Raw genomic sequence first — 56988 nt, 5'->3', positions numbered from 1 at the left:
ATCACCACGCCACCGCCGAAGCAGTAGCCGATCGCCGCCATGCGGTCCTCCCGCACCGCCGGGTGCTGGCGCAGCGCCGCCATCGCCGCCTCCAGCCGCGCTCGGGCGGAGGGCCAGTCCTGCATCACCTGACTGGAGAACGCCTTGGCGTCCTTGGGGTGCTGGGCGACCTTGCCGTTTCCATACATGTCGACTGCCAGGGCGACGAACCCGAGCGCTGCCAGCTGGTCGGCCTTGTGCTTGATGTAGTCGTTCAATCCCCACCATTCATGCACCAGCAGGACGCCGGGACGGGGTTCATCGTCGCTGGCATTGTAGGCAAGATAGCCTTGGTAAGTCTGTCCGCCGGTGGTGTACTCGAAGGTCTCTCCCTGGACATGAGGGCCTTCGACCTCATCGGCCCAGGCCGACACGCAGATCAGGCTGAGCAGCGAGGCCAGCAGTAGTCGTCCCATCGTCTTTCTCCTTCTATGACTGGCTTGGCACCTGGCGCGGCCGGCTCTTCTCATGGCGCCTGCTGGACGCGATCCCGACCGCGCTGCTTGGCATCGCGCATGCCCGCTTCGGCGCGCGCCAACATGGCTTCCGCGGACTCGCCATCGCGTCGCTCGGCGACACCAAGACTAACCGAGAACGACAGCCAATGGCCATGGAACTCCACCCGGGTCGAGGCGAAACGGCCACGCAACCTCTCCGCAATGGCGGCCGTCTCCTGCAAGGACTTGCCACTCAACAGCAACGCAAAGGCACCCTCCCCGAGCCGGCCAAAACTGAACCGCTCTCTCAGCATCGCCCGGCACATCTCACCGATACAACTAAGGACGAGGTCGCCCCCATCTCGCCCCCATTCCCGGTTGATATCGCCGAAGCGATCGACATCGAACACGATCAGCGTGAACCGGGCCCCGGCCTCTCCATTGGAGAGCGCGTGTCGCAACAACCCCATGAACGGCTCCCGATTGAGCGCAGAGGTGAGTTCGTCGGTCGCGGTGTAGGCATCCCACTGCAGGGACTGCCGCCGCCGCTGGGTGACATCCCTGGCAACGGCAACCCAACCCGGCATGGCCGAGGGCTCCGATGCCGGCGTCAATGCCATTGGATAGGGCGAAAAGTGAATCTCGAACCAGCGATAGGCGCCATCTCTATGCCTCAGACGCAACTCCACGAGGGACGAACTCGCGTTAGCGGCTCCCTCGACCAGCAATCGTCGTATCCGAGAACCATCCTCGGGTGCCATCAGGGCAAACAATGATGATGAGAGTAGCGACTCGCTGCCAACGCCGAGCGCCCCTTGCGTGTCACCGGCGGCGTAGTGGCAGTCGAGATCCTCGTCGAGCGCCAGGAATACGTCGCCGCAGTGATCGAGAAGAGGCTGAAGAGGCGGGCCGTCGCGTTCCCTGACGGCCTCGACGCGTGGCAGCAACAGACCAACGAGGGCAGCGACCGCACCACTCGCGTCACGTTGAATGTTGACGCTGTCATCGATCGTGCACCGAGAACCATCCGGCCTCTCGATGACGTATGACAGCCGTATCGCAAGATTCCCCTGCGTCAGGGCCTGCTGAAGCTGCTCCAGCACCGACAACCGCTCGGATTCGGGGATCTGCGCCAGCCACAGTTCAGGCCGGGAACGATGATCATTCACCGGCCGGTGGCTCAATGTACAGATGGAATCGCCGACGAAGCGTAGCTCTCCCAACCACCAGGCCGAGTCGGTGACATAAGCCGTGCCTGGCAGCGCCTGTAGCCAATCTTGCGCTTCCGCGCCCAAGCTTCCATCGTCATGCACGAAGGCATCCAGTGGATCCATGCACTCCGGCCTCATGTAGCCGCAGAGATGTTTCCAGGCGGCTGGGTGGTATAAGGGATAGCGCTAGCGGGAGCCAACGCGACGTCGGGCGGAAACGTGAGAAGCAGACCTGCTCTCGTCGGATGACGCCTCCCCTTCATCCCGAACATCGTCCTCACGCTCGCTCGCCTGTCCCGACTGACGATGAAGACAGGCGCTCGCGAGTTGACTCAGCTCATCGCGGGTCAATTCGACACGTTGTATTCCTGCCTGCTCCTGCCAGATCACGAAAATTACCGGCACCGCGCGTGACTGGTCGACGCCAACGATTCGTCCGCGACGCGGTTCCCCGGGCTCTTGTATCGTTTCGCCAATCAGGCGATGTGCATTGATGATGGTGTCCTGCATGACGCCGCCAACCTCGGTGCGTGGTGAAAAAATGAACATCTTCAGACTTACACTAGAAGCGACGGGCGAGTATGTCCAAGACCATCGACATGAAGGGCAGCATAAAGCCTTCTATCGACGCTGGATCGAACGACTTGAGTGCAAAATTGGGGGTACTTCCATTCCTAGGCTGCCGGTCGAGTGCGCCTCGAGCCAGACAAGGCCGGGATCGGCCGGGATCGGCCGGTACTCTGAAAGAAGTGGGTACGAAAAGATGAGGGGCGGCAGAGTCTCTGCCCCCCCTCGTCATTGTCATGCGGCAAGCCGGGCCGCTGCGGCGCCGAAATTACAGGAGCTCGATCATCCAGTAGCCCGACATCCGCAGTTACCGCATCTTGGCCTCAGCTCACGGCCTGCATGGCCAGCGCCGTGTCCAGCATGCGATTGGAGAAGCCCCACTCGTTGTCGTACCACGCCATGACCTTGACCAGACGACCGTTCACACGGGTGTGGTTGGCATCGAAGGTGGACGAGTTGGGATCGTGATTGAAGTCGATCGAGACCAGCGGCTGCGAGTTCACCGCCAGCACCGGTGAGTTGGCCGCCGCCTTAGTGACGATCTCGTTGATCTCTTCCTTGGTCGTATCCCGTCCCGCGGTGAAGGTCAGGTCGACCAGCGACACATTGATCACCGGCACGCGAACCGCGAGACCATCGAGCTTGCCGTTCAGTTCCGGCAGAACCAGCCCGACGGCCGCCGCCGCCCCGGTCTTGGTCGGAATCATCGACTGCGTGGCGCTACGAGCGCGGTACGGATCCTTGTGATAGACATCGGACAGATTCTGATCGTTGGTATAGGCATGGACCGTAGTCATCAGACCATTCTCGATACCCACGGTGTCCTGCAGCGCCTTGGCGACCGGCGCCAGGCAGTTGGTGGTACACGAGGCGTTGGATACCACCCGGTGCTCCACCTTCAGCGTACCTTCGTTGACGCCGAACACGATGGTCGCGTCGGCATCACCGCTCGGCGCGGAGATCAGTACGCGCTCGGCACCAGCCTCAATGTGCTTGGCAGCGGCATCCCGCTTTGTGAATAGGCCAGTGCACTCCATCACCAGGTCGACGTTCAGCGATTTCCATGGCAACTGGGCCGGATCGCGTTCGGAAAGAATGCGGATGCTATCTCCGTCTACGCTCAGAGTATCGCTATCGTGAGTGACATCGAATCCGAAATGCCCATGCACGCTGTCATGGCGAAGCAGGTGGGCGTTGAGCGACGGGTCGCCGAGATCGTTGATGGCGACGACTTCGATCCGATCCCGGTAGCCGTTCTCGTACATGGCACGAAGTACGTTCCGGCCAATGCGACCGAATCCGTTGATGGCGACACGCAATGTCATGGTGCTCTCCTTTTGATGGCGTGACTGAGACGCTGAAGTTGGCGTAATCGAGACGTTGAGTCGGCCGGGTAACGAGCCTGCGCTGCATCCCGGCGCTGCATCGGATCGAACGAAAAGATTAGATCGCCGCAGAACTGGTGAATAGCCTAGTACGTAGTCTAGAACATCGTCGCATGAAAAAATATTACCCCAAAAGCCTAATACCAAAGGCTCATTCGCGAACATGCGAGATATTTTTTGGTAAGTTTACCAAATAAACCTGACAGCTCGATGAGGCACTCCATGACACTCGACCCCACTCTGGACCGTGTAACGAGGCGCATCGAAGAGCGCTCCGCCGACCGACGCCACCTCTACGAAGAGCGGATGCAACAACAGCATCGCCGCGGCGTCCACCGCGCGGAACTCTCCTGCGGCAACCTGGCCCACGGCTTCGCCGCATGCAACGCTGGCGACAAGAACAGCCTGAAGCTGATGAACAGCGCCAATATCGGCATCGTCTCTTCCTATAACGACATGCTGTCGGCCCATCAGCCGCTCGAACACTTCCCCGAACTGATCAAGGAAGCCGCCCGCGGCATGGGAGGCACGGCGCAGTTCGCTGGCGGCGTGCCGGCCATGTGCGACGGCGTCACTCAGGGTCAGCCCGGCATGGAGCTATCGCTGTTTTCCCGCGATGTCATCGCCATGTCGACGGCGGTGGCGATGTCGCACAACATGTTCGATGGCGCACTCTATCTCGGAGTGTGTGACAAGATCGTGCCGGGCCTGTTCATCGGCGCCGCGCGTTTTGGTCATTTGCCCGCGATATTCGTGCCGGCCGGCCCGATGCCAAGCGGGCTGCCCAATGCCGAGAAGTCGCGGATCCGCCAGCTCTACGCCGAGGGCAAGGTTGGCCGTGATGCACTGCTGGAAGCGGAGTCCGATTCCTACCATAGCGCAGGCACCTGCACCTTCTATGGCACCGCCAATTCCAACCAGCTGATGCTCGAGATGATGGGCCTGCACATGCCGGGCACCTCGTTCGTCAATCCTGGCACCCCGCTGCGCGACGCCATCACTCGCTTCAGCACCGAGCAGGTGATCCGCTTGAGCGACCAAGGCGGCGACTATCATCCGTTCTACCAGCAGATCGATGCTCACGCCATCGTCAACGCCATGGTCGGACTGCTCACCTCGGGCGGGTCGACCAACCATACCCTGCACCTGGTGGCGATGGCCGCGTCCGTGGGTCTGACCATCACCTGGGACGACTTTGCCGAGCTGTCGACGGTCGTACCCGGGCTGACCCGGATTTACCCCAACGGCCAGGCCGACGTGAACCACTTCCACGCCGCCGGCGGCGTCAGCTTCCTGGTGCGGCAGCTGCTCTCGGCGGGCCTGATGCATGCCGACGTGCGCACGGCCTTCGGCACCGACATGACCGCTTATACCCAGGAGCCGTTCCTGGAGGGGGACCGGTTGGTCTGGCGCGAGGGCACGCAGCAGAGTCTCGACGAAGAGGTGCTGCGGCCGATCAGCCGGCCGTTCTCCGCCACCGGGGGGCTGGCGGTGCTAGACGGCAACCTGGGGCGCGGCGTGATCAAGGTCTCCGCGGTCAAGCCCGAGTTTCGCCGGGTCGAGGCACCGGTGCGCATCTTCGACGACCAGAGTCAGGTCAAGGCGGCGTTCGAAAGCGGCGAGCTGGATCGCGACGTCATCGTCGTGGTGCGCTTCCAGGGCCCCCGCGCCAACGGCATGCCGGAGCTGCACCAATTGACCCCTTTCCTGGGCGTGCTGCAGGATCGCGGGCACAAGGTCGCACTGGTCACCGATGGGCGAATGTCAGGTGCCTCTGGTAAGGTACCGGCGGCCATCCACATCACCCCGGAGGCGGTCGACTCGGGCCCCATCGCCTATCTGCGCGACGGCGACCGGGTGCTACTCGACCCCGACAATGGCGTGCTGGAGGCGCTGGTCGATGCCAAAACCTGGGCGCAACGCGAACCGGCGTCCTGCGACCTGGATCACTATCATCAGGGAATGGGCCGCGAACTGTTCGCCGGTTTCCGCCACCTGGTCGGCGGTGCCGAGGAAGGCGCGGCAACCTTTGGCGGCTTCGACGCCGCCGACTTGCCCGGAGGGCACACATGACGACTCCCGCCCTGATCGGCGACATTGGCGGAACCAACGCACGCTTTGCACTGGTCATGCCCGGCAGCGTCGAGCTTCAATCGATCGAGACGCTGCCTTGCGCGCGCTACGCCGGTCTGGTCGAAGCCATTCAAGCCTATCTCAAACAGGTCGGTGCCGAAGCGCCCCGCGAGGCTTGCCTGGCCTTCGCCTGCCCGGTTCACGAAGACTGGGTCAAAATGACCAACAACGACTGGGCCTTCTCCAAGAAGGCAGTCGCCCACGAACTGGGGTTGTCGAACTTCAAGGTCATCAACGATTTCACCGCCCAGGCGCTGGGTATTCCCCATATCGAAGAGAAGGATCTGGTCAAGGTCGGTGAAGGCGAGGCCGAGGCCCGCCGTCCCCGCCTGATCATCGGCCCTGGGACCGGGCTTGGCGTGGCCGGGCTGATCCCCAGCCAACGCCACTGGATCCCGCTAACCACGGAAGGTGGCCATGCTACTTTCGCCCCGACCGACCAGCGGGAGCGACAGTTGCTCGATTATTTTAGTGCCCGTTATGGACGCGTCTCGGTCGAGCGCCTGCTGTGTGGCCAGGGCCTGCTCGACCTCTATCTCGGCCACGCCGCCCTGCTCAACGTCACTGCCCACTACAACACCCCGGCGGAAGTGACCGGCGCGGCGCGGGCCGGCGATCGCGTCGCCCGCGAGACGCTGCTGCGCTTCATCAAGATTCTCGGCGCCTGTGCCGGCGATGCCGCACTCACCCTCGGCGCCCTGGGCGGTGTCTATCTCTGTGGCGGCATCACGCCGCGCCTGATCGAATGGCTCCCGCGCAGCGACTTCCGGCGCGCCTTTGCCGACAAGGGCCGCCTGAGCGCCTACAATGCCGGCATTCCCACCTGGGTAGTGACGGCGCCCTGGACCGGACTGCTGGGGGCGGCGGAAGCCCTGCACAACGAGGAGGTGACATGATTCCCGATACGCTGCGGCAGTTGGTCGACGCGACCGACGGTCAGCGGGAAGCCGACTGGCAAGGCCGGCGCCTACTGCTGATCAATGCCGACTGGGGCGAACTGGCGATCTCGCTGCAAGGCGCCCAGGTTCTCCACTTTTTACCTTTCGCCCCCGAAGCCGGGCGAGCCGCAGGCGCCCGACCGGCGACCGGCACGGAGGATGGCTGGCTGTGGGTCACGCCGACGCCGCAGCCGATGCCGGGCGCCATTCGCGGCGGGATTCCGTTGTGCTGGCCGTGGTTCGCCGATGAATCGCCCGATGGCAAGGGTCCTATGCATGGCCCTGCCCGCACGGCGGCGTGGCGCGTCGAGGCCGTCGACGACAGCGTCTCCGGTAGCGGCGTCGAGATCCACCTCTCCCCGGAACAGCGGCTGCACGACCAACTCGTTCCCAATGCTGTGGTTCATGCCAACGGCCAGCGCCTGAGCGTCGAACTGATGACGCGCCATACCGGCACTACCCCGGTCAAGCTGACGGGTGCGTTGCATACGTACTTCGCCGTCGCCGATACCCACCAGTGTCGTGTCGAGGGGTTGGCCGGCGCACGCTATCTGGACAAGCTCGAGCACTTCGCCGAGCACCATCAGCAGGGCGAGCTCGGTATTCGCGGTTCGCTCGACCGCATCTACCAGTCGAATCGCCCGGTGATCCTCGATGATGGGCAGCGCCGGCTCGCGATCTCCAAACAGGGCAGCGATTCCACCGTGGTCTGGCATCCCGGCGACGATCTACCCAGCGATACCCCAGCCACTGCGGGGATGCGCTTTCTGTGCGTCGAGACCGCCTGTACGCGGGTCGACCCGGTCTGGCTGGTACCGGACGGTCAACACCTGCTCTCCACCACGATCGGGCGGGAGGCGACATCGGCGTGAGCGACGATCTGGTTTTCGACTCGCCCTTCATTCTGGGCATGATGCGTCTCCAAGAACGGCCCGAATTCGACGACGTCGAAAAATTCGCCGACTGGCTGGAAGCCCGGGTGGACCAGGGTCTGCACTGGTTCGATCATGCCGACAGCTACGGCAATCACTTGGGCGAGCAGCGCTTCGGCGAGGCGCTCGCCCGCCGACCGTCGCTCAAGTCCAGGGTGAGGGTGGTGACCAAGGGCAATATCATCCTGCCGCATCGCGACACCTCGCCCTTCGGGGTCAAGCATTACGATACCTCCGAACGCCATCTCACCCAGGTCATCGACGACTCACTCTCGCGCCTCGGCGTCGACCGGCTCGACCATTTCCTGCTCCACCGCCCGGATCCATTGATGGATACCGAGGCGACGGCCCGAGCCCTGGACGATGCCATCGCGGCCGGCAAGGTCGGCGCGGTGGGTGTTTCCAACTTCCTGCCGGAACAGTGGCGTCGACTGCAGGCTGCCATGGGCAACCGGCTCGGCGTCCACCAGCTCGAGCTCTCGCTGGCGCATCCGGACGCCCTGTTCGACGGCTTCTACGACGCCATCCTGGCCGACGGTCTGGCGCCGATGGCCTGGTCGCCGTTAGGTGGCGGCTCGGTATTCGAGGATGTTCTCGGCACCGCGCTCTCGCGCCTCGCGGAACAGCTCAATTCGACCACGGCGGGATTGGCGTTGGCCTGGCTGCGGCGGCTACCCGGCAAACCGGTACCGGTGACCGGAACGTTGAATGAAAGGCGTATCGACAATTTGCTGCTGAGCAGTAATCTCGAACTCGATCGCCCGACGTGGTTCGCGCTGCTCGAGGAAGCACGCAGTCACCGAGTGCCGTGATGACGTTCGATGTGGCGCGACAGCACCGCATCCTCGATTCCTGTTCGACAAGAGAGTCGGTAACCCATGACCCCCATCATCGCCTTCGGCGAAGCCCTCGTCGACATGCTGTCCAGCCGCCTGGGCGACGACAGCGGCCCCGAGACCTTCACACCCTATGCCGGCGGCGCGCCGGCCAACGCCGTCGTGGCCTGTGCTCGCCAGGGTATCCCCAGTTTTTTCCTCGGCATGATCGGTGACGATCGCTTCGGCGACTTCCTGGTCGACGAACTGAACCGCTACGGTGTCGACACCCAACACGTGGTTCGGACCCGCGAAGCCCGCACTGCCCTGGCATTCGTCTCCCGTGACCGACTGGGAGAGCGCAAGTTCGACTTCTATCGCCCACCCGCCGCGGACCTGCTCTATCGCCGAGAGCACCTCCCGCCCGGCATCTTCACCGAGCCGGCCCTGGTCCACCTGTGCAGCAACAGCTTGACCGACGCGGCCATCGCCCGCACCACCCTCGACCTTGCCAGTATCGCCCGCCGCGGCGGCTGCCTGATCAGCGTCGATGTCAATCTTCGCGCGATGCTGTGGCCCCAGGGCAACATCGATATCGCCTTGGTCGAGCAGTTGCTCGAACGGGCCCATCTCATCAAGCTCTCCACCGAAGAGCTGGATACGCTTCGCGGCGATCGCAGTGCCGAGGAGTGGATCAGTGCCCGACTGGCCAAGGGCGCCCGATTGATCGTGATCACCGACGGCCCGGGGCCGGTGACCGCACATCTGGCGGACCGTCAGCTTCAGGCGGTACCTCCGAGCGTCCAGGCGGTAGATACCACCGCCGCTGGCGACGCCTTCATCGGCGGCCTGCTGGCGTCCCTGTCCCGAGCCGACGTGGCCTGCGAGGCGCTGGGCGAGTGGCTGGCCGACGATGCCAAGCTGAGTGAGGCGCTGACCTTCGCCTGTCGCTGCGGTGCCTTCGCGGCGACGCGACCCGGCGCATTCGTCTCGCTGCCGGGCACCTCAGACCTCGACGATCTCCCGACCTGACCCCTCCACCAGGGCGTGAAAGGCGCTCGCGGTGGAGGAAAGCTGCTGGTCGGCGCGGGTCACGACGCCGACTGGCCGCTCGATCACCGGGTCGGATAGCGCCAGACAGCGGACTCCCAGCGCCTCCATCTGGACGCGACACAGCGCCGGCACCGCGCTCACGCCCAATCCCTTGCCGACCAGTTGGCCCACCGTGGCCAACTGATGGCTCTCCAACTCCACCGGCAGCGTCATGCCGTGTCGCGACAGTTGCCGCTCCAGCATCACCCGCACCTGCGATGGCCGCTGCAGGGTAATGAAAGGATATGCCAGCAGCGCCGACCAGGTCGTCGACGCCTGCGCGGCGAGCGCCGACATCGGCGGCACCGCCGCCACGAAGCGATCACGGTGGATCGGGGTGAATGTCAGCGCCGGCTGCCGCGGCGGCTCGAAGGCGATTCCGAACTCCACGCGCTGGGCCAGCACCATCTCCACCACCTGTTCGTTGATCACGTCATGGATGGTGACGCTGATGCGCGGATAGCGCCGACGAAAGGCCGCGATCAGTGGCGGCAGGCAATTGGAGGCAAACGATGGCATGGCGGCGATCGCCAGATGCCCCTGCTGCAGATGGAAACGCCGCCTCATGGCGTCCTCGGCGTCGTCCCACTCGGCCAGCAACCGCCGCGCCAACGGCAGCAGCGCCTCGCCTTCGGGAGTGAGTCGCACCTGGCGCGTGGTGCGCGAGAACAACGCGCCACCGAGCTGCGACTCCAACGATTTCACCGCCAGACTCAGCGCCGACTGGGTCACGTGCAACCGCTCGCAGGCCTGGACGAAACTCAGTGTCTGCGCCACGGCAAGAAAGGCACGGAGCTGCTTGATGGTCATCAAAACGCCTCATTGATGAGAAAAACTCGACAATTATCGGCGAAAATAAATTTAATAACAGCGCGACGAGCGGTCATAGTCTATCCAGGACACAACAACAGAGGCTCGCCATGACCCAGCACGCCAGTACTGAGAAGACCCCCGCCGGGATGCGCGGCGGCAAATGCTTCGAGAGCGCGCAGACCGCGCTCGACGGCCTGATCGAGGATGGCATGACGATAGCCGTCGGCGGTTTCGGCCTGTGCGGCATCCCCGAATCGCTGATCGTTGCCCTGCGCGACACCGGCAAGAAAGACCTGACGGTGGCCAGCAACAACGCTGGCGTGGACGGTTTCGGCCTTGGCTTGCTGCTGGAGTCGCGCCAGATCCGCAAGATGCTCTCCTCCTACGTGGGCGAGAACAAGGAGTTCGAGCGCCAGTATCTCTCCGGCGAGCTCGAGCTGGAGTTCTGCCCCCAGGGTACCCTGGCCGAGCGCCTGCGCGCGGGCGGCGCCGGCATCGCTGCCTTCTTCACCAAGACCGGCTACGGCACCAAGATCGCCGAAGGCAAGGAAGTTCGCGAATTCGACGGCGAGCATTACGTCATGGAGCGCGGCCTGCCGGTCGATGTGGCGCTGGTCAAGGCTCAGGTTGCCGACAAGGCGGGCAATCTGCGCTTCAACAAGACAGCGCGCAACTTCAATCCGCTGGCCGCCATGGCCGGCAGGATCTGTGTCGCCGAGGTCGAGGAGATCGTCGAGACCGGCGCCATCGACCCTGACGACGTCCACCTGCCGGGCATTTTCGTGCACCGCATCGTGCATCACCCGACACCGGAAAAACGCATCGAGAAACGCACGCTCAGGGAGGGAAACTGAGATGCCCTGGAACAAGGAACAGATGGCGCAACGCGCCGCCGGCGAGCTGCGGGACGGCTTCTACGTCAACCTGGGAATTGGCCAGCCCACGCTGGTAGCGAACTACATTCCCAACGGCATGGAAGTGTGGCTGCAGTCGGAGAACGGGCTGCTCGGCATCGGCCCCTTCCCCACCGAGGAAACCGTCGACCCCGACCTGATCAACGCCGGCAAGCAGACCGTCACCGCCCTGCCCGGCTCGAGCTACTTCGACAACGCGGAGTCGTTCGCGATGATCCGTGGCGGCAAGATCAACCTGGCTATTCTGGGCGCCATGCAGGTCTCCGAACAGGGAGACCTCGCCAACTGGATGATCCCCGGCAAGATGGTCAAGGGCATGGGTGGCGCCATGGACCTGGTCGCCGGCGTGCAGCGCGTGGTGGTACTGATGAGCCACACCGCCAAGGGCGAGCACAAGATCCTGAAAGCGTGCAACCTGCCATTGACCGGTGTCAGGGTGGTCGATCGCATCATCACCGATCTCGGCGTGATGGACGTCACCGACGTGGGGCTGGCGCTGGTCGAACTGGCGCCCGATGTCACGATCGAGGAGATTCGCGAAGCCACCGGGTGCGAACTGATCGACCAGCGGGAGACGGCTCATGTCTGACCAAACGACAGCAGCGATGCGCGATGTGGTCATCATCGCGGCCACGCGCACACCAATCGGCACGTTCCAGGGGGGGCTTGCCAGTGTCCCCGCGGTGACCCTGGGAGCGACCGTCATTCGTCGCGTCCTCGAGGGCATCGACCCCGCTGGCGTCGACGAGGTGATCATGGGCAACGTACTGCGTGCCGGACTGGGCCAGAATACCGCGCGCCAGGCTTCCATCGAAGCCGGTCTGCCGGACAACGTGCCGGCGATGACGGTCGACAAGGTCTGCGGCTCCGGCCTCAAGGCCGTGCACCTGGCCGTCCAGGCGATCCGCTGCGGCGATGCCGAGACCATCGTGGCCGGCGGCATGGAGAGCATGAGCCTGGCGCCCTACGTGCTGCCCAAGGCCCGTACCGGACTGCGCATGGGCCACGCCGAGCTGCTCGACAGCATGATTCATGACGGCCTATGGGACGCCTTCAACGACTACCACATGGGTATTACCGCGGAGAACGTGGCCGAGCGGTGGAACATCTCCCGCCAGGATCAGGACGCCTACGCCGCGGAGTCCCAGCGGCGTGCCTCGGCAGCGCGGGAAGCCGGCCGTTTCGATGCCGAGATCACCCCAGTGAGCGTGCCTCAGAGACGCGGCGATTCCATCGTCATCGAACGTGACGAACAGCCGCGCGCTGGCGTCACCGCCGAGTCGCTGGGCAAGCTCAAGCCGGCCTTCTCCAAGACCGGCAGCGTCACCGCCGGCAACGCATCGTCGCTCAACGATGGCGCCGCCGCCCTGCTAGTCATGAGCGCCGAACGGGCCGCGAAACTCGGGCTTCCGGTCCTCGCCATCATTCGCGCCTACGCCAACGCCGCCGTCGACCCGGCGACCATGGGTATCGGCCCGGTGCCCGCCACCCGGCGCTGCCTGCGTCGAGCCGGCTGGACGATCGACGATCTGGATCTGATCGAGGCCAACGAGGCCTTCGCCGCCCAGACGCTGGCCGTGGCCAGGGATCTGGGGTGGAGCAATGACAAGGTCAACGTCAATGGCGGCGCCATCGCGCTGGGCCATCCCATCGGCGCTTCCGGTGCCCGAATTCTGGTGACGCTACTGCACGAGATGCAACGCCGCGATGCCCGGCGCGGCCTGGCGACGCTCTGCATCGGCGGCGGACAGGGGGTAGCCACGGCCATCGAACGAGACTGAATGCCCTCTCAGCAAGCGACAAGGTGCTTGTCAGGCGTCTTGCCGCTCGCGAGCCCCCCGTCTTAGCGCGCCGTCCACCCCAGGTCGATGGCCCAGTCCGCACCGGTGACGGCGGAAGCCTGATCGGAGGCGAGGTAGGCCACGACGCTGGCGACTTCCCCGGGCTCGATGAGGCGCTTGATGGCGGCCCCACTCAGCATGATCTTCTCGATGACGTCCGACTCATCCATCCGGTTGAGCGTCGCCTGATCGGCGATCTGGCGCTCCACCAGCGGCGTGCGCACGTAGGCCGGGCAGATCGCATTGGCGGTTATGCCATGCTCGCCGCCTTCCAGCGCGGCAGTTCGTGTCAGACCGATGAGCCCATGCTTGGCGCTGACGTAGGCCGATTTTCCCGGAGACGCCACATTGGCATGAATGGAGGCGATATTGATGATCCGCCCCCACCCCTTCTCGCGCATATGCGGCCAGCAGGCCTGGGTCAGCAGGAACGGCGCGGTCAACATCAGGTCGATGATCTTGCGCCACTTGTCCGGCGGGAACTGCTCGATATCGGCGACATGCTGAATCCCGGCGTTGTTGACCAGAATATCGACGCTGCCGAGGCGTTCCACCGCCGCCCCGATCACCCGGGCGCACTGCTCACCATCGGTGAGATCCGCCTCGAGGAAGGTGGCACCCACGGCCTCCGCCACGGCCTCGCCTGCCGGGTTGGCGTCGACTGCCATCACACGGATGCCCTGACCCGCGAGATTTTCCACTACCGCACGGCCGATACCGCTGGTCGTGCCGGTGACTACCGCCACTCGAGGACGTTCACTCATGCCATCGCTCCTGTCTTGGACGAGGGATTCCCTGATGCCACAGTGTGGAGCAGCCTGGGGACAAGGGGTATCCCTCGAAAGCAGTGAGCCATTCGAGCGAGTGGGGTCGCCTGGCTGTCGAGGCGCTCCCGGACCGACGACAGTCGCCCCAGGTGCTGGCCATCAGCGCCGACCCGCCCCGTGCCTCAGCGCGGATAGCGCTGCGTCGCCTCCTGGGTCAGGCGGGTGATGCCGGCCCAGTCCTCCTGGTCGATGAGCGATTTCGGCGCCATCCAGGAGCCGCCGATGCACATCACGTTGGGCAGCGCGAGGTAGTCGGCGGCATTGTCCACCGTCACCCCGCCGGTGGGACAGAACAGCGCCTCGGGCAACGGACCGCCAAAGGATTTGAGCGCCTTGGCACCACCGTTGGCTTCCGCCGGGAAGAACTTGAAGCGGCGATAGCCGTACTCCCAGCCGGTGACGACCTCGGAAACCGTGGCCACACCGGGCAACAGCGGCACGCTGCTGGCAGTGCCGTGCTCGAACAGCGCTGGCGTCGTGCCAGGCGTGACGACGAAATCGACACCGAGCTCCTCGCAGATTCGATATTGATCGACGCTCAGCACCGTGCCGGCACCCACCGTCACGTCGGGAAGCTGCTCCCGAATGCGCTTGATGGCATCGACCGCGCAGTCGGTGCGCAAGGTGATCTCGAGCACGTCGAGCCCACCGTCGACCAGCGCCTTGGCCAGCGGCACGGCATGCTCGAGACGTTCGATGACCAGCACCGGAATGATCGCCGTGGAGCGGCAGATTGCGTCGAGTCGGTCGGTCTGGGAAATCGGCAGTCGTGATTCGGATGGCATATCGGAATGGCTCCTTTGATGGGTACCCGGCCGTCGGGGCAGGCGGGGATGGCGCGTCAGGGCGCCCAGTAGAGGGTAAGCGGACAGGTCAGGAAGGCACGGATCGGCAGTTCGCGGACGTCATCCCCGCTGAGCGCCTGGGCCAGCACCGCTTTCTTGGCGTCGCCGACCAGATGCAGCGCGTGACGGCGGGCATCGTGAAGCCGGGCCGCGCTCAGGGTGATGCGAGGCTGGGGGACGCTGGGCGCCCGCACGGCCACGACGCTGTCGTCCGTGCTCAACGCCAGCGAGAGCTCGCCGCTGTCCGGAAACAGCGATGCGGTGTGACCGTCGTTGCCCATGCCGAGCACGACCAGACTGGCCGGCCAAGGCAGCGTCGCCAGACGGGCGGCGACCGTGGCCGCGCCCTGCTCCGGCGTGGGGTCGGAGGTGGTCAGCGAGTGAAAGGTCGCCGCGGCGGCCGGCCCTGTCAGCAGCGTTTCCCGGACCAGGCGCGCATTGCTGTCGGCGTGCTCCTCGGGCACCCAGCGCTCGTCGGCGAGGGTGACATCGACCCGCGACCACGCCACCGGCTGCTCGGCCAGCCGCCGGAAGAACGGCAGCGGGGTCGAACCGCCGGAGACGACCAGCAGCGCACGTGGCTGGCTGGCCAGGTCCTCGTTCAAGGCATGGGCGGCGGCGACGGCCAACTGCGCGCCGATCTGCTCGCGGGCGTTCTCAGTAGTCTTCATACCAGGAGCGACCATCCTGCGTGATCATCGCGATGGAGGCCACGGGCCCCCAGGAGCCGGCCGGATAGCGACGCGGCGGAATGTCCCGTTTCTCCCAGCCGGCGATCAGCTGATCGACCCACTTCCAGGCGTATTCCACCTCGTCGCGACGGACGAACAGGTACTGCTGACCCTTCATCACCTCGAGCAGCAGACGCTCGTAGGCATCCGGAATCCGCTCCTTGGGAAAGGCGTGGTTGAAGTCCAGGTGCAGCGGACCGGGACGCAGCCGCATGCCCTTGTCGAGACCGCCGTCCTTGGTCAACACCTGCAGCGCGATGCCCTCCTCCGGCTGGAGACGGATCACCAGCTTGTTGGCGGCGAGGTTGCGCTGGTCCGGATCGAAGATGTAGTGCGGCTGCTGACGGAAATGGATCACGATCTGCGACAGTTTCTCCGGCATGCGCTTGCCGGTACGCAGGTAGAACGGCACGCCGGCCCAGCGCCAGTTGGCGACTTCGAGCCGCATGGCGACGAAGGTTTCGGTGGTGCTGGAGGTATTGGCGTCCTCCTCCTCGAGATACCCCGGGACGCTCTCGCCTTCCATGGTGCCGGCGACATACTGCCCGCGGACCACGTGCCGGTTGAGATCCTCGCCCTCCAGCGGCTTGAGCGCCTTGAGCACCTTGACCTTCTCGTCGCGAATGGCATCCGCATCGAGATTGGCCGGCGGATCCATGGCCAGCATGGTCAATAGTTGCAGGAGATGGTTCTGAACCATGTCGCGCAGCTGGCCGGCCTTGTCGAAATAGCCCCAGCGCCCCTCGATCCCCACCTGCTCGGCCACGGTGATCTCGACGTGGGAGATCTGGCTCTGGTTCCACTGGTTGCCGAACATCGGGTTGGCGAAACGCAGCGCGATCAGGTTCTGGACCGTCTCCTTGCCCAGGTAGTGGTCCATGCGGTAGATCCGCGATTCAGGGAAGACCGCACCGATGGCGTCGTTGATCTCGTGGGAGGAGTCGAGGTCGTAGCCGATCGGCTTTTCGACCACGACCCGGGAGTCGCCGTCCAGGCTGCCGCTCTCCTGGAGATTGGCGCAGATCGCCCCGTAGATGCTGGCGGGCACCGCCAGATAGATGGTCAGCGGGCACTGGGAGTCCAGGCTCTCGGCGTGCCAGTCCCTGATCTTCTCGTAACCGTCGACGGTGTCGAAATCGAGCTGGGTGTAATCGAGCCGCGCCAGGAACCGGTCCAGGCAGGTCTGCTCAAGCTCCTTGGCCTTGACCCGCTTCTTGAGCATCCCCAGCACCGTGCTGCGGAAACTGTCGGCGTCGTGCTCTCGTCGTGCCAGCCCCAGAATCCGGGTGTCGGCCCCCAGAAGACCATCGCGATCCAGGTGATAGAGCGCCGGATAAAGCTTGCGCAGTGCCAGGTCGCCGAGCGCACCGAACAGAGCCAAATCCACGTTGGGCGTTGCCTCTCGAGTCATTGCCTCCCTCCACCAGAGTCGTTAATTTACGAACAAAATACGCCATGCGAATGGCTTTTGACATGCAACTTCGTAACTAAATTACCTCTACCGAAACCATTATATCGTGCCTCGCCGCCAGCGGGCGCATGCGGCCTCGACTCTCGCAGCTTGGCGCTGGTGTCGCCAGAGGCTAGGATGCAGGGCCTGTGTGACGAATCAATCATCATTCCGCCGCTAGGAGATGCCCCGCAATCATGGCAATGCACGATCTCATCGCCCGCATTCGTTCGCGGGTCGACGACCTGAATCGCTCGGAACGCAAGGTCGCCGACGTCATCCTCCAGGACCCCAATGCGGCGATTGGCATGAGCATAGCCACTCTGGCACAGGCTGCCACGGTGAGCGAACCCACGGTCAACCGCTTCTGTCGCAATTTCGAGACCAAGGGCTACCCGGACTTCAAGATCCAGTTGGCCCAGAGCCTGGCGGGCGGAACCCCTTACGTCAGCCGCAGCGTCGAGAGTGACGACGACGCCGCCGCCTATACCGACAAGATCATCGGCGCGACCATCGCTGCGCTGGACGAGATCCGTCGCGGCATCGACCCCAGGCGCATCGAACGCGTCGTCGACCATCTTTCCCAGGCGCGGCAGATCCACTTCTTCGCGCTGGGCGCATCGGCACCGGCGGCATTCGACGCCCAGAACAAGTTCTTTCGCTTCAACCTGCCGGTCGGCGCCTACAACGACGTACTGATGCAGCGGATGATCGCCGCGGCGTCCCATACCGGGGACGTCATCGTCGTCATCTCCTACACGGGCCGGACCCGCGACCTGGTCGAAGTGGCTCAGGTGGCTCGAGACGCCGGCGCGCTGGTCATCGGCATCACGCGCGATGGATCGCCGCTGGCCAACGTCTGCACCGACATCCTCCCGGTCGATCTACCGGAGGACACCGAAGTCTACATGCCGATGAGCTCGCGCATGATCCACATGGCGCTGATCGACGTCCTGGCGACGGGCGTGACGCTGCGCCGGGGCGAGTCCTTCCTGCCGCACCTAAGGACCATCAAGGAGAGCCTGCGACCGACCAAGTTCCCGCCGAAGGAGGCATGAGGCCGGCCGCTGTTCCGACCTCGACGTATCGGTCATTTCCTACGACCACGCCAGTTTAATCCCGGTGCCGCAATGCGGTTATCATGAGCGTCTTTTCTCTCACCCGAGGTCGCCGCTCATGCGCTTGATGTTCGCCCTGATCCTGACAATGGTCTGCTCGGCCGCCAATGCCGCCGATACCTTCCGCTTCACCGCGATTCCGGACGAGGACCAGTCACGCCTGGTCGAGCGCTTCTCCAAGGTCGCCGACTACCTGTCGGACAAGCTCGGGGTCGATGTCGAGTACGTTCCCGTCACCTCCTACGGCGCCGCGGTCACCGCCTTCCGCAACGACCAGGTGCAACTGGCGTGGTTCGGTGGATTGTCGGGCGTACAGGCCCGCCAGCTGGTACCGGGCTCGAAAGCCATCGCCCAGGGCGCGGAAGACGCCGAGTTCCGCAGCTATTTCATCGCCAACACCGCGACGGGTATCGAGCCGAACCAGGACGAGCTTCCCGAGTCGGTCGCCGGACACTCGTTCACCTTCGGCGCCAAGACGTCGACCTCGGGCCGGTTGATGCCGGAGCACTTCATCCGCCAGCGCTTCGACGAAGCCCCCGACGAGCTTTTCTCCCGCGTCGGTTTCTCCGGCGACCACACCCGCACCATTGCGCTGGTCGAATCCGGCACCTACGACATCGGTGCCGTGAACTTCACCGTGTGGGAGGCCGCCGTCGAGGATGGCCGCGTCGATACCGACAAGGTCGAAGTCATCTGGGAATCGCCGACCTACCCGGACTACCAGTGGACCCTGCGCGGCGATGCCGACGAGCGTTACGGCGAGGGATTCACCCACAAGGTGCAGCAGGCGCTGCTCGACATGACCGACCCTGCCTTGCTGGAAAGCTTTCCGCGCTCGGGCTTCATCCCGGCCAGCAACGACGACTATGGCCCGATCGAAGCGGTAGGCAAATCCATCGGTCTGCTGCGCTGACACCGATGCCGCTACTGGAGCTGGACAGGGTCGATCTGGGTCACGGGACGCAAGTCGTGCTGCCCGGCCTTTCGTTGACCTTCGAAGCTGGCGAGCGCGTGGCCCTGCTGGGCCAGAGCGGTGCCGGCAAGTCCACGCTGCTCGCCGAGATTCGGCGCCGGCTGGACAGCGAGGCCGCCTGGTGTCCGCAGGGGCACGGCCTGGTGCCGCTACTCTCGGTCTATCACAACGTCTATATGGGACGACTGGATCGGCACGGGGCGCTGGCCAACCTGATCAATCTCCTGAAGCCCCGGCAAGAAGCCTGGCAGGAGATCGGCCTCCTGGTCCGTGAACTGGGCCTGGAAGGCCTGCTCCGCCGCCCGGTGGAGCAGCTCTCCGGGGGCCAGCGCCAGCGCGTGGCGATCGCCAGAGCCCTGTACCAGCAGCGCAGCGTCTTCCTCGGCGACGAACCGCTGGCCAGCGTCGACCCCCATCAGGCGCTGCGGCTGCTGGCGCGCATCCAGGCGCGCCACACCTCCAGCATCATTGCGCTGCATCAGCACCGGCTGGCGCTGGACCACTTCGATCGGGTCATTGGTCTGCGTGGCGGTCAGGTGGTGCTGGACGCGCCCGCCCGCGAGCTGACACTGGCGAGCCTCGACGCCCTCTATCCGGATGCCGGCCCATCGAACCACGAGGCCGGAGTCGCCGCATCGACATGAGTGCCGCCCCTGGTTTGCTGCGGGGACGCAGCCCTGGCCTGACGCTGGCGCGCCGTTCGCTGGCGCTGATACTGCTCTGCCTGCTGCTGCTTCCCTTCGCCGATTTGCGCATCATCACGGTCGATCCGTGGGGCGAGCTGTGGCGGATGGCCCTGGGTTTCGCCTGGCCCGATTTCATGGCGCTGGAGAGCCCGTTGCGCGCCATCGTCCTCACCGTCAGTGTCGCGCTGTGGGGCACGTTCATCGGCGCGATACTCGGCTTTCCGCTGGCGCTGCTGTTTCATCACTCGAGACTGGTGCGCGGTTTCTGTGCATTCGTCCGCGCCATTCACGAGCTGTTCTGGGCACTGCTGTTTCTCCAGGTTTTCGGCCTGTCCGCGGTCACCGCCCTTGCCGCGCTGGCCATTCCTTATGCCGGCATCTTCGCCAAGGTCTACGCGGAGATTCTGGAGCTCACGCCTAGGGCGCCGAACGACGCGCTGCCCAGCGGGGTCGATCGGCTGTCACGCTTCCTCTATGCCGAACTGCCGCTGGTCTGGGAGCGCCTCGCCAGCTACACCCGCTATCGATTCGAGTGCGCCATGCGCGCCAGCGTGCTGCTCGGGTTCGTGGGCCTGCCGACACTCGGGTTCTATCTGGAGAGCGCCTTTCGCGAGGGACGCTTCGGCGAAGCCGGTGCGCTGCTCTGGATCTTCTACGCGCTGGTCGCCACCTTGCAGTGGTGGGGACATCGTCGCCTGCTGTTACCGCTGCTGGTGGGCGCCTTGTTCTTCCTCGGCCCGTGGCCGGATGTCGATGGCGAGCTGCTGTGGCGCTTCGTCAGCCACGACCTGTGGCCGGCCCCGCTGCTGGAGGGAAACCTCCCCGGCCTGGGCGCCTGGCTGGCCGGGCTGCCGGATCTGCTGCCGGCGATCGGCAACACGCTACTGCTGGCGCTCATGGGCACTGTCGGCAGCCTGCTACTGGCGCTACTGCTATGGCCGCTGGCCAGCCGTCACTTCGGCCGCCCCTGGCTGGGTTTCGGCGGACGGATGCTGCTGGTCGTCGTGCGTTCGACGCCGGAACTGATGCTCGCCTTCATCTTCCTGCTGATGCTCGGGCCGTCGATGTTGCCGGCGTGGCTGGCACTCGCCCTGCACAACGGTGCCCTGATCGCGTTCCTGGTCGCGCGTCACGCCGACGGTCTGACGCTGGGCATGCCCAATCTCCCGGCGTCCGGGCGCTACGCCTACGAACTGCTGCCCCGCCTCTATCCCAATTTGCTGGCCCTGATCTGCTACCGCGCGGAGGTCATCATGCGAGAGACCGCGCTGCTCGGCATGCTGGGTGTCGCTACCCTGGGGTTCTACATCGACTCCAGCTTTCAGTACCTGATGTTCGATCAGGCCTTTTTCCTGCTGCTGGTCACCGCCGCGCTGAACATCGCCATTGACGCCATCTCCCGCCGCTTCCGGCCTCGCGAGGTGCCGCTCGACGATCCGTGTAGCCGGTAGTCGATGCGGGACCAGGACGAGATGAATTTGAGCGGCTTTTGAGAATCCGGGCGATAAAAAGCCAGCCATACGGGCTCGCTCTCCCGTCAACCATCTATTCGAACAGCACTTTTGAAAGGTGGCCGGTTCGGCATGAAAATCCCGGCCATTGGGAGTGGCCGGGGCTCGTGTCATGTCGGGAGCTGGCAGCGGCTATCCATTGCTGTCAAATGCCACTCTCATTCCAAACCTGCTTGGCCAAATCGTCGATTTGCTCGTTGCCACCATGGCGTTTCAGATAGCCGTTGAAAACATCGGCCTCATCATCGAAGTTGCCGATGCGGTCCTTGAGCTGCTTTTTAGTGAATTCACTCAGATCCTCGTAGCTATCGTAATCCCCATTGACGAGGTTGTATTCAAGCAAGCCCTTATAGCGGTCAGCAAGATCACCCTCCATATAAAGGGTCTTCCGGTCATCCACATCGACACCATCAACGATAGTCTTGACGATCCCATTGAGATTATGATCGAAATCCTCTTCACCCTGAATAAAGTCATCTCTGGGCACCAAGTGATTATCTGACCGCCACGCATCGTAAGACAGCTCCTTCAGTTGCTCTCCACCATCGTGTCGCTTGAGATAACCCGCAAATACGTCTGCCTCATCACCAAAATTACCAAGGCGGTCCATAAGTTGCTCTTTGGTATCATTGTGCAGCTCTTGCCAATTGTCATAGTCACCATTGGTGAGATTATAATCCAGCAGCTGCTTGTACCGTTCTGCAAGGTCACCTTCCATGTAAAGTGTGGTTCGATCTTCAACATCGACCCCCTCGCGAATCGTCTCGACCAAGCTATTCAATTTGTCATCGAACTCATCATCATCCTTGATCAATGCGAGACCAACACTGACACCATCAACTTCATCCAGTAGCTCATCCATTGAAAGATCGTCAAGGCCACCCCCTCTGACTTCATCGATATAACTCTTGGCATCAAACCCCTCGTGGATATCAATGGGCGCCCCCTTGTGTTCCTCGTCATAGGTGACTCGACCGCCGCCTGGCTTGGTTTGAAGTTCCTGCTGGACCACGGCGCCGCCAATGCCGATGGTGGGCTTGTCGCCGATCCCGAGAAAGGAGTGCATTATCTCGTGCGCCATTAAGGAGACGTTGCCGAGATTATCTTTGGATTCATAATCCTCCGTTCTAACGCCTTCGTAGGCATCATGGGCGTTCAGTGTCGTGGAATAGTCGTCGAATGGAGAGCTAACGGTACCGCCACCCTGGCCAATGGTGGAGAAGTTGAATTTCTTTTCTCCATTGGTGTCTTCCAGCGTAGAACGCATGGTTTCTTTCATGAAACCGCTATTATCGTACATGTAGATTACGTCTTTACGAATCTTATCGCCATGCTCTCCTGAAAAAGAGAAAATTCCAAGGCGCTCCATATCATCGACGAACTCTTCCCCTGACATATCGTCATCCGCCATGACTTCATCAAAACCGGGGCCCTCACCGGGGGGTTGCACATCCCAGTTCGAATCCTCGTTGAACACCTCTTTCAACGAAGATTTGACGTCTGCATCACTGGGGATGTCGATTTGAAGCACATCGCCGTTGACAATCGAGGCGCGACTGTCGTCGCCATTGAGACGAAAGTTGACGCGAACGCCATTCTCTATGGCTTCGTCAAAGGCTTCTGCAAATTCAGGGTCAGATTCCAGCAACTCTTCCAGCGCGTTCCGAACGACATTTTGGTCTTCGGCCTTGTCAGACTCTTCGTCATCAGCGTTGCGCCGCGTGTCGCGCTCCAATGAGACCTTGTCATCAAAGATCAAGCCATCCACGACGGGGGTATCGGAACCCATTCCTCCTCCACCCAGGATATCCCCGATCTCATCAATGGGTATTTTTTGCTCGTCTTTATCATCCCCACGATTGGTCGGACTGGAAGTTTTTTCATCGCCACGACTCTGGCCCGTCTTTCCCAGAGCGTCCTCTAAAGCGCGACCAAACTCCTCAACTCTATCGACACCTAGAAAAACGTTTCTTGATGCCAAACTACTCTCTATACCAGTGGGCTGAGTCATTTTGTTTTCCTTAAGTTTTTTTCAACCTCGACTTAAAATAAAATACCACGCTCATCCAAGATGATCTGTAAAAACCAAGATCCCGACACTTGCATTGAACGCAATTAGCCTGAAAGATTACCTAGCCAAATATCATGGCACGATGCCGCTTATGGCATTTTTTGTTATTTTTGAAAACGGCATGGTAAGGAAACGCACGCTTGCGCAACAAACGTCAACAGGTGACAGCCCCTCCTGTCGACGGGAGGTCAAGCGATGTGCCAAGAAGGCCGTCTGCTGGAACGTCGACTCGGTCGTCTCGGCGCCGAATCGGCGCCCCGCCCCGCGGCTGCCGCCATGTCGCGCCTCGGAACGGGTGACAGGAGAGGGAGTGGCATTCCCGATAGCGGCCAGGTTACCGGTGCGCGTTTTTTACCTCCCTCACACATCACGATTTAACCTGCATCAAGTCTTTCATCGGGGAGCGACGGTAGTCTTGTCGAGCCCGAAGGATCGTCCTCCCTAGGGTGCGCCGGACTCCGGTTCGGCGCTTTGACGCCCCCGGACGGTGGACATCGTCGATGCCCCTCCAGAATCCATAAAGCTTGCACCGCGTGAGCGCCGTTTTCCGTTATGATGCGTAAAATTACTGCAATACGGATCGTTGAAGCGACGCCATGACGGATCTTTACCTACAGGATTGGCGAGCCTGGACACCTCACCGCGAGGCTGCCGGGGAATCTCGACTCGATACGCAAGACAAGCCTGCCGGCAAGGCCGTTCCCGCGATGCTGCGACGCCGCCTCAACCTGCTCGGGCGCGCCATCTGCGACATGCTGGCGACGCTCGATCCCGAAGCCGACCGTATCGTATTGCACGCCTCGCGCCACGGCGATGGTGAACGCACGCTGGAAATGCTCTACGGCCTCAATGAGGGCGAACCGCTCTCCCCGGCCCGGTTCGGCCTGTCGGTTCACAACGCCACGGCCGGCGTCTACTCCATCGCCAGTGGCAATCGGCGCAGCCAGCAGGCGATTGCCGCCAGCGGTGGCGAATGGGCCGCACTGATCGCGGAAGCCAGCGGCTATCTCGCCGATGGGCAGCCGAGTCTCCTGCTGGTCTTCAGCGATCAGCCCGTTCCCCAGCGATTCGCCGCGTACGCGCCCGCGTCGCTATCCGCCGCCGTCGCCCTTCGGGTCGGCAGCCAGCCGACCGAAGGTGCCCGGCGCCTGGTCGAGGCGGCGACCCCGGCAGGCGGCACGACCTTGCAACCCCTGGATGTCATCGACTGGCTGATGGGCAGTCATCAGCGGATCGCGTGTCCCATCAGCCGACGCGGTTGGCAACTCGAGTCTCTTCGGTCATGATCCGCCCCCCGCAACGACCAGTTTCGGCGACGGGACGACCGCCGCACCCGGCCGGTAAGCTACCGGCAGCGCGCCCGACATCACGATCGAGCGCCAGTAAACGATAACGAACGAGTCACAAGGACGATCAAGACCGATGACCACGACAGCGCTGGAACACGAACTCAAGCAGATGATCATCGAGACCCTGGAACTCGAGGATGTGACGCCGGACGACATCGATCCCGAAGAGCCGCTGTTCGTCGAAGGACTGGGGCTGGACTCCATCGACGCGCTGGAACTGGGCCTCGCGCTACAGAAGCGCTACGGCATCACGCTGGAGTCCGAGGCGGAATCCTCCCGTCAGCATTTCGCCAACCTGAAGAGTCTGGCGGCCCTGGTCGAATCGCGTCGCCAGAAATGACAGCGGCGGTGCCCTCGTGATTTCGTCGATTCCCCCCCACGGTCGTAACCGGCTTCTCTGGCTGGCAGTGGCCATCATCGGCCTGGTCTGGCCTCTGGTGGTTCACTTCCTGTTGCCGCACTACGGTGCCTGGCCGCTGCTGATGGTGCTGGCCGCCGCTGCCTGGTGGCGACTGCCCTCGGCGCAACGGCGCTGGGGATGGAGTCTGGTGCCGCTGGTCCTCCTGCTGACGGCGACCGGCAGTGCGGAGCTCGGCCTGCGGCTATGGCCGGTCGTGGTCAACGTCGCTCTGCTGCTGCTCTTTTCCCATGGCCTGCGTCATCCGCCGACGCTGATCGAACGGTTCGCTCGTCGGCAGGAACCCGACCTGCCGCCTCACGCCGTGCGCTACACCCGGCGGGTGACCCAGGCCTGGTGCATCTTCTTCGCCCTCAACGGTGCCATTGCCCTGTTCACTGCGATTTTCGCCGACCTCGATGTCTGGGCCTGGTACAACGGCGGCATCGTCTACGGCCTGATGCTGGCCATGTTTGCGGGAGAGTGGTGCTTGCGCCAGCGGATCAGACGGCGCGCGGAAGCGGCCATGAGACAGCAAGGCGAGGCGCGCCATGACGTTTCGTAGACTCGGCGATCGGCCGTGGCGTGACCGCCCCCAGGCGGATGCCATCGCCTGGGTCCCCCCAAGGGGGGATACGCCGTCTCGCTGGCTGACCGTGGGCGAGTGGCATGGGCGTATCGGCGCCTGGCAGCAATGGCTGCTCGAGACGCCCAACGAGAGTGACGGCTGGCGGCTGTTCGAGCCGGACCCAGTAGAGTTCAGCGCGGCGCTGGTCGCGATCTGGGAGCGCGGCGATCGCGTCGTGCTACCGGCGGACAATCAGCCGAAGACGCTGTCGGCCCTGCACGGCACCGGCGTGGCGCTCGGGCCGGCCGAGCCGATGCTCGGGAGCTACGGGTCCCAAAGCCCCCCAGACCGCGCCCCCCAATGGGACTCGCGGCCACTACCCACCGTGGCCGTCTCGCTTTACACCTCAGGCTCCAGCGGCGAGCCGCAGCGACTGGACAAACGTTTCGATCAGTTGGATGCCGAGCTCGCCACCCAGGCCTCGCTCTGGCCTTTGGCGGGCCGACTGGTCGTCAGCCAGGTCAGTCACCAGCATATCTACGGCCTGCTGTTCTCGATCCTGCGCCCGCTGTGCGAGAACAGCCCCTTCGCGACCCAGCCCTGTCGCTACCCGGAAACCCTCCACACCTGGTTGCAGCACTGCCGGACGAACGGGCACCGGATGATCCTCGTCAGCGCGTCACCAGCGCTGTCCCGCCTGCCGGAAGCGCTCGACTGGAAGCCGGCGAGCGCGGCGCTCGAGACGATCTACAGCTCGGGAGCGCCGCTCTCCAGGAGCGCCAGCGACCTGGTCCACGAGCGGCTCGGCACGCCCGTCCACGAGGTGTACGGCAGTTCCGAGACCGGCGGCATCGCCTGGCGCGTCCAGCAGCGTGAATCCGCCTGGACCGCCCTGCCCGGCGTCGAGGTCAGCCACGGCGACGACAATCGCCTGTGGCTGCGCTCGCGCCACCTGGAAATCCCGGATCAGTGGCAACGCCAGGCCGACCTGATCGCGCTGACGGACCGGGGCTTCGAACTGCTGGGCCGTGCCGACCGAATCGTCAAGATCGGCGGCAAACGGATCTCGCTGACGGCGATGGACCGCGCACTGAGCAGGCTCCCCGGCGTCGAACGGGCGCAGACCCTGACGCTGCAACGCCGTGACCTGCGCCTCGCCGCCATCGTCCAGCTGTCGCCGAGCGAAGTGCCCCACGATCACCGCCAGCATCGCGACACGGTAAAGCGGCTGCGCCGGGCACTCGCCGCCCATTTCGAGACGCCGGTGCTACCCCGCTACTGGCGCTTCGTCGCCCCCTGGCCGACCAATGCCCAGGGCAAGTTGGGCGCGGAGATCCGACAGCGCCTGTTCCTCGACCTGGAGGATCGACGCGCGCCACGCTGGCTGGGCGAACGCGTCCACGACAGCGGCTGGCGGGTCACGCTGGAGGTACCCGAACACTGCGCCTATGTCGACGGACACTTCGACGGTCAGCCGGTGCTCCCCGGCATCGCCCTGGTGCACTGGGCGATGCAGCAGGCGCGCCGGCTGTTCGCGCTGACCAGCGATTTCGACGGACTCGAGCGGCTGCGATTTCCCCAGCCGCTGCTGCCCGGCGATCGCTTCGAAATGTCCCTCGAGCACCGTCGGGGCGACGGGGCCGAGAGCCTGCGCCTCGAGTGCGACAGCTGGCGCGGGAAACATGTCAGCGGCCGCATCGCCCTGGTCGATCGGCAAGAGCGGGAGAGTTAGAGGATGTCGAGAGAGAGCAGCGCCCGCATCGCGGTCCTGGTGCCGGTCTACAACCACGCCGAGGCGGTCGGCCAGACCCTGGCGCGGCTACGCCTGCTGCAGTTGCCGGTCATCCTGGTCGATGACGGTAGCGACGCGCACTGTGCCGGGGTGCTGGATGCCCTGGCAGACGTCGAGTCGGTGGATCTGGTCAGGCTGCCCGTCAACCGGGGCAAGGGCGCGGCGGTGCGGGCGGGCCTGGCACGAGCCGCCGAACGCGGGCTGACCCACGTGTTGCAGGTGGATGCGGATGGCCAGCACGAAGCGGCCGACCTGCCGCCCTTCGTCGAGGGGCTCCGCGCCGACGACGAGGTCCTGCGGCTCGGCTACCCGCGATTCGACGCCAGCGTGCCCCGGCACCGCTTCTACTCCCGCTATATCACCCATTCGCTGGTCTGGCTGGCGACGCTGTCATTCGATCTTCGCGACACCATGTGCGGGGTCAAGCTCTACCCCGTCGCCGCCGTCAACCGGCTGGTTGCCGAACACCCCTGCGGCGATCGCATGGAGTTCGACAGCGAGCTTCCGGTACGCTGGCACTGGCAGGGCGAACGCGTCGTCAACCTGCCCGTCCGGGTCCGCTACCCCATCGACGGCGTCTCCCACTTCCAGCTATGGCGGGACAACGTACTGCTCGCCCGCATGCATCTGCGTCTGGTGCTCGGCATGTTCAGACGCCTCCCCGATCTCTTGAGCCGCCGCCAGGAACGACTCTCATGACACCGATCAGCAGCAATCCCAATCACTGGTCGAGAATTCGCGAGACCGGCACTGCCGGCGGGGTTCGCGCCATGGTCTGGATCCGGCGCAAGCTGGGACGGCTACCGTTCCAGTTCATGCTGCTGCTGGTGATCGTCTACTACTATATCGCCCACGGCCTGCATCGGCGCGCCTCCCATACCTACCTTACCCGACTGTGGCGGCACCGTTACGGCCATGCGCCCAAGCGTCTGACCTGGCTGAGCCTGCGCCACTTCCGCAGTTTCGGGCAGAGCCTGATGGACAAGATCGACGCCTGGAGCGGCATCCCACCGGCGCTCAGCTTCGAAGGCGATACGCGGGAGCGGTTTCGCCAGGCGGTCGAGAGCGGGCACGGCGGGATCATGCTGGTCTCCCATGTCGGCAACATGGAGATCTGCACCGCCATGAGCGACATGCAGGAGGACTTCCGCGCGACGCTGCTGATGCACACACGCAATGCGCAGCAGTTCGACGAGGTCCTGGCGCGCTCGACCCACCGCGAGAACCCGCCCGAGATCGTCGAGGTCAGCGAGATCACGCCATCGACGGCGATGAAGCTGGGGCGCCGGATCGCGGAAGGCGGTTTCGTGGTGATCGCCGCCGATCGTGTGCCGATCAGCGATAACGGACGCGCCCGCACGCTTCCCTTCCTGGGCCACCCGGCGCGTTTTCCGGAAGGCCCGTTCTGGCTGGCGAGCCTGCTGCGCTGCCCGATCTACACCATCGGCTGCTTTCGCGAACCCACCAGCTATCGCATCGACTTCGACCACTTCGACGATACCAGCGACTTGAGCCGGCGGGATCGGGAGGCATGGATGGATGGCGCCATGCGGCGCTACGTCGACTGGCTGACGCGGCAGTGCGAGAAGACCCCGCTGCAGTGGTTCAACTTCTTCCCCTTCTGGCTCGACTGCGAGGACGCCCACGCCGCGGCCCCCGGCCATGAGGACGAGCGCCCCGTCACCTGACCGGGCGATTCCCGACACGCGATACCCCGAGGACCCGACCATGCCGTTTCGTCGATGGTGGATCACACTGCTGCTACTGGTGCCGTTGAGCGCCCAGGCCTTCGATCTGGACGACCTGCAACGCCAGCTCGCCGCCACGCCCTCGCTGGCGGGCAGCTTCGAGCAGCAGCGCGAACTGGCGGACCTCGACAGCTCGCTTTCCAGCCAGGGCACGTTTCTGTTCGAGCGCGGCAAGCGCGTCGTCTGGCAACTCGAGCAACCGGTCGAGGAGCGGATCGAGCTGACCCCACAGGCGATAACCGATGGCAGCGGCGAGAACGCGCCGCCCGGTGGCGAGCAGGTCGCCCAGTTGTTCCTGCAGTTGCTGGAAGGCGACTGGCAGGCGCTGGAGTCCCGCTTCACCCTGGCGCTATCCGGTGACCGGGATGACTGGCAGGTCGCCCTGACCCCGAAGGAAGCCGCCCTGCGCGAGCGCATCGCCGAGATCCATCTGCGGGGGTCTGACACCATCGATCATCTCGACATGCGCACGCCCGACGGCGACCGGTTGAAGGTCCGGCTATTCGACCAGCATCCGCTGAACGACTCATGACGGACAGGGGCTACCGTTGGCTCGGCTGGCTCTGGCTCGCGTCGCTGGCACTCTGTGCCCTCTGGCTGGGCTGGATGCTGCGCCAGGGCCTGCCCGCCGATACCGACCTCACCGCGCTGCTGCCCGCCGACCGGCAGGCGCCGCTGGTCGAGAAAGCGGACCGCGAACTGGGGCGCGGTTTCGAGAATCGCTTCCTGCTGCTGCTCGGCGATGACGAACGGGTACCGACGACGCAAGCGCTGGGCCGGTCGCTGCAGCGGCTGGTCGACGAGGGCCAACTGGCCGGGGTCGACTGGCGCGAGCTCGATCTGGCCGACGCCGACCCGCACGGCTGGATGGGGCAGTGGCGCTATCGTCTGCTGACGCCGCAGTGGCAGCAGGCCATCGACACCGATGGCGGCAGTACGCTGGTCGAGCCGGCGCTGCGCCGGCTGTTCTCGCCGACGGCGCGCCCGGAGCCCGTCGCCGACCCCTTCGGGCTGCTCGACGCCTGGCTGTCACGCCTGCCACGCAGCCCGATCGGCGCCGCCGACGGTCTGTTGACGCTGGATGCCGAGGGACGGCAATGGAGCGTGCTGATCGGCGAGTTGAAGGGTTCCCCCTACGACCTGCCGATGCAGAATGCCCTGCACAGCGCGCTCGAACGGTTTCAACAGCAGCATCCCGATGCCGAACTGCTGCGTTCCGGCCTGGTGTTCCACGCCGCCGCCGGCGCCCGTCAGGCGAAGCGGGAGATGTCCACCATCGGCGCCGCCTCTCTACTCGGGGTACTGCTGGTCATCGGTTTCGTGTTTCGCTCGCCCCGGGTGCTGCTGCAACTGATGGTGCCCCTGCTGGCCGGTTCGCTGTTCGCGCTGACGCTGACACTGGGGATCTTCGGACGCCTGCACCTGCTGACCCTGGCCTTCGGCGCCAGCCTGATCGGCATCGCCGTCGACTATGTGCTCCACCTGCAGTGCGACCGCGTCATCGATGGCAGGCAATTCCGGCTTCGCCGACTGATGCCGAGCCTGACGCTGGGCCTGATCTCGAGCGTCATCGCCTATGTGGCCCAGGCACTGACACCGATGCCGGGATTGCGCCAGATGGCGGCGTTCGCCGCCTTCGGGCTGATCGGCGCCTGGCTCACCGTGGTGCTGTGGCTTCCCCGCTTCACCCTTCACGCCTCCCCGTTCACGGCGCGTCTGGCGACGCGCTGGTGGCGACTGTGTCAGCCTCGCTGGCGACTGTCGCCATGGCTCGCCCTGGCCGGCGCGCTGGTTCTGGCGACCTTCTGCGGCCTGCGCCTGACCAGCGACGACAGCCTGGAACTGCTCAATCCCTCGCCGGCGGCGCTGATGCAGGACGAGCAGCGCGTACAACAGCTGCTCGACCGCGATACCGGCAGCCGCTATTTCCTGGTTCGGGCCGCGGATACCCAGTCGCTGTTGACCCGGCTCGATATGCTGGACGGCTCACTCGACCGTGCCATCGCCGACGGTCTCCAGGTCGAGTATCAATCGCTGGCCGGATCGGTGCCGACGATGGCCGAGCAGCAGGCCAACCTGGCCCGGGTACGCAAGCTCTACGGCGCGCCGCTGGACGCGCTGGTGGAGCGAGCGGGCTTGCCGGCGACCGTCGCCGACGAGGCGCGGGCACGCTTGCAGCAGGCGCCGCCGTTGACCCTGGCCGAATGGCTCGAGACGCCTCTGGGCTCGCTCCAGCAGCGGCTGTGGCTGGGCAAGACGGACGACGGCGGGGTGGCCGCCACCGTGGTGATATCCGGCGCTCGCGATGCCCGCACCGATGCGACCCTGTCGACCCTGGCCGACTCGCCACCGAAGGTGGAGTACAGCGACCGCGTCAGCCGCATCGGCGGGCTGCTCGGCGAGCTCCGCCGCCATACCGCCCTCTGGGTGGCCGCGGCCATGGCGCTGATGACGCTGGCACTGCTGTGGCGTTATCGAGGTCGCGCCTGGCGTGTCGTCGTGCCGCCCTTCGGCGCCACCCTCATCGTGCTGACGGCGTTCGCCGTCGGCGGCGTCCCGCTCAACATCTTCAACCAATTAGGTCTGCTGCTTATCTTGGGAATCGGGCTGGATGCCGGTATCTTCAACGTGGAGCATGCCCGCAAGCCGGCTGCGTGGCTGGCCATCACGCTATCGACACTCACCAGCCTGCTGGCATTCGGCATGCTGGCCTTCAGCGCGACGCCCGCGCTGCATTACCTGGGCCTGACCTGCCTGATCGGCCTGGCCAGCGTCTGGGCGCTGGTCCCCTGGGTGCGCCCGGAGGCTGGCCATTCGACACCACGACGGGAGAGCGAACATGTCTGAAGCCGACCACGAGGTCATCGTGATTGGCGCCGGCCCCGCCGGTGCCGCGATCGCGGCACAGCTGGCGTCCCGCGGTCGTCGCGTACTGGTGGTCGAACGCAGCCATTTCCCGCGTTTCTCCATCGGCGAGAGCCTGCTGCCGCAGTGCATGGGCCATCTCGAAGAGGCCGGCCTCCTCAACACCGTCCAGGCAGCCGGCTATCAACCCAAGAATGGCGCCGCGTTTACCCGCGGCGGCGAGAGCACGGCGATCGACTTCCGCCACAAATTCACGCCGGGCTGGGGCACGACGTTTCAGGTCGAGCGCGCCGACTTCGACCACCGGCTGATCGAGGCCGCCCGCGCGAAAGGCGCGAAGGTCGAATTCGGCATCACCGTCACCGCGTTCCGCGCCGATCCCGATCGCCCCCAGGTCGATGTCGTCGATGAATCCGGCAACGCCAGCACGCTGACCGCCCGCTTCGTCGTCGACGCCAGCGGTTACGGACGCGTACTGGCCCGGCTCGAGGCGCTCGAGCGCGACGCCCGTCAGGCCCCCCGCACCGCGCTGTTCACTCATGTCGAAGGCTGCCCGGTGGAGCCGAGCCATGATCGCGAGAAGATCCTCATCGGCGTTCATCCCGACGATGCCGGCATCTGGTACTGGCTGATCCCTTTCCGCAACCAGCGCGCTTCGGTGGGCGTGGTCGGCCAGACAGAGCGCATGAGCGCCTACGGCGATTCGACCGAGGCCCGCTGGCAGGCGCTGATCGACGCCGAGCCGCGTTTCCGCCAGCTGCTCGGCGGCTCGCGGCCGACCCGACCGATCGCTGAACTCGGCGGCTATTCCGCCGACGTGACGCGTCTCCATGGGCCCGGTTATGTGCTGCTGGGCAACGCCGGCGAGTTCCTGGACCCGGTGTTCTCTTCCGGTGTGACCATTGCGCTGAAATCGGCAAGCCTGGCGGCACCGCTGGTGGATCGCCAACTGGCCGGTGAGGCCATCGACTGGCTTGGCCGGTTCGAGGCACCGCTGCGCGAAGGCATCGAGACGTTTCGCGCCTTCGTCGACGCCTGGTACGACGGCAGACTCCAGACCATCATCTTTCACGCCGACGCACCCCGCGATATCAAGGAGCGCATCAGCGCCATTCTGGCCGGCTACGCCTGGGACCGTCGCAACCCGTTCGTCACCGACTCGGCCCGGCATATCGACACGCTGGCCGACCTCTGCGAGAGACAGGCGGCATCGAGGGCGTCGGGCTCCGGGACCGCCGGTGCGCGTCAGCCGGATGCTGGCCCGTCGCCGGAGACCGGACGGTGATGCGCGGCTTTCCCCTCCTGCTGCCGCTGTGCCTGGCGTTCGCCCTGTCCGCCTGCAGCTTGAGTCCACCGGTGTCGCCGACGCCGCCGCTGGCCGCCGCCACCACGACCGACACGCTGAAAAGCCGACTGACGTTCGAACCGGACGGAGGCGAAGCCCGCACCTTGATCGCGTTCATCCGGATCGATCCGGACCGCCTGCGTGCGGTGCTGGTGACGCCCTACGGTCAGCGCCTGACGACGCTGGTTCGCGACGCCGAGGGCGCGCGCTTCGAAGCGGGCGACGCGCCGGGTGAACCCCAACTGCCGATGCCGCCACAATGGCTGGCATCGCGCCTGGAGTGGAGCCTGTGGCCGATCGACGCCCTGCACGACGCCTTCGCGGGGAGCGCCTGGCGGGTCGTCGACAGCGCGACGAGTCGCGACATCAGCTATCGGGGAAGCCTGGTCGCTCGCATCACGCCGGCGCCGGATCGCGATCGCTCCGAGACGCTGATGCTGGACGACCGCCAGGGCCACTACCGGTTGACGATCGCCCCGATGCAGGAGAACGATGATTCATGACTGCCTCTTCTTGTCGCCTGTCCCGCCCCGGCGTCGTCTGCTCGCTGGGCGACGATCTGGACACGATCGGCCACGCCCTGTTCTCGGGCCAGCGCGGCCTGACCACCAGCGACGCCTTCACCCCGGGCCGTCCCCTGCCGTTGGGACAGGTCACCAGCGAACTGCCCGACGACAGCCAGTGGCCAAAGGACCACCGCAGCCGCAACAACCGGCTGCTGGCGCTCGCCCTGGCTCGCCTCGGCGACGAGATCGAGTCGCTGCTTTCCTCGGTGCCGGGCGATCGGATCGGAGTGGTCATCGGCAGCAGCACCTCCGGCATCGGTGAGACCGAGTCGGCATTGGCAGAGAGTGGCCGCGAAGGGCCGCTGCCGGAAACCTTCGCCTACGCGCGCCAGGAGCTGGGAGCGCCGGCGCGCTTCATCGCGGAGCGTCTGGGAATCACCGGTCCCTGCTACACGCTTTCGACGGCCTGCAGCTCCAGTGCCAGAGCGCTGGCCAGCGCCAGGCGCCTGCTCAAGAGTGGCCAGTGCGATGCGGTGATCGCCGGTGGCGCCGACAGCCTGTGTCGCCTCACGGTCAATGGATTCCTGAGTCTGGAAGCCGTCAGCGACAACCCCTGTCAGCCCTTCTCCCGGCATCGCGACGGGATCAATCTCGGCGAAGCGGCAGCCCTGTTCGTGGTGACGCCTGAAAGCGGCGGTGTCCAGCTCGCCGGCGTTGGCGAGAGCGTCGACGCTCACCACATCTCCGCCCCCCGCCCGGACGGCAGTGGCGCAGCGGAAGCGATGCGCCAGGCACTGGAGATGGCCGGGCTCGAGGCGTCCGAGATCGACTATCTCAACCTCCACGGCACCGGAACGGCACTCAACGACAGCATGGAGGCCGCGGCCGTGACAACGCTGTTCCCAACGCCGCCTGCCTGCAGTTCGACCAAGGGGCTGACGGGGCACACGCTTGGCGCCGCGGGGGCCCTCGAAGCCGCTTTCTGCTGGCTGGCGCTCACCCAGGGGAGGCTGCCGGAACATCGGTTCGACGGGGACTATGATCCGGAGATCCCCCCGCTCCCCCTGGTGACGAACGGTGCAGCGCCGCAACGCCGGCCGCGCCGGGCGCTGAGCAACAGCTTCGCCTTCGGCGGCAACAATGCCAGCCTGCTGTTGACGCTGGACCCTCGAACCGAATGACGAGACGCCAGAACGAAGAGAGACTGTCATCTTGAATCCCTCCAGCGCGGTTCGCCTGCCCTGCGCCGTCGAACCCTTGATACCGCACGCCAGGCGCATGTGCCTGCTGACCCACCTGATCGCCGCCACCGACGATGGCGCGACCGCGGAAACGTCGACGCGCCACGACGACCTGTTCGCCGAGGCCAACGGCATTCCCGCCTGGGTCGGGGTCGAGTGGCTGGCCCAGACCGTCGCTGCCTGGGCCGGCTTTCAGGCATCCGGCTCGACCGAGACACCGGCGCCCGGCCTGTTGCTCGGGGCCAGGCGCTACCGGGCCCGGGTGCCCGTCTTCGCCTTCGATCAGCGAATTCAGGTCACGATCACCGTCGATTTCGTCGCTGACAACGGCGTTACCCAGGTCAGCGGCGAGCTGCGCCGGGCCGGGACCCGCGAACCGCCACTGGCTCACGGCAGCCTGACGCTCTACCGCCCCGACTCGATGCCGATCCGGGGCGACGCCTGACCTCCCGACCCCATCATTCGCAGCTCTGCTACCGAGGCTTCATGGAAGACAAACATCCCGAGACGATTCTGGTCACCGGCGCCAATCGCGGCATCGGCAAGGCGATCGCCACGCGCCTGGCCCGCGACGGCTTCGCCCTGGTACTGCACTGCCGCCGCCCGGGGGGCGATATCGAGGAGGTCCGGGCAGGAATCGAAGCCGAGGGCCGCCAGGCCCGCGTGATCCATTTCGACGTCACGGCGCGGGAGGCGGCCCAGGCGGTGCTGGAGGCCGACATTGCCGAGCACGGCTGCTACTACGGCGTGGTCTGCAATGCCGGCATCACCGCGGACAGGCCCTTCCCGGCACTCGCGGGTGAGGACTGGGACAGCGTGCTGCGGACCAATCTGGATGGCTTCTACAATGTCCTGCATCCGCTGGTCATGCCGATGATCCAACGCCGCAAGCCCGGTCGTATCGTGGCGCTCTCGTCGATGTCGGGGTTGACGGGCAATCGCGGCCAGGTCAACTACAGCGCCGCCAAGGCCGGGATCATCGGCGCCAGCAAGGCGCTCGCCGTCGAGCTGGCCAAGCGCCGGATCACGGTCAACTGCGTGGCGCCAGGCTGGATCGAGACCCAGATGACCGACGAGCTGCCGAAAGACGAGGTTCGCAAGCTGATACCCATGCAGCGCACCGGAACGGCCGAAGAGGTCGCCGGCACCGTCAGCTTCCTCTGTTCGCAGGATGCCGCCTACATCACCCGCCAGGTGATCGCGGTGAACGGCGGCATGATCTGAGCGCGGCTGAAGCACTACTTTAGCGAGTGCTCAAGAAACAGCGGTCCCGTGCCGATAAAGCGTCATGGCGGCAATGACTCCCCCCTGATTGGACATCGGCATGAAATCCGGCATCTCCATCGCCCTGATCATTATCGTGCTACTGGCACTGGCCGCTGGTGGCGTGCTGGCCAGCGAAATTGACTGGCCACTGCCGGCCGATGCGCTGGCACCGCTGGGCATCTATCTGCTGACCCTGGTCCTGGCGGGTTGGCTCTGCGTGCAGTTGGTCGTCCTGGTCAGAGGGCTGAACCGCCAACAGCAGGCCCTGATCGAAAGCCAGGACGCGGTGCGCCGCCAACTGGAAGCGGCGGAGCTGTCGCAGCTGATGGGGCAGTTCGTGCAGCACGCCGAGGCGCTGCTCGACAAGGAGAGTCTGGATCCGAACAAGCGCAGCGTGATGCGTTGTCTGGCGATCGATGCGCTGCGCGGCAACAGCGGCCGGGGCGACGTGAACTACACTCGCCTGGCCAGGCTCTTCGAATGGCTGGATGCCGAGGCGGATCGTCACCAGAACGACCCTCACCGGCTGCAGCTGATGTTACCCACGCTGATGCAATACGCCGAGATCGCCTGGCAACTGTGCCAGGTCGGCGAGAGCCAGGCGGATCGGCTGTCGCGCTTTCTGCAACACCAGCCGACACCACCCTCCCGCGACGACGCCTGATCGGCGGGCTACTTGATCGCGGCCGTCAGGGTAATTTCCACCCGCAGCGACTTCGCCGGCATTGGTGCCGTGATACAGGTGCGCGCCGGCGCATGCCCTTCGGGGACCCAGGCATCCCAGACCGCATTCATCGCCGCGAAATCGTCCCCGTCCGCCAGATAGATGGTGGCGGAGAGCAAGTGCTCCCGGTCCGAACCGATCTCGTCCAGCAGCGCCTCCACCCGGGAGAGCATGCTCAATGTCTGCGCGGTGATGTCGCCCTCCCGGGCTTCGGGACCCGCCACCTGGCCGCAGAGATAGGCGACGCCATTGTGGATCACCGCACGGCTCATGCGGGTCTGCGGATCGTGACGTTGAATGGTCATGGATGACTCCTGTGGGGACGGCGGCGAGTGCCGGTGACGGTGAATGAGCCACGGCGGCGGTGATGCGCCGTGGCGAGCGGTCAGCGCAGTATAAGCGTTGCGGTCCGCGCGTGTCGCAGCATGGCGGTGGTGGTGCTGCCGACCAGCAGATGGCGAATCCGCGAGTGACCGTAGGCGCCCATGATCGTCAGGTCGATCTGCTGTCGGTCCGCGTAGTCGGCGAGGACTTCATCGACGTCCCCGGCCAGGATAGTGCCCTGGGCGTCGACCTGCCCCTGGCGCAGCCGCTCCAGCGCCCACTCGAGCTGGGCTCGCTGATCGTCGGTGCCGGCACCGATCATGACGACGTGGCAGACCAGGCCGTTGAGCAGCGGGCTGTCGGCGATCATCTCGACTCCCTTGCGGGTCGTCTGACCGCCATCGAACGCCAGCAGCAGCCGTGACGGCGGCTGGAATTCGGACGGGGTCACCAAAATCGGGGTATGCAGCGTACGCACGACTCGCTCGAGATTGCTGCCCAGATGTTCTAGGGCTTCACTGGCGGATTCGCCACGCTTGCCCAGCACGACCAGCCGCGTTTGAGGCTCGCGCTCGACCAGCGACTCGATCAGATCGCCGTGGCGCAACGCGGTCGAGACCCTGGCACTGGGTGCCAGGCGCTCGGCCTGGCCCCGCGCGGCCTCGAGCAACTCGCGACCATGCTGCTGGGCCAGCTTGGCACGCTGCTCGTCGAGCTCGGTGAGCTGCTCGCGCAGATGTTCACGGCTACCGAGACCGATCTGCCCGCTGGCGTCGGTGGCGCCCAGGCTGGATGCCTTGCTCAACACGTGCATCAGCTCGAGCGGCGTACCGAGGCGTTCGGCGGCCCAGGCGGCCGCGGCGCAGACTGCAAAAGCGTGGTGCGAGTCATCGATACAGGCCAGAACCTGACGTTCACTCATGGGATGCTCCTTTCAGCCATTCTTGGTCGATGATGAAAAGCGGGCCGGTTCGACTCGATGGGTCAGTGACCCATCAGTTTTTCCACCGCATCCGGCTTGTCGTGCACTCCGAAACGATCAACCAGGGTGGCGCTGGCCTGGTTCATGCCCACCACCTCGACTTCGGTACCCTCGCGCCGGAACTTGACCACCACGTTATCCAACGCCTCGACCGCCGTGATGTCCCAGAAGTGGGCGCGGGAGACATCGATCGTCACCCGCTCGACCGCCTCCTTGAAATCGAATCCGGCGTTGAAGCGGGTCGACGAAGCAAAGAACACCTGGCCGACGACGTCATAGTTGCGTGTCTTGCCGTCGTCGTCCATGCGACTCCCGATGTAGAGGATCTGCCCGACCTTGTTGGCGAAGAACAGCGACGCCAGCAGCACACCGACCAGCACGCCGATCGCCAAGTTGTGGGTGGTGACCACCACCACCACGGTGGCCAGCATGACGATGTTGGTCGACATCGGATGACGGCGCAGGTTGACGATCGACTCCCAGCTGAACGTGCCGATCGAGACCATGATCATCACCGCCACCAGTGCGGCCATGGGGATCTGCGAAACCCAGTCGCCGAGGAAGACCACCAGGATCAGCAGGAAAGCGCCGGCGATCAGGGTCGACAGGCGCGTACGCCCGCCGGATTTCACGTTGATCACCGACTGCCCGATCATCGCGCAGCCGGCCATGCCGCCAAGCAGGCCCGAGAAGATATTGGCGACGCCCTGCCCCTTGCACTCGCGGTTCTTGTCACTGGACGTATCGGTCAACTCGTCGACGATCGTCGCGGTCATCATCGACTCCAGCAGGCCGACCACGGCGATGCCCAGCGAATACGGCAGGATGATCATCAGGGTGTCGAGATTGAGCGGTACGTCGGGCCACAGAAAGACCGGCAGGGAATCGGGCAGCTCGCCCATGTCACCCACGGTACGAATGTCCAGGCCGCTGACCATGTAGACGATCGTCAGCACCACGATGCACACCAGCGGCGACGGCAACGCCTTGCCGATCACCGGCAGGTAGGGAAACAGGTAGATGATGCCGAGCCCGGCGGCGGTCATGGCGTACACGTGCCAGGTGACGCCGGTCAGCTCCGGCAGCTGTGCCATGAAGATCAGAATGGCCAACGCGTTGACGAAGCCCGTCACTACCGAGCGCGACACGAATCGCATCAACTCGCCCAGGCGCAGGTAGCCGAACACGATCTGGATCACCCCGGTCAGCAGCGTCGCCGCCAGCAGGTATTCGAGGCCGTGATCGCGGACCAGGGTCACCATCAGCAGCGCCGTGGCGCCGGTGGCGGCGGAGATCATCCCCGGCCGGCCACCGGTGAAGGCAATCACTACAGCGATCGAGAACGAGGCGTAGAGACCGACTTTGGGATCGACGCCGGCGATGATCGAGAACGCGATCGCCTCCGGAATCAGCGCCATGGCGACCACGGCGCCGGCGAGCACGTCGGCACGGACGTTGGACAGCCAGTGTTTTCTTATCAGTTCAAGCATGGGTAGTTCTCTGTCATGAGCCACGGTGGGCGGCCAGGGACATCGCCGTTGCGTTTCGACAAAACGAAACTCCAGTGGTCGACGTCCATCATCAGGGGGACATCGAACGCAGGGCGTTGTCGGTCGGCCACCACGCATTCGCGGCAAGTCTTTGAATTGAATGGGAGCAGCAAAACAGTGCCGTCCGCCGACCGGGAGGATCGGAGACAGCCGGGCGGGTGCCGAAAGGCACACCGGGACGGGGGCGTTACGCTAGGGTGGCGTCATACCGACGATGGTGTTGGCAAAAAGGACTTGCATGGAGTCGGACCCTGTCGAGCGCGGCAGGCGCGTCGTTGGATGATCGATTGTCTCGAGGCGCAGGAGTCTACCACTAACGTCGAAAAGTTCCCAGCCGCGATCGCCGGGGACGGATCGTCACTGTCGGCTTCGATGCCTCAGCGGTTGTGCGCTTCCAGAAACCGCTGCATCGCCTCGACGGTGGCATCGCTGCAGTGGTGCTCGATCCCTTCGGAATCGGCTTCGGCGACATGCGGGGGGACGCCGAGTGCCAGCAGGGTCGACAATACCAGTTGGTGGCGGGCCTCGACCTTCTCGGCCAGTTCGCTCCCCTTCACGGTGAGGAAGACGCCGCGATAGGGGCGTGCCTCGGCGAGACCGTCACGCTTGAGCCTGGCGATCACCTTGGAAACGGCGGCGGCGCTGACCCCGAAACGCTCGGCCAGGTCGCTGGCCCGAGCTTCGCCGTGATCGCGATGAAGTTGCGCGATCTCCTCCACGTAGTCTTCCACCAGCTCCTGCTGATGGTCGAGACGCGTGCGCTCGAAGCGGGCATAACGTGGACGTGGCGTTACTGGCATGATGTTCTCATCGACGGGCTGAAGTGATGGACGGCGAGAGTGTGTCGGGCGTGCTCCCGCACGCGTCCTTGAGAGCCTACAGCAACTCGAAGGCCAACACATAGCCATTCAACGAGATGATGATCGCCGCGATCACACATCCCAGCGCCGTCACCCAGGCACGATTGGTCAGATTTCCCATCACGCGGTGCTGTGCGGTGAAGTGGAGAAGCGGCACCAGCGCGAAGGGTATTCCGAAACTCAGCACGACCTGGCTGGCGACGAGCACCTGCTGCTCGGGGAAGCCCAGCATGATCACCGCGATCGCCGGCAGCATGGTCAACAGGCGCCGCAGCCAGATCGGGATGGTGAAGCCGACGAATCCCTGCATCACTACCTGGCCCGCCATGGTGCCAACGATCGACGAGGAGAGCCCCGCCATCAGCAGCGTAAAGCCGAACAGGGTGCTTGCCAGATCCCGGTCCATCAACGGCGCCAGCAACTGGTAGCTCTGCTCGATCGATGCGACGCCGGTGCGCCCGTTGTCGAAGAAGACTGCCGCAGCCAGTGCCAGCATCGACAGATTGATGATCCCGGCGATACCCATGCCGATGATCACGTCCCAACGGTAGTAACGCATCGCACGGCGGCGCTGTTCGTCGGTATGGGTCGCCACTCGGCGCTGCGATAAAGAGGAATGCAGATAGATGACGTGCGGCATCACGGTAGCGCCCAGGATACCCGCCGCCAGGAACACCGCGTAGCCATCCGGGAACTGGGGCAGCAACAGGCCCTCGAGCGCCGGCGCGGCGTCGGGACGCCCCATGACGATCTGGATCACGAACCCTGTCGCCACCGCCATCAGCATGCTGCCGATGATGATCTCGAGCAGCCGAAAACCGAAACGCTGCATGTAGAGTGCCAGGTAAGTGATCGCCCCGGTGAGCAGCGCCCCCTCGAGCATCGACATGCCGAACAGTAGATTGAAGGCCAACGCGGCACCGAGGAATTCCGCCAGATCGGTGGCGATCGCCACCAGTTCGGCCTGGACCCAGTAGAACCAGACCAGCGGCCGCGGATAGCGATCCCGGATCATCTCGGCCAGGTTCTTGCCTGTCGCCAGGCCAAGGCGAACCGACAGCGTCTGGATCAGCATCGCCATCAGGTTGGCCCACAGCACCACCCACAGCAGAACGTAGCCGTAGCGCGAGCCCGCCTCGATATTGGTGGCGAAGTTACCCGGATCGATATAGGCCACCGCCGCGATCATGGCGGGGCCGAAGAATGGCAGGAAGCGCGACAGCGCCGATCGGCGGCGGCCGCCGACCGGCGCCGCCTCGCTCCCGTTGCGGGACTCGATAAGGCTGTCGGACACGATGAAACCCTGGAATTTGTCAACGGACCGGCGCAATTATGCCCCGGTTATCAATTTAAACCTTGGTTGACAAGATACACCCCAGTTACCTTCGCCGCAATGGCGTGCAGCCATGAGTTATTTCAATCGGCCCGATTGATTGGTCCGCATCACGCCACCCCGAGCATCGCTAGCGCCACCGCAAGATCGGCCAGCCGCGGGCGTCGGCGGTCTTGCGCAGGCGCTCGTCCGGCTGAGTGGCGTGAGGGTGATCGACGAATTCAAGCAGCGGAAGATCATTGTAGGAGTCGCTGTAGCCCCAGGTCTCCCAGCCCTCGGCAAACCCGGTGTCGTGAGCATCGAGCCACTGGGCAAAGGCGTCCAGCTTGCCGCGCTGGTAGGTCTGGATACCGGTCGGCTCGCCGGTGAAGCGGTCGTCGGCGTCGAACTCGGGCAGCGTGGCGAGCGTGCCGTCGGCACCGACGACCGCAGCGATGGGCGCGACCAGATGATGCATCGAGGCAGAGATCACCAGCGTGGCGTGCCCTTTGCGACTGTGTTCCTGTAGCCGCGCGACGCCTTCCTGCATCAGGCGCGGGCGCACCCTGGCCTCGACGAAGGCTTCGACCTGTTCACGCACCTCGCGGCGGGAGCGACCGATCAGCGGCGCCAGCGTGAAACGCAGATGCTCGGTCATGTCCAACGTACCGGCATGGTACTGCGCGTCGTGGGCGCGCATCTGTTCCAGCAGGCTCTCCCCATCGGCGACCCAGCCGCACTCGATGATCCATTCGAGCCAGAGATGGGTGCAATCGCCGTCGAGCAGCGTGTCGTCGAGATCGAAAATGGCGAGGGCGGACGGCGGGTATGACGAAAGGGATTGTGACGTAGCCAAGCGTGACTCCGGTTCAAGCGGCTGAAGATGACCTCAGGATACACGCTGGCGTCGCGGCGGACAGCGTCCGCCGGCGTCGATCAACCGTCGTCTTTCGGTGCGGCCGCCCCGGAGAATCCCCTCATTGTCTTGAACGCTTCCATGATGTCCATCGGCAGCGGAAAGACGATGGTGGAGGCGTTCTTGTTGCTCATGTCGCTCATGGTCTGGAGGTAACGCAGCTGCAGCGCCGCCGGATTGCGCGACATGATGTCGGCCGCCTCGACCAGCTTTTCGGCCGCCTGCTGCTCGCCCTCGGCGTGGATTACCTTGGCGCGGCGCTCGCGTTCGGCTTCGGCCTGACGGGCGATCGCCCGGATCATGCTCTCGTCGAGATCGACATGCTTGATCTCGACGTTGGCGACCTTGATCCCCCAGGCCTCGGTCTGGGTGTCGATGATCTCCTGGATATCGTCGTTGAGCTTGTCGCGTTCGGAGAGCATCTCGTCGAGATCGTGCTTGCCCAGCACCGAGCGCAGCGTGGTCTGCGCCAGCTGGCTGGTGGCGTTGACGTAGTTCTCGACCTGGATGATCGCCCGCTCCGGATCGACGACACGGAAATAGAGCACCGCATTGACGCGCACGGTGACGTTATCCTGCGAGATGACGTCCTGTTCCGGCACGTCCATGGTGATCACGCGCAGGTCGACCACCTGCATCTTCTGGACCACCGGGATCAGGAAGAACAGCCCCGGCCCCTTGACGTCCTGGAAGCGGCCCAGAAAGAACACCACGCCACGGCGGTATTCCGGCAGGATCCGGACCGACGCCAGCAGCAGCAGAATCAGCAGTACCACGGGTACCAGATAGGCGAACATCATCTCGTCTCCTTCCTGCAGGACAGCCCTCCGCACCGTCCTCGCGACGGGCGTCGGGCATCGGTTTCAGGTCGACGCCGGCGGGCACGCGACGCCGATCGGTTCGACGCTGACGGTCAATCCGTCCAGCGCCGTCACGCGCAGCTTGTCGCCCTTGTGAATTCGGGCTTCTCCGCGCGCCCGCCAACGCTCGCCGTGCAGCAGCACCTTGCCGCGCCCGGCGGAAAAATCCCCCAGCGCCACCGCATCGGCACCGATCAGCTCCTCGCGACCGGTCAACGGGATGCGTCGACGCACCCCCATCAGGCGTATCACTCCCCACAGCAGGAAGCCGGCCGCCACCAGCGCCGTGCCACCGATCAGCGGCCAAGCCACTGCACTGTTGGCCTCGTCCATCAACAGAATGGAACCGATCACGAAGGCGACGATACCGCCCACCCCAAGCGCACCGAAACTGGGCAGGAAGGCTTCGCCGACGATCATGGCCAGGCCGAGCACAACCAGTCCCAGCCCCGCCAGATCGATCGACAACACCTGAAAGGCGAACAACCCCAGCAACAGGCTGATACCGCCGACCACGCCCGGAATGATCGTGCCGGGACTGGCGAGTTCGAACACCAGACCGTAGAAGCCGATCAGCAGCAGGCCGTAGGCGATGGTGGGATTGGCAATGAACGAAAGCAGCGAGGTACGCCAGTCGGGCATTTCCCGAACGATCTCGATACTCTCGGTGGAGAGCGTGCGCGTGCCGGTCTCCAGTGTCACCGGGCGGCCGTCCAACTGCGCCAGCAGGTCGTCGAGATCGGTGGCCACCAGATCGATGACGTTGCGATCGAGTGCTTCCTGCGCGCCCAGATTGGCCGCCTCGCGCACCGCCTGTTCGGCCCAGTCCGCGTTGCGTCCATGGCGTAGTGCGTATCCGCGTATCGTGGCCACGGCATCCTCGACCACCTTGCGGCGCATCGCCTCGCCGTCGGCATCGTCTCGGATGTCGCCGCCCAAGGTGACCGGCGTGGCGGAACCGAGATGGGTGCCCGGCGCCATCGCCGCTATCGGGCTTGCGTAGAGAAGATAGGTTCCCGCACTGGCCGCGCGGGCCCCGCTCGGCGTGACATAGATCGCGACCGGCACTTCGGCGGCGAGTATGGACTGGGCCAGTCGACGCATCGACTCAACCTGGCCGCCGGGGGTATCGAGCTCGACGACCAAGAGTTCGGCCCCCATCGATTCGGCCTGTCGAATACCGCGCTCGACGTAGTCCCGCGTTGCCGGGTTGATGCCATCATCGAGGGTAAGCACCAGCGCCTGCGGGGCGGAGGAAGACTGCGCCAATGCCGCCATGGCCACCAGCCCGCCTACCAGAAGGCAGGCAAGCCAGCCCACGCAGCGCTGACGCCGCGTCGGGAATTTGCGAATACCACCCGTCGAATGAGCCATACTCGCAGCGTAGCCAGTTTCCCGCGTTCATGCCGTTAGACGGTAGTCCCGACGCTTCAGGGCTGGAGCTTCCCCTCGCGCTTTAGAACTGCCTGGAACTGGTCCGCCAGCGCCTCCATGTCGGGCGCCATCATGTCGGGAGGATCCCCCCAGGGCTCGAACGGTACTTTGGGATTGCGCTGGATCCACGCCGCGCGCAGCCCGGCGTAGCGCGCGCCGATGATATCGAAAGGATTGCCGGAGACCAGCCAGGTATTGTCGGGACGGCTATGCGTGCGTCGACGCAGGTGTGCGTAGACGACGGCGTCGGGCTTGAAACGCCGTACTTCCTCGACGCTGATGATATCGTCGAACATCGCCAGCAATCCGGCATTGTCGAACAGCAGCTCGACGCTCTGGCGGCTGCCGTTGGAGAACGCCACGCAGCGCACGCCCAGTCCGCGAATCCGCTCGAGCGCGGCGGGCACTTCGCTGAAAGCCGGCAGGCGGCGATAGGCCATCATCAGGTTCTGCTTGAACTCCTCGCCGAAGCGGGAGCCCCACTCCTGATCGACCAGATCCAGCGCTTCCCGTTTACACTGGGAAAAATCGGCGTAGGCGCCCATCAACCCCCGGCGGAAAGCGAATTCGAGCTGCTTGTCGCGCCAGCGGCCGGCGAAGAGGGACGCCTCCTCGCCGAGCCGGGAGCGGAGCGTGGAGACGACGCCTTGTGTATCCACCAGCGTCCCGTACACATCGAAAGCCAGTACCGGTGTTTGCATGTCTTGGATCCTTGGTCAAAGTGTTTCGTTCCGCTTTTTTTTGTCACCATGAGCTCATGAAACTGGAAAAACTCGAACAAAATCATTGTTCTATTTTGTAATCACGGAGTGACAATTCATGCGCCAGGACTACGTGGGACCACTTCCAGAACCCGTGGGTTTCCTGTTGATTCCGCGCTTCTCGATGATGGCGTTCTTCGCCGCCGTGGAGCCGCTGCGAATCGCCAACCGGCTGGCCGGCCGTGAGCTCTATCGGTGGACGTTGATCAGCGAGGATGGCCAGCCCGTGACTGCCAGCAACGACATGACCCTGCTCGTCGATTGCGGTCTGGTCGATGCCCCCTCCCTGCCGACGCTGGCGGTGTGTGCGGGCTTCGAACCGGAGCGCGGCCTGCCGCGCAGGCTCTCCCAGTGGCTGCACCGCCAGGCCAGCGAAGGTTGCCTGCTTGGCGGCATCGATACCGGTCCGTTGCTGTTGGCGGAAATAGGGCTGCTCGACGGCCACCACCTGACGTTGCATTGGGAGAGCTTGCCAGCCTTCCGTGAACGCTTTCCCACCTTGGATGCGGTCGAATCGCTGTTCGAGATCGACGCGCGCCGCTTCACCTGTGCCGGTGGTGCTGCGGCCATGGACATGACCCTGAGCATGATCGCCGGTCGCCATGGTCAGGGGCTGGCCGACGACATTTCCGAGCAGTTGATCCACGCCCGCTTGCGTCCGCGCCAGGATCATCAGCGCTTGCCGCTGGCGAAACGCCTGGGCACGCATCGCCGCCCGCTGGTGGACGCCGTCGCGTTGATGGAACGCCACCTCGAACAACCGCTGTCGATGACTGCGGTGAGCGAGCGAATCGGCCTCTCCATGCGCCAGCTTCAGCGCCTGTTTCTCGACGAACTGGGCCGGCGGCCACGGGACTACTACCTCGAACTACGCCTGGATCGGGCCAGACACCTGCTCGAAGAGACCGACCGTGACATTCTGAGTATCGGCCTGGCATGCGGTTTCGGCTCGGCCTCGAGCTTTTCCCGCGCCTATCGCCAGCAATACGGTATACCTCCGAGCGCTTCGCGACGCCCCGATGGGCTTCCAGCGCCAGATGCCAATCACGGCCAATAACCTCAACAAAATGGCGCTTAAGCGCAATCTCGGCACCGGGTCATCCGCCACGCTGAAGCCAACCACCGTAGCAACGTATTCGGAGCCCTTCATGTCAGCCACCTCTGACCCACGGTCACTTCCCGCCACGCCGGATTTCGATGCCTGGCCGGTCGATCATGCCATCACCGGTATATCCCACGACGACAGGCAACTGACGATCGACTGGCAGGATGGCCGCAAGAGCCGCTACCACAGCATCTGGTTGCGCGAGAACGCCGCCGACGACAGTACGGTCAACCTGGCGACACGGGAACGGATTCTCGATCTCTCCCAGTTAGAGGCGTGGCCAACCATCGGTGAAGCCCGACTGGAGACCGGCGGCGCGGTCACGCTCGAGCTCCTGCCCGAGCGACGCCGCCTGTCGTTTCATCCCGGCTGGCTGCGCGCCCACGACTACGACAACGAAACAGACGCCGAAGCCCCGCTGGTGGCCACGACACACTGGCGTGGCGCCGAGCGCAGCGAGCCGACCACGCTCGACGCCAGCGGCTGGATGGACGCCGAACACGACGCCACCAGTACCGATCCACTGTTGGAAAAAGCGCTGGAAGCCGTTATCGGTGAAGGATTGGTCAGGCTGCGCAATCTGCCCACCGACCCCGGCAGCCTGGATGTCATCGCACGGCGTATCGGCCCACCACGACCGACCAATTTCGGCCACCTATTCGACGTCCGCGCCAAGCCGGACCCGGACTCCAACGCCTATACCTCGATCGCCTTGCCGCCCCACGTCGATCTGCCGACGCGGGAGTACCAGCCGGGCCTTCAGCTACTGCACTGCCTGGAGAACGATACCGTCGGCGGCGAGGCGATCATGATGGACGGATTCGCCGTGGCCGAGGCGCTCCGCGAGAGCCATCCGACCCATTTCGCGACCCTGACCCGGGTGCGCTGGTGCTATGCCAATACCGCCAAGACCAGCGACTACGTCTGGTTCGACCCGATGATCAAGCTCGATGCTCGGGGCGAGTTTAATGAAGTCCGCATCGCGGATTTCTTGCGCGGCCCGCTGATGGCGCCGTTCGACGACGTCGAACCCGCCTACGCAGCGCTGATGGCGCTGCAACGGTTGCTGCGCGAGCCTGAATTCGCGCTGCGCTTCAGCTATGCCCCGGGTGATTTGGTGATTTTCGACAACCGCCGTCTGCTCCACGCTCGCGACGCTTTCGATGTCAGCCAGGGCGGCAGTCGATGGCTACAGGGATGCTATCTGGAACGCGACGAGGCCCGCTCCCGCCTGCGCATGCTGTATCGCGCCCGGCGCCGGGCGCGGGTCGCCTCGTCAGTGGCGTCAGGGAACTGACGCCCGGGTCTTCCGGTGCCTAGCCCCTTCTGATACCGATGCGTCGCCCGGCGGCGCTCGGCCACTCGTTCCCCGCGGCAGGCAGCGTCGCCACCTTGGCGGTTACCGCCTCGGGGAACGGCGCGGGGCGGGCGCCGGCCACGTCGATTCCCATCAGCATCTGTTCGCTGGTCGCCAGGGTATCGCCGTCGGCGTTGGTCAGCGTGAACAGCACGTGCAGGCGCTTGGCATCGCTGTCGAGCAATGTCACCGCGATCGCCAAAGCTTCCCCGCGATGCGCCTGCTGGCGATAGCAGAGATGCGTCTCAAGGGTGTAGATCGTGTAGCCGTGCTCGGCGCGACCGGCCTCGTCGAGACCGATACACTCCATCAGCGCCTCCACCGCCAGTGAGAACACGCGCGCGTACTCGGCGTCGTTCATGTGGCCATTGTAGTCGACCCAGGCGTCCTCCACCCGGGTGTTGAACAACGGATCGTCCGACATCGTGTTCATCAGATGCGCCTCGTTGATCAAATTCGGCCCTGGAGCCCTTCGGCCTCCGGCCAATATTTCTGGGTCAGTTCGAGCAGCTCGGTGAGAAACGCGTCGCGGCGCGTTTCGAGCTCGGCGACGCTGCGTCCGGCAGCCTGATGCTCGCAGCCATCGGCGACCTTCTCGATCAGCTCCTCGGTCAGCTCCGGCGCCTCCAGCTTGGTCCACGGCAGTTTCAACGCCGGGCCGAACTGGTGCAGCATATGGCGCATGCCGCCGTCGCCGCCGGCCAGATGGAAAGTCAGGAAGGTTCCCATCAGCGACCAGCGCAGACCGCAGCCGTAGACCACCGCCGCGTCGATCTCCTCGGTGGTGGCGACCCCATCGTTGACCAGATGCAGCGCCTCGCGCCACAGCGCTTCCATCAGGCGATCGGCCACGTGACCTTCGATCTCGCGCCGTACCACCAGCGGGCGCATACCCAGCGCGGCGTACTGCTCCTGAGCGCGCTCGAGCACCGCGGGTGTCGAGTGCTCGCCGCCGACCAGTTCCACCAACGGCAGCAGATAGACCGGATTGAACGGATGCGCCACGATCACGCGGCCGGGCTCGCGAGTACAGGCCGACTGCAGATCGCTCGGCTTGATGCCGGATGTTGACGAGCCGATCACCACCCCCGGCGCCGCCAGTGCATCGAGCTGGCTCAGCACGTCATGCTTGAGCGCCAGCCGTTCGGGCACGTTCTCCTGGATCAGCTCGGCGCCCTGGACCGCGGCCTCGATGGAATTGACGAAGGTCAGCGCCTCGGGATCGGCGTCATCGGCAAGCCCCAGCCGCTCCAGCGCCGGCCAGGCACGCGCGACGAAAGCGCGGGTGCGCTCGGGGGCCGTGGCGTCAGGGTCGAAAGCGGTCACCCGGCAGCCGGCCGCCAGCGCCCGGGCGATCCAGCCGTTGCCGATCACGCCGGTGCCGATCACGGCAACGTTGCGGGGAAGTTCGGAAGTAGTCATGGATACCTCGCGGGAATAAGGAAAGATGTGAAACCGCACGCTCAGCGGCATCGAGCGCGCGATCGCGATGGGCGAAGCGAGCGACGCGCTAGAGGTTCAAGCAGCTAGAGGGGGTTTACAAAGTCGGCGAGCGAGGACAAGACAAGGCAAAATCGGCCGAAAAAGCGGAGTTTACACGGGGGTAAATGAGCATTTTAAGGCCGATTTTAACGCCGTATTGTCGAGCGCAGGCAGTTTGTAAACCTCCTCTCAGGGCTTGCGCAGCGCGAGCGACTCCCGCGTCTGGGCCGGCGTCTGCACCTTGCCGCCCAGGTTTTCGACGATGGTGGCGGCACGCTCGACCAGTTGGGCGTTGGTGGCGAAGACGCCTTTGCTCAGGTAGAGATTGTCCTCCAGGCCGACCCGCATGTGCCCGCCCATGATCATCGACTGCGCCGCCATCGGGAACTGCTGGCGGCCGATGCCGAACGCCGACCAGATCGCGTTTTCCGGCAGCTTGTTGCGCATCGCCAGCATGGTCTCGGTGTCGGCCTCGGCGCCCCAGGGAATCCCCAGGCAGAGCTGGAACAGCGGGTCGCCGTCGATCAGCCCCTCCTCGACCAGCTGACGTGCGAACCAGACGTGGCCGAGATCGAAGCACTCGAGCTCCGGCTTGACCCCGGCCTGCTGGATCAACCGCGCATGTTCGCGCAGCCAGTCGGCGGTGTTGAGGTAGACCATGTCGCCGAAATTGAGGCTGCCGCAGTCCAGCGTGCAGAGTTCCGGCAGCAACTCACCCACCGGGTGATGACGCTCCGCCGCCGTCTGCAGGTCGGTGCCCTCGAGCCCGTGGATCACGCCGTTGCGAATTTCGGGAAACAGGTCGCCACCACCACCGGCAGTGATATTGATAACCGCGTCCACGTCGGACTCGCGGATGCGCTCGACCACCTCGCGGAAGTGATCGGTCGAGTGGCTGACGCCGCCAGTTTCCGGATCGCGCACGTGGAGATGAACGATGCTCGCACCGGCACGGGCGGCGTCCAGCGCGCTATCGGCGATCTGCCTGGGCGTGATCGGCAGGTCCGGGTGTTTGCCGGCGGTATCGCCAGCGCCGGTAACGGCACAGGTCAGGATGACGTCGCGATTCATGAGATCCTCTCTTGGTTCGGCCCCGAACCGTTAACCGTTCGCGGCGGTGCATGAGTACACCCGATGGGTGCCTATCGATGCCACCCATTGTGGTCGCCACCAAGGCCCGCACATTGTCATTAGACGCCGTAAAATTGACTTTTTACGACAACCCTCTGCCCCGCTGTGCCGTGGTTCGCGGCGACTCGCCGAACCGTTCCCGATAGACCCGGGAAAAATGCGCTGGCTGAGCGAACCCTACCGCCAGCGCAGCCTGGGTCACGCTGGTTCGGCTATCGGCGAGAATCTGCCGAGCCCGGTCGAGTCGCAGCGACAGATAGCGGCCTTTCGCCGTTTCGCCGCGATAACGCTGGAAGAGCCGGTTGAGCTGGCGCTGGGACTGGCCGACCCGTCGGCAGATGTCGGGAATCATCAATGGCTGCGCCAGATTGGCCTCCATGATCGCCTCCGCCCGGCGTACGCTTCGGGGGTGATACTCCGAGCCGACCTCCCTCCCGGCATTTACCTCGATGCGCGGATCCAGACGCGAGTGCACCAGTTGGCGGCTCAGTGCCGCGACCAGATTGGCCCCGTGCTCGCGCTCGATGAAAGCCATCATCAGATCGAGACTGGCCGCGCCACCGCCACCCGTCAGACGCTGGCGATCGAACCGGTAACGGGCGTCGCTCAAGGTGAGGTCGGGAAACTCCTCCACGAAGGCCGGTGCGCTCTCCCAGTGCAGGGCCACTTCGAAACCATCGAGCAGCCCGGCCCGAGCCAGAATGAACGCTCCCGTCTCCAGCGCCGCGAGCAGACCGCCGTGGGCCGCGACCTGGCGCAACACCGCCCACTGCGACGAAGCCACCGTCGCCTCGGCCTCGTACGATGCCACGATGAACAGGTTATCGAAGATCGGCGCTCGCCCCAGTGCCGCATCGATATCGACGGTCACGCCGTTACTGGCGGTCACCGGCCCGCCATCGTTGGAAAACAACCGCCACGCGAACAGCGAGCGTCCGAATCGATTGGCGACGCGCAGCGGCTCGAGCAGGCAATAAAGCGTCAGCATCGAGAATTTTGGCAGGAGCCACAGGTTGACCGTGACATCCGCCTCTTCGGGCGAGAGCACGGGCGGGAGATCGGGGCGGGGATAGAGCCATTTCGGCGTTGAATGATCGGTCATGGCGAAAAGCGTCGCCGACACGGCCAAAAAGATCAATTGCTTCGATGCGACACCTCCTAGGGTATCAGCACACGGACCCACCGAGAGATGTCGCCATGGACGTTTTCGTCGAAATCATCCCCGGCACCTACGCTCGCCAACTGCGAGTCGTCGAGGGAAGTCGGGAAACGCGCTTCCACGCGCTGTGGCTACGCGAGCGCGCCCCCGATGCGGAAACTCTCGATCCACGCACCGGCCAGCGGCTGATCGAGGCCGCCGCCCTGCCACTGGATCTGGCGCTGGTCGAGGCAGGTTGCGATGGCGAGAAGATCGAACTGACCTTCAGCGATGGTCATCAAGCCCGCTTTGCCCTGCATGATCTTGATCGCGAATGGCCAGCCGACGCCGTACATGAGCGCTGGGATGCCTCGCTGACCAGGATGCCGAGTGCCGATTTCACCCACGCGCTAAAGAGCGACGATGCCCTGGCGGAGATGCTCGAATCGCTCGAGCGCTACGGTTTCGTCAAGGTCAGCAGCGTACCGCTGACGCTGGATGGCATGATGCCGCTGGTGGAGCGCCTCGGACCGCTGCGCCGGACCAACTGGGGCGGCATCGCCGACGTCAAGTCGATCGCCGAGGCGTTCGATCTGACCATGACCCAGCGCGGACTCGAGCCGCATACTGACAATCCCTATCGCGACCCGATCCCCGGCTATATCTGGCTGCACTGTCTGAGCAATGCCGATAGCGGCGGCGACAGCACACTGGCGGACGGCTTCATGGCCGCCGAGCGCCTGCGTCGTGACGACCCCGACGCTTTCGAGTGCCTGACCCGAACCTCGACGCGATTCCGCTACGTCGACGACGAAGCCCACCTGGAAAGCGAAGGCCCGCTGATCGAACTCGACGCCCGCGGCGAGGTGAACCGGGTGCGCTACAACAATCGCACCGAGCGCGTCCCGCCGTTGCCGCCCGAGCAACTGGATCGCTACTACGCTGCCCGACGCGCATTCTTCGCGCTGATTACCGCGCCGGAACTGACGCTGACGCCCAAGCTGGCACCGGGCGAGATGCTGATCATGGATAACTACCGTCTACTGCACGGGCGCACCGCCTTCCGGCTCAGCCAGGGCATTCGCCATCTTCGCCAGGGTTACGTCGATCGTGACACCACCGCCAGCCGGCGCCTGACGTTACGTCGCCAGATCGGTGCCTCACCTTACTCGCTTCAGGAGTCCGCATGAGCGCCACTTTTACCCGGTTCGACCATAGCCAGGCGGATGACTGGTGCAAGATCGATGCGCACTTTCGCGACTACCGCGAGGGCATCGTCGAGCGCGTCATCAATCACCTATTGCGTCTCGAGGGCGACACCCACGGCTACCCGGTGGATCGCTACATCCACTGCCTGCAGACCGCGACCCGCGCCGAGCGCGCCGGGGCCGACGAGGAGATCATCGTCTGCGCGCTGCTGCACGATATCGGTGACGATCTGGCACCGGACAATCATGCCGAGATCGCCGCCGCGATCCTCGAACCCTTCATCGATCCCTACAATGTGTGGATGATTCGCCATCACGAGCTGTTCCAAGGCTATCATTACCGCCACTTCTACGGCCTGGATCGCCACGCTCGCGACGCATTTCGCGACCACCCTGCCTACGCACGTACGGTTCGCTTCTGTGACGAATGGGACCAGACCTCGTTCGATCCCGACTACGACACGCTGCCTCTCGAACACTTCCGCCCCGTACTCGAACGAGTCCTGGGACGTCCGCCGTTCGAGGGCGCCGGGCTGCCCGACGTGCGGAGCGAATGAGCGGAACCCGGCCCCGGAATCGACACCCGACATTGGCATAAAAACGAGGAGTCACCATGACACCACGCCCCGCACTCGTGGCCGCCACGCTGCTGCCGCTATCGCTGATGACCGTATCGATGGCGGCTCTCGCCCAGAGCCCATCGCAGGATCGGGCCGACAGCATCAATTTCGTCGTTCCGCCCTGGCCCGGCGTCACCGTCAAGACCGAGGTTTTCAGTCAGTTGATCACACCGCTCGGCTATGGCAGCGAGACTCAGGAGGTCAGCAGTACAGTCGGCTATCAGACGCTTCAGACCGGCGACAGCGATGTGTTCCTGGCCGGCTGGATCCCGGCCCAACAGGAGAGTCACGACGAGGCGATGGCCAGCGGCAAGATCGAGGATCTCGGCAACAACGTCACCGGTGCACGGATGGGCTTCGCGGTGCCGGGTTACGTCTACGATGCCGGCGTCCACAGCGCCGAGGACTTGGATGCGCATCGCGACCAGTTCAATGGACGCTTCTACTCGATCGAATCCGGCTCGACGGTCAGCACATTCATTCACGACGCACAGGACCAGAACGTCTACGGCCTGGGCGACTGGCAGATTCTCGACTCCTCGACGCCGGGCATGCTGTCGGAGGTCGATGCCGCCTTCAATGACAGGCGCTGGATCGTCTGGTACGGCTGGACGCCGCACTGGATGACCCCGGCCTACGACATGCACATTCTCGACGACCCGGAATCGGTCTACAGCCCGGACAACGGCAAGAGCGACGTGCGAACCATCGTCAACAAGGCATTCGCCGAGGCCAATCCCAATCTGCTCGCACTGCTCGAGCAGTTCACGCTGACCGCCGACGAGCAGAGCGAATTCATCGACGGCTATGGCCGCCGGGAGCGCTCGGCCGAGGCAGTCGCCCGGGAATGGTTGCAGGATCATCCCGACCGCGTCGCCGAGTTCCTTGATGGCATTACCACCCGCGACGGCCGACCGGCGCTCGACGCGGTGAAAGCCAGCCTGCAGTAAGAACGTTTCGGCCCGACCGGCGCCGCCGTGCGGAGGTCGACAAGGCGACGAACAGCCGCCGAGCAGGCACTCCCCGCCCGGCGGCTGTTCGTGGGAACACGGAATCGCTAGTCTGTCACTATCAGCCTGCTTCCACTCCGCGATTCGCTACCACGAGACTGCCATGCGTTCAGCCGATCCACACCACGTGTCTCCCCGCTATGCCCAACTGACCCAACGCATCGCCGGCGAGGGCGCCAGCGCCTGGAACATTCACTTTCGTGCCAAGGCGCGCCAGGCCCGTGGCGAAGACGTCATCATCCTCTCGGTCGGCGATCCCGATTTCGACACCCCGCCCTCCATCGTCGACGCCGCCGTCGACAGTCTGCGTCGCGGCGTGACCCACTACGCCGACGTGCAGGGCAAGCAGGCCTTGCGCGAGCGCATCGCGGCCTATCATCGTGCCCATGGCGGCCAGCCCGAGACGAGCGCGGACCACGTCGCCGTACTCGCTGGCGCGCAGTGCGGTCTCTACGCCACGGCACAGTGCCTGCTCGATCCGGGCGACGAGGTGATCATTCCCGAACCGGCCTATGTCACCTACGAAGCAGTGGTTCAGTCCACCGGGGCGGTGCCGGTGTGGGTATCGCTGCCGCCCGACGAAGGCTTTCAGCCCCGCCCGGCCGACATCGAAGCGGCGATCACGCCACGCACCAAGGCGATCCTGATCAACAGCCCCCACAACCCCACCGGCCAGTGCCTGACACCGGCGATGTGGGAGACGATTGCCACACTCTGCCGCAAGCACGACCTGTGGCTGATCGTCGATGCCGTCTACGCCGACCTGATCTTCGACGGCGAGCACCTCAGTCCCGACAGCCTGCCGGGCATGGCGGAGCGTACCGTGGTGATCAGCAGCCTGTCGAAATCTCACGCCATGACCGGCTGGCGACTCGGCTGGGTCGTCGGCCCGAGGCCGCTGATGGCCCATCTGGTCAATCTTGCCCTGTGCATGCTCTACGGCTGCCAGCCGTTCATCCAGGACGCGGCCATCGCCGCTTTCGACGCACCGCCGGCGGCACTGGACATGATGCGCGAGACCTACCGCCAGCGCCGCGATGCCGTGGTCGATACGCTGCGCGACAGCGAGACCGTCGCCACGCTGCCGCCAGCCGCCGGGATGTTCATGATGATCGACATTCGCGCGACCGGACTCAGCACCCATGCCTTCGCCGATCGTCTGCTCGACGAGCATGGCGTATCGGTACTCGCGGGCGAGGCCTTCGGCGCTTCCGCCGCGGGCTTCGTACGGCTGAGCCTGACCGTGGATGCCGACCGCCTGCGCGAAGCGTGCCGGCGAATCGAGCGTTGCGCCCAGGAGTGCCAGGGCGAGTCCCGATTGGCGGCCCGGCCGCTCGACGGCATGACAAGCTGACCCCGAATCCGCACAATACTACGATCACGACGTCGTCAAAGATCAACGGCAGGACAACGCCCATGGCATCTCCGGACTCATCCCAGCGCGCTTTCAAGGTCTATGTCGACGGCCAGGAAGGCACCACCGGCTTGCGGCTGTTCGATTATCTCCAGGCTCGCGACGATATCGAACTGCTGCGCATCGACAGCGACAAGCGCAAGAACCCGGCCGAGCGAGCGCGCCTCCTCAATGCCGCCGACGTCGCCTTTCTGTGCCTGCCGGACGCAGCCTCTCGCGAAGCCGCGGCAATGGTCGAGAACCCGGACACCTGTCTAATCGATGCCAGCACGGCGTTTCGCACCGATCCGAGCTGGGTCTACGGGCTGCCGGAGCTCGACGAGGGCCAGCGCGACCGGATTCGCGCCAGCAAGCGCATCGCCAACGTCGGCTGCCATGCCAGCGCCTTCATTCT

At 64.7% G+C, this 56988-nt stretch carries 55 protein-coding genes (2 of these 55 only partly in view); 33 read left to right on the top strand and 22 right to left on the bottom strand.

What is annotated here, in order from left to right; genetic code table 11:
• The 3 genes from F0A16_RS17300 to gap all read right to left on the bottom strand — a co-directional run.
• A protein-coding gene (locus F0A16_RS17300) for a dienelactone hydrolase family protein (protein ID WP_239023871.1) crosses the window boundary here: on the bottom strand, positions 1 to 455 show its 5' portion. The gene continues 349 nt to the left of window position 1, outside the view; only the first 455 of its 804 coding nucleotides appear in the window; the start codon lies at positions 453 to 455; the stop codon falls past the left edge of the window.
• A 50-nt stretch (positions 456 to 505) separates the two neighbouring features.
• Positions 506 to 1810, bottom strand: coding sequence for a sensor domain-containing diguanylate cyclase (locus F0A16_RS17295; protein ID WP_187776059.1), 1305 nt, complete (start codon positions 1808 to 1810; stop codon positions 506 to 508).
• Positions 1811 to 2577: 767 nt separating this feature from the next.
• Positions 2578 to 3579, bottom strand: coding sequence for a type I glyceraldehyde-3-phosphate dehydrogenase (gene gap / locus F0A16_RS17290; RefSeq protein ID WP_149436613.1), 1002 nt, complete (start codon positions 3577 to 3579; stop codon positions 2578 to 2580).
• A gap of 282 nt (positions 3580 to 3861) precedes the next feature.
• Here gap and edd point away from each other — a divergent pair, with 282 nt between their 5' ends.
• The 5 genes from edd to F0A16_RS17265 all read left to right on the top strand — a co-directional run bounded on the left by edd (position 3862) and on the right by F0A16_RS17265 (position 9489).
• Positions 3862 to 5712, top strand: a complete 1851-nt coding sequence (gene edd / locus F0A16_RS17285; RefSeq protein ID WP_149436612.1) for a phosphogluconate dehydratase — start codon at positions 3862 to 3864, stop codon at positions 5710 to 5712.
• Complete coding sequence (glk, locus tag F0A16_RS17280) at positions 5709 to 6668, top strand: glucokinase (RefSeq protein ID WP_149436611.1); 960 nt, start codon at positions 5709 to 5711, stop codon at positions 6666 to 6668. The genes edd and glk overlap by 4 nt, the downstream gene beginning before the upstream one ends.
• Positions 6665 to 7582 (top strand): D-hexose-6-phosphate mutarotase, encoded by a 918-nt coding sequence (locus F0A16_RS17275; protein ID WP_149436610.1) that lies wholly within the window; start codon positions 6665 to 6667, stop codon positions 7580 to 7582. The genes glk and F0A16_RS17275 overlap by 4 nt, the downstream gene beginning before the upstream one ends.
• On the top strand, positions 7579 to 8454 hold the full coding sequence (locus F0A16_RS17270) for an aldo/keto reductase (RefSeq protein WP_239023870.1): 876 nt from the start codon (positions 7579 to 7581) through the stop codon (positions 8452 to 8454). Before F0A16_RS17275 ends, F0A16_RS17270 begins: the two co-directional genes overlap by 4 nt.
• A 66-nt stretch (positions 8455 to 8520) precedes the next feature.
• Positions 8521 to 9489 carry a carbohydrate kinase family protein gene (locus tag F0A16_RS17265; protein ID WP_149436609.1) on the top strand — a complete coding sequence of 323 codons (969 nt, stop codon included), beginning with the start codon at positions 8521 to 8523 and terminating at the stop codon, positions 9487 to 9489.
• Here F0A16_RS17265 and F0A16_RS17260 read toward each other — a convergent pair.
• The gene (locus F0A16_RS17260) at positions 9463 to 10359 is read right to left on the bottom strand and encodes a LysR family transcriptional regulator (RefSeq protein ID WP_149436608.1); all 897 of its coding nucleotides are present in this window, start codon (positions 10357 to 10359) and stop codon (positions 9463 to 9465) included. The genes F0A16_RS17265 and F0A16_RS17260 overlap by 27 nt on opposite strands.
• Positions 10360 to 10469: 110 nt before the next feature.
• Here F0A16_RS17260 and F0A16_RS17255 point away from each other — a divergent pair, with 110 nt between their 5' ends.
• Genes F0A16_RS17255 through F0A16_RS17245 form a run of 3 tightly spaced genes read left to right on the top strand, consistent with a single transcriptional unit; the run spans position 10470 to position 13057 of the window.
• Positions 10470 to 11216 carry a CoA transferase subunit A gene (locus F0A16_RS17255; protein ID WP_476748632.1) on the top strand — a complete coding sequence of 249 codons (747 nt, stop codon included), beginning with the start codon at positions 10470 to 10472 and terminating at the stop codon, positions 11214 to 11216.
• Between the two features lies 1 nt (position 11217).
• Positions 11218 to 11865 (top strand): CoA transferase subunit B, encoded by a 648-nt coding sequence (locus F0A16_RS17250; RefSeq protein WP_149436607.1) that lies wholly within the window; start codon positions 11218 to 11220, stop codon positions 11863 to 11865.
• A 16-nt stretch (positions 11866 to 11881) separates the two neighbouring features.
• A complete protein-coding gene (locus tag F0A16_RS17245; protein WP_149436634.1) occupies positions 11882 to 13057 on the top strand; it encodes an acetyl-CoA C-acetyltransferase in 1176 nt (391 codons plus the stop codon).
• A gap of 62 nt (positions 13058 to 13119) precedes the next feature.
• On the opposite strand, the gene F0A16_RS17240 is transcribed toward F0A16_RS17245, so the two are convergent.
• The 4 genes from F0A16_RS17240 to zwf all read right to left on the bottom strand — a co-directional run bounded on the left by F0A16_RS17240 (position 13120) and on the right by zwf (position 16931).
• Positions 13120 to 13881 (bottom strand): 3-hydroxybutyrate dehydrogenase, encoded by a 762-nt coding sequence (locus tag F0A16_RS17240; protein ID WP_149436606.1) that lies wholly within the window; start codon positions 13879 to 13881, stop codon positions 13120 to 13122.
• 185 nt (positions 13882 to 14066) lie between these two features.
• Positions 14067 to 14729 (bottom strand): bifunctional 4-hydroxy-2-oxoglutarate aldolase/2-dehydro-3-deoxy-phosphogluconate aldolase, encoded by a 663-nt coding sequence (locus tag F0A16_RS17235; RefSeq protein ID WP_149436605.1) that lies wholly within the window; start codon positions 14727 to 14729, stop codon positions 14067 to 14069.
• A gap of 56 nt (positions 14730 to 14785) precedes the next feature.
• Positions 14786 to 15460: a 6-phosphogluconolactonase gene (gene pgl, locus F0A16_RS17230; protein ID WP_149436604.1), complete on the bottom strand. Its 675-nt coding sequence runs from the start codon at positions 15458 to 15460 to the stop codon at positions 14786 to 14788.
• Positions 15447 to 16931 (bottom strand): glucose-6-phosphate dehydrogenase, encoded by a 1485-nt coding sequence (gene zwf / locus F0A16_RS17225; protein WP_149436603.1) that lies wholly within the window; start codon positions 16929 to 16931, stop codon positions 15447 to 15449. The genes pgl and zwf overlap by 14 nt, the downstream gene beginning before the upstream one ends.
• A gap of 236 nt (positions 16932 to 17167) precedes the next feature.
• On the opposite strand from zwf, the gene hexR reads away from it, so the two are divergent.
• The 4 genes from hexR (at position 17168) to F0A16_RS17205 (ending at position 21198) form a co-directional block, all read left to right on the top strand.
• Positions 17168 to 18028 (top strand): transcriptional regulator HexR, encoded by an 861-nt coding sequence (hexR, locus tag F0A16_RS17220; RefSeq protein ID WP_149436602.1) that lies wholly within the window; start codon positions 17168 to 17170, stop codon positions 18026 to 18028.
• Positions 18029 to 18146: 118 nt separating this feature from the next.
• A complete protein-coding gene (locus F0A16_RS17215) occupies positions 18147 to 19001 on the top strand; it encodes a putative selenate ABC transporter substrate-binding protein (protein ID WP_149436601.1) in 855 nt (284 codons plus the stop codon).
• 5 nt (positions 19002 to 19006) lie between these two features.
• Positions 19007 to 19705, top strand: a complete 699-nt coding sequence (locus F0A16_RS17210; protein ID WP_149436600.1) for an ATP-binding cassette domain-containing protein — start codon at positions 19007 to 19009, stop codon at positions 19703 to 19705.
• A complete protein-coding gene (locus tag F0A16_RS17205) occupies positions 19702 to 21198 on the top strand; it encodes a PhnE/PtxC family ABC transporter permease (RefSeq protein ID WP_149436599.1) in 1497 nt (498 codons plus the stop codon). Before F0A16_RS17210 ends, F0A16_RS17205 begins: the two co-directional genes overlap by 4 nt.
• Before the next feature lie 205 nt (positions 21199 to 21403).
• On the opposite strand, the gene F0A16_RS17200 is transcribed toward F0A16_RS17205, so the two are convergent.
• On the bottom strand, positions 21404 to 23269 hold the full coding sequence (locus F0A16_RS17200) for a hypothetical protein (protein ID WP_149436598.1): 1866 nt from the start codon (positions 23267 to 23269) through the stop codon (positions 21404 to 21406).
• Positions 23270 to 23925: 656 nt separating this feature from the next.
• Here F0A16_RS17200 and F0A16_RS17195 point away from each other — a divergent pair.
• The 14 genes from F0A16_RS17195 (at position 23926) to F0A16_RS17130 (ending at position 37070) form a co-directional block, all read left to right on the top strand.
• A complete protein-coding gene (locus F0A16_RS17195; protein WP_149436597.1) occupies positions 23926 to 24615 on the top strand; it encodes a beta-ketoacyl synthase chain length factor in 690 nt (229 codons plus the stop codon).
• A gap of 136 nt (positions 24616 to 24751) precedes the next feature.
• The gene (locus tag F0A16_RS17190) at positions 24752 to 25018 is read left to right on the top strand and encodes a phosphopantetheine-binding protein (RefSeq protein WP_149436596.1); all 267 of its coding nucleotides are present in this window, start codon (positions 24752 to 24754) and stop codon (positions 25016 to 25018) included.
• Between the two features lie 16 nt (positions 25019 to 25034).
• The gene (locus F0A16_RS17185; protein WP_239023869.1) at positions 25035 to 25640 is read left to right on the top strand and encodes a COG4648 family protein; all 606 of its coding nucleotides are present in this window, start codon (positions 25035 to 25037) and stop codon (positions 25638 to 25640) included.
• Complete coding sequence (locus F0A16_RS17180; protein ID WP_149436595.1) at positions 25627 to 27375, top strand: ApeI family dehydratase; 1749 nt, start codon at positions 25627 to 25629, stop codon at positions 27373 to 27375. Before F0A16_RS17185 ends, F0A16_RS17180 begins: the two co-directional genes overlap by 14 nt.
• Positions 27376 to 27378: 3 nt before the next feature.
• Entirely contained in the window at positions 27379 to 28134 is a 756-nt protein-coding gene (locus tag F0A16_RS17175; protein ID WP_149436594.1) for a glycosyltransferase family 2 protein, read from the top strand.
• A complete protein-coding gene (locus F0A16_RS17170; protein WP_149436593.1) occupies positions 28131 to 29123 on the top strand; it encodes an LpxL/LpxP family acyltransferase in 993 nt (330 codons plus the stop codon). Before F0A16_RS17175 ends, F0A16_RS17170 begins: the two co-directional genes overlap by 4 nt.
• A gap of 40 nt (positions 29124 to 29163) precedes the next feature.
• On the top strand, positions 29164 to 29715 hold the full coding sequence (locus tag F0A16_RS17165; RefSeq protein ID WP_187776058.1) for a LolA family protein: 552 nt from the start codon (positions 29164 to 29166) through the stop codon (positions 29713 to 29715).
• Positions 29712 to 32030 (top strand): MMPL family transporter, encoded by a 2319-nt coding sequence (locus tag F0A16_RS17160; RefSeq protein ID WP_149436591.1) that lies wholly within the window; start codon positions 29712 to 29714, stop codon positions 32028 to 32030. The genes F0A16_RS17165 and F0A16_RS17160 overlap by 4 nt, the downstream gene beginning before the upstream one ends.
• Positions 32023 to 33333, top strand: coding sequence for an NAD(P)/FAD-dependent oxidoreductase (locus F0A16_RS17155; protein ID WP_149436590.1), 1311 nt, complete (start codon positions 32023 to 32025; stop codon positions 33331 to 33333). Before F0A16_RS17160 ends, F0A16_RS17155 begins: the two co-directional genes overlap by 8 nt.
• Entirely contained in the window at positions 33333 to 33896 is a 564-nt protein-coding gene (locus F0A16_RS17150) for a DUF3261 domain-containing protein (RefSeq protein WP_149436589.1), read from the top strand. Before F0A16_RS17155 ends, F0A16_RS17150 begins: the two co-directional genes overlap by 1 nt.
• Positions 33893 to 35080 (top strand): beta-ketoacyl-ACP synthase, encoded by a 1188-nt coding sequence (locus F0A16_RS17145; protein WP_149436588.1) that lies wholly within the window; start codon positions 33893 to 33895, stop codon positions 35078 to 35080. Before F0A16_RS17150 ends, F0A16_RS17145 begins: the two co-directional genes overlap by 4 nt.
• Before the next feature lie 31 nt (positions 35081 to 35111).
• Positions 35112 to 35585, top strand: coding sequence for a hotdog family protein (locus F0A16_RS17140; protein WP_149436587.1), 474 nt, complete (start codon positions 35112 to 35114; stop codon positions 35583 to 35585).
• Positions 35586 to 35626: 41 nt separating this feature from the next.
• Positions 35627 to 36364 carry a 3-oxoacyl-ACP reductase FabG gene (gene fabG, locus F0A16_RS17135; RefSeq protein ID WP_149436586.1) on the top strand — a complete coding sequence of 246 codons (738 nt, stop codon included), beginning with the start codon at positions 35627 to 35629 and terminating at the stop codon, positions 36362 to 36364.
• A 100-nt stretch (positions 36365 to 36464) separates the two neighbouring features.
• Positions 36465 to 37070 carry a hypothetical protein gene (locus F0A16_RS17130; protein ID WP_149436585.1) on the top strand — a complete coding sequence of 202 codons (606 nt, stop codon included), beginning with the start codon at positions 36465 to 36467 and terminating at the stop codon, positions 37068 to 37070.
• 8 nt (positions 37071 to 37078) lie between these two features.
• Here the strand turns inward: F0A16_RS17130 and F0A16_RS17125 are convergent, their stop codons facing one another.
• The 9 genes from F0A16_RS17125 to F0A16_RS17085 all read right to left on the bottom strand — a co-directional run bounded on the left by F0A16_RS17125 (position 37079) and on the right by F0A16_RS17085 (position 46069).
• On the bottom strand, positions 37079 to 37435 hold the full coding sequence (locus F0A16_RS17125; RefSeq protein WP_149436584.1) for a RidA family protein: 357 nt from the start codon (positions 37433 to 37435) through the stop codon (positions 37079 to 37081).
• Positions 37436 to 37515: 80 nt separating this feature from the next.
• On the bottom strand, positions 37516 to 38376 hold the full coding sequence (locus tag F0A16_RS17120) for a universal stress protein (protein ID WP_149436583.1): 861 nt from the start codon (positions 38374 to 38376) through the stop codon (positions 37516 to 37518).
• Between the two features lie 62 nt (positions 38377 to 38438).
• Positions 38439 to 39926: a SulP family inorganic anion transporter gene (locus F0A16_RS17115; protein ID WP_149436582.1), complete on the bottom strand. Its 1488-nt coding sequence runs from the start codon at positions 39924 to 39926 to the stop codon at positions 38439 to 38441.
• Between the two features lie 437 nt (positions 39927 to 40363).
• Positions 40364 to 40786, bottom strand: a complete 423-nt coding sequence (mntR, locus tag F0A16_RS17110) for a manganese-binding transcriptional regulator MntR (RefSeq protein WP_110707690.1) — start codon at positions 40784 to 40786, stop codon at positions 40364 to 40366.
• Between the two features lie 76 nt (positions 40787 to 40862).
• Positions 40863 to 42140: an Nramp family divalent metal transporter gene (locus F0A16_RS17105; protein ID WP_239023868.1), complete on the bottom strand. Its 1278-nt coding sequence runs from the start codon at positions 42138 to 42140 to the stop codon at positions 40863 to 40865.
• 169 nt (positions 42141 to 42309) lie between these two features.
• Positions 42310 to 43014, bottom strand: coding sequence for an HAD family hydrolase (locus F0A16_RS17100; protein ID WP_149436581.1), 705 nt, complete (start codon positions 43012 to 43014; stop codon positions 42310 to 42312).
• An 80-nt stretch (positions 43015 to 43094) separates the two neighbouring features.
• Complete coding sequence (locus tag F0A16_RS17095) at positions 43095 to 43874, bottom strand: slipin family protein (protein ID WP_149436580.1); 780 nt, start codon at positions 43872 to 43874, stop codon at positions 43095 to 43097.
• A 63-nt stretch (positions 43875 to 43937) separates the two neighbouring features.
• A complete protein-coding gene (locus F0A16_RS17090) occupies positions 43938 to 45308 on the bottom strand; it encodes an NfeD family protein (protein WP_149436579.1) in 1371 nt (456 codons plus the stop codon).
• A gap of 56 nt (positions 45309 to 45364) precedes the next feature.
• A complete protein-coding gene (locus tag F0A16_RS17085; protein ID WP_149436578.1) occupies positions 45365 to 46069 on the bottom strand; it encodes a haloacid dehalogenase type II in 705 nt (234 codons plus the stop codon).
• Positions 46070 to 46187: 118 nt separating this feature from the next.
• Between F0A16_RS17085 and F0A16_RS17080 the strand changes: the two genes are divergently transcribed.
• Together F0A16_RS17080 and F0A16_RS17075 are read left to right on the top strand one after the other, a co-directional pair.
• Positions 46188 to 47186, top strand: coding sequence for a GlxA family transcriptional regulator (locus F0A16_RS17080; RefSeq protein ID WP_149436577.1), 999 nt, complete (start codon positions 46188 to 46190; stop codon positions 47184 to 47186).
• A 91-nt stretch (positions 47187 to 47277) separates the two neighbouring features.
• Positions 47278 to 48531 carry a TauD/TfdA family dioxygenase gene (locus tag F0A16_RS17075; protein ID WP_149436576.1) on the top strand — a complete coding sequence of 418 codons (1254 nt, stop codon included), beginning with the start codon at positions 47278 to 47280 and terminating at the stop codon, positions 48529 to 48531.
• A gap of 19 nt (positions 48532 to 48550) precedes the next feature.
• Here F0A16_RS17075 and F0A16_RS17070 read toward each other — a convergent pair whose 3' ends face one another.
• The 4 genes from F0A16_RS17070 to F0A16_RS17055 form a co-directional block, all read right to left on the bottom strand.
• Positions 48551 to 49024 carry a thioesterase family protein gene (locus tag F0A16_RS17070; RefSeq protein WP_239023867.1) on the bottom strand — a complete coding sequence of 158 codons (474 nt, stop codon included), beginning with the start codon at positions 49022 to 49024 and terminating at the stop codon, positions 48551 to 48553.
• Between the two features lie 17 nt (positions 49025 to 49041).
• Positions 49042 to 50013, bottom strand: coding sequence for a 3-hydroxyacyl-CoA dehydrogenase NAD-binding domain-containing protein (locus F0A16_RS17065; RefSeq protein WP_149436575.1), 972 nt, complete (start codon positions 50011 to 50013; stop codon positions 49042 to 49044).
• 249 nt (positions 50014 to 50262) lie between these two features.
• Positions 50263 to 51144, bottom strand: coding sequence for a beta-keto acid cleavage family enzyme (locus F0A16_RS17060; RefSeq protein WP_149436574.1), 882 nt, complete (start codon positions 51142 to 51144; stop codon positions 50263 to 50265).
• Between the two features lie 142 nt (positions 51145 to 51286).
• The gene (locus F0A16_RS17055; RefSeq protein ID WP_149436573.1) at positions 51287 to 52306 is read right to left on the bottom strand and encodes a GlxA family transcriptional regulator; all 1020 of its coding nucleotides are present in this window, start codon (positions 52304 to 52306) and stop codon (positions 51287 to 51289) included.
• A gap of 95 nt (positions 52307 to 52401) precedes the next feature.
• Here F0A16_RS17055 and tmpA point away from each other — a divergent pair, with 95 nt between their 5' ends.
• From tmpA to argC, 5 genes are all read left to right on the top strand, one after another.
• A complete protein-coding gene (gene tmpA / locus F0A16_RS17050) occupies positions 52402 to 53532 on the top strand; it encodes a 2-trimethylaminoethylphosphonate dioxygenase (protein ID WP_149436572.1) in 1131 nt (376 codons plus the stop codon).
• Positions 53529 to 54107 carry an HD domain-containing protein gene (locus tag F0A16_RS17045; protein ID WP_149436571.1) on the top strand — a complete coding sequence of 193 codons (579 nt, stop codon included), beginning with the start codon at positions 53529 to 53531 and terminating at the stop codon, positions 54105 to 54107. Before tmpA ends, F0A16_RS17045 begins: the two co-directional genes overlap by 4 nt.
• A 56-nt stretch (positions 54108 to 54163) precedes the next feature.
• Positions 54164 to 55120: an ABC transporter substrate-binding protein gene (locus tag F0A16_RS17040; protein WP_239023866.1), complete on the top strand. Its 957-nt coding sequence runs from the start codon at positions 54164 to 54166 to the stop codon at positions 55118 to 55120.
• Between the two features lie 163 nt (positions 55121 to 55283).
• Entirely contained in the window at positions 55284 to 56534 is a 1251-nt protein-coding gene (locus F0A16_RS17035; RefSeq protein WP_149436570.1) for a pyridoxal phosphate-dependent aminotransferase, read from the top strand.
• A gap of 62 nt (positions 56535 to 56596) precedes the next feature.
• Positions 56597 to 56988, top strand: partial view of an N-acetyl-gamma-glutamyl-phosphate reductase gene (gene argC / locus F0A16_RS17030; RefSeq protein ID WP_149436569.1) — the start only. Its footprint extends 580 nt past the window's final position; 392 of the gene's 972 nt are visible here — the first part of the coding sequence; its start codon is at positions 56597 to 56599; its stop codon lies beyond the right edge, outside the window.

The sequence above is a fragment of the Salinicola corii genome (assembly GCF_008298015.1).
GTDB classification, from domain to species: domain Bacteria; phylum Pseudomonadota; class Gammaproteobacteria; order Pseudomonadales; family Halomonadaceae; genus Salinicola; species Salinicola corii.
This window is presented reverse-complemented; position numbering and strand designations above follow the sequence as displayed.

Coding starts and splice junctions, on each gene's coding strand:
- F0A16_RS17190 (WP_149436596.1), top strand. CDS start 24,752: ATGACCACGACAGCGCTGGAACACGAACTCAAGCAGATGATCATCGAG.
- F0A16_RS17055 (WP_149436573.1), bottom strand. CDS start 52,306: ATGACCGATCATTCAACGCCGAAATGGCTCTATCCCCGCCCCGATCTC.
- F0A16_RS17260 (WP_149436608.1), bottom strand. CDS start 10,359: ATGACCATCAAGCAGCTCCGTGCCTTTCTTGCCGTGGCGCAGACACTG.
- F0A16_RS17255 (WP_476748632.1), top strand. CDS start 10,470: ATGACCCAGCACGCCAGTACTGAGAAGACCCCCGCCGGGATGCGCGGC.
- F0A16_RS17090 (WP_149436579.1), bottom strand. CDS start 45,308: ATGGCTCATTCGACGGGTGGTATTCGCAAATTCCCGACGCGGCGTCAG.
- F0A16_RS17160 (WP_149436591.1), top strand. CDS start 29,712: ATGACGGACAGGGGCTACCGTTGGCTCGGCTGGCTCTGGCTCGCGTCG.
- F0A16_RS17180 (WP_149436595.1), top strand. CDS start 25,627: ATGACGTTTCGTAGACTCGGCGATCGGCCGTGGCGTGACCGCCCCCAG.
- pgl (WP_149436604.1), bottom strand. CDS start 15,460: ATGAAGACTACTGAGAACGCCCGCGAGCAGATCGGCGCGCAGTTGGCC.
- glk (WP_149436611.1), top strand. CDS start 5,709: ATGACGACTCCCGCCCTGATCGGCGACATTGGCGGAACCAACGCACGC.
- F0A16_RS17165 (WP_187776058.1), top strand. CDS start 29,164: ATGCCGTTTCGTCGATGGTGGATCACACTGCTGCTACTGGTGCCGTTG.
- F0A16_RS17130 (WP_149436585.1), top strand. CDS start 36,465: ATGAAATCCGGCATCTCCATCGCCCTGATCATTATCGTGCTACTGGCA.
- hexR (WP_149436602.1), top strand. CDS start 17,168: ATGGCAATGCACGATCTCATCGCCCGCATTCGTTCGCGGGTCGACGAC.
- F0A16_RS17035 (WP_149436570.1), top strand. CDS start 55,284: ATGCGTTCAGCCGATCCACACCACGTGTCTCCCCGCTATGCCCAACTG.
- F0A16_RS17195 (WP_149436597.1), top strand. CDS start 23,926: ATGACGGATCTTTACCTACAGGATTGGCGAGCCTGGACACCTCACCGC.
- zwf (WP_149436603.1), bottom strand. CDS start 16,931: ATGACTCGAGAGGCAACGCCCAACGTGGATTTGGCTCTGTTCGGTGCG.
- F0A16_RS17240 (WP_149436606.1), bottom strand. CDS start 13,881: ATGAGTGAACGTCCTCGAGTGGCGGTAGTCACCGGCACGACCAGCGGT.
- F0A16_RS17145 (WP_149436588.1), top strand. CDS start 33,893: ATGACTGCCTCTTCTTGTCGCCTGTCCCGCCCCGGCGTCGTCTGCTCG.
- F0A16_RS17040 (WP_239023866.1), top strand. CDS start 54,164: ATGACACCACGCCCCGCACTCGTGGCCGCCACGCTGCTGCCGCTATCG.
- F0A16_RS17060 (WP_149436574.1), bottom strand. CDS start 51,144: ATGAATCGCGACGTCATCCTGACCTGTGCCGTTACCGGCGCTGGCGAT.
- F0A16_RS17235 (WP_149436605.1), bottom strand. CDS start 14,729: ATGCCATCCGAATCACGACTGCCGATTTCCCAGACCGACCGACTCGAC.
- F0A16_RS17070 (WP_239023867.1), bottom strand. CDS start 49,024: ATGAACACGATGTCGGACGATCCGTTGTTCAACACCCGGGTGGAGGAC.
- F0A16_RS17155 (WP_149436590.1), top strand. CDS start 32,023: ATGTCTGAAGCCGACCACGAGGTCATCGTGATTGGCGCCGGCCCCGCC.
- F0A16_RS17080 (WP_149436577.1), top strand. CDS start 46,188: ATGCGCCAGGACTACGTGGGACCACTTCCAGAACCCGTGGGTTTCCTG.
- F0A16_RS17170 (WP_149436593.1), top strand. CDS start 28,131: ATGACACCGATCAGCAGCAATCCCAATCACTGGTCGAGAATTCGCGAG.
- fabG (WP_149436586.1), top strand. CDS start 35,627: ATGGAAGACAAACATCCCGAGACGATTCTGGTCACCGGCGCCAATCGC.
- F0A16_RS17085 (WP_149436578.1), bottom strand. CDS start 46,069: ATGCAAACACCGGTACTGGCTTTCGATGTGTACGGGACGCTGGTGGAT.
- F0A16_RS17250 (WP_149436607.1), top strand. CDS start 11,218: ATGCCCTGGAACAAGGAACAGATGGCGCAACGCGCCGCCGGCGAGCTG.
- tmpA (WP_149436572.1), top strand. CDS start 52,402: ATGGACGTTTTCGTCGAAATCATCCCCGGCACCTACGCTCGCCAACTG.
- F0A16_RS17245 (WP_149436634.1), top strand. CDS start 11,882: ATGCGCGATGTGGTCATCATCGCGGCCACGCGCACACCAATCGGCACG.
- F0A16_RS17175 (WP_149436594.1), top strand. CDS start 27,379: ATGTCGAGAGAGAGCAGCGCCCGCATCGCGGTCCTGGTGCCGGTCTAC.
- F0A16_RS17200 (WP_149436598.1), bottom strand. CDS start 23,269: ATGACTCAGCCCACTGGTATAGAGAGTAGTTTGGCATCAAGAAACGTT.
- F0A16_RS17275 (WP_149436610.1), top strand. CDS start 6,665: ATGATTCCCGATACGCTGCGGCAGTTGGTCGACGCGACCGACGGTCAG.
- F0A16_RS17095 (WP_149436580.1), bottom strand. CDS start 43,874: ATGATGTTCGCCTATCTGGTACCCGTGGTACTGCTGATTCTGCTGCTG.
- mntR (WP_110707690.1), bottom strand. CDS start 40,786: ATGCCAGTAACGCCACGTCCACGTTATGCCCGCTTCGAGCGCACGCGT.
- F0A16_RS17265 (WP_149436609.1), top strand. CDS start 8,521: ATGACCCCCATCATCGCCTTCGGCGAAGCCCTCGTCGACATGCTGTCC.
- gap (WP_149436613.1), bottom strand. CDS start 3,579: ATGACATTGCGTGTCGCCATCAACGGATTCGGTCGCATTGGCCGGAAC.
- F0A16_RS17065 (WP_149436575.1), bottom strand. CDS start 50,013: ATGACTACTTCCGAACTTCCCCGCAACGTTGCCGTGATCGGCACCGGC.
- F0A16_RS17120 (WP_149436583.1), bottom strand. CDS start 38,376: ATGAGTGAACGTCAGGTTCTGGCCTGTATCGATGACTCGCACCACGCT.
- F0A16_RS17075 (WP_149436576.1), top strand. CDS start 47,278: ATGTCAGCCACCTCTGACCCACGGTCACTTCCCGCCACGCCGGATTTC.
- F0A16_RS17215 (WP_149436601.1), top strand. CDS start 18,147: ATGCGCTTGATGTTCGCCCTGATCCTGACAATGGTCTGCTCGGCCGCC.
- F0A16_RS17205 (WP_149436599.1), top strand. CDS start 19,702: ATGAGTGCCGCCCCTGGTTTGCTGCGGGGACGCAGCCCTGGCCTGACG.
- F0A16_RS17295 (WP_187776059.1), bottom strand. CDS start 1,810: ATGGATCCACTGGATGCCTTCGTGCATGACGATGGAAGCTTGGGCGCG.
- F0A16_RS17150 (WP_149436589.1), top strand. CDS start 33,333: ATGCGCGGCTTTCCCCTCCTGCTGCCGCTGTGCCTGGCGTTCGCCCTG.
- F0A16_RS17045 (WP_149436571.1), top strand. CDS start 53,529: ATGAGCGCCACTTTTACCCGGTTCGACCATAGCCAGGCGGATGACTGG.
- F0A16_RS17115 (WP_149436582.1), bottom strand. CDS start 39,926: ATGCTTGAACTGATAAGAAAACACTGGCTGTCCAACGTCCGTGCCGAC.
- edd (WP_149436612.1), top strand. CDS start 3,862: ATGACACTCGACCCCACTCTGGACCGTGTAACGAGGCGCATCGAAGAG.
- F0A16_RS17125 (WP_149436584.1), bottom strand. CDS start 37,435: ATGACCATTCAACGTCACGATCCGCAGACCCGCATGAGCCGTGCGGTG.
- F0A16_RS17210 (WP_149436600.1), top strand. CDS start 19,007: ATGCCGCTACTGGAGCTGGACAGGGTCGATCTGGGTCACGGGACGCAA.